Raw genomic sequence first — 56,457 nt, forward strand, 5'->3', positions numbered from 1 at the left:
CGCCACCGTAGCGCCTGCCACCGACAGCAAGATGTCCCGTTGGTGTGCGATCGGTCGTCTATCGGACACCGTCTCGACTCTTGTGTGCCCCACCGCGCGATCGGAATTCATGGGTCGGCGGCGCAAGTGCGTTGCCGTATTCGTTGTAGGCCGCGAGACGGCCGGTTTCCCAGCGGGTGTCATGCCGTCTGCGCGATTTCGCGCGCTCGTTCATCGCCGTCGCCGCATACGTCGCCCCCGCCCCGAGAATTACTCCGACGAGCGTCAGCAACTGCTGAACTGTTGTTCCCGCGACTCGAATTTGCGCCCGGGGCAACACATTTGGATATCGGGCGGGGTGATCACGGCGGCTGTCGCATATCCGGTGGCAGCCTCGAACAGTGCGGCGTATGCAAGGGTGCCACCAGATATGCGACAGCGGCTGATGGATCGGCTATCGCCGGGAGACGAGCATGGGCTCGTGTAGGTCGAAGAATTCGACCTCGCCCATGAGTTCGCTCTCCTCTTCGAACAGCGACCGCAGATCGTCGGGGATCTCCAGCTTTTCGTGCTCGCGGGCTTCGGCTTCGGAGGTGAAGTACACGGCCTCGACATATCCGTCGTCGCCGTAGGTCGCCAGGGTGCCGCCGATGATCTCCGGGCGCAATTGCTGGATGCGATCGGTGCCCTGCGAGAGGAGTTCGCGCATGCGGCGCTGATCGGAGGTATGGCCCTCCATGATCTGTACGAAACCGGCCTGGTCGGAGCCGCCGCCCAGCCACTGTGTCACTTCGGGGCAGTCCATGAAGGTGACCGGACCGTCGAAGCACTGTTCGGTTTCGGCCCACCACGCACCCTGCTCCGGACGGTCGCTATTGCGCCGCGCCGCTTCCTCGGATTCGAATCGTGCCATGGCGATGAACGTCCCGTCGTTGCACAACCCGCTGGTCGTGCCCAGGTAGCCGGTGGCGCCCGGTTGCAATTCCTCGTTCCACCGATCCATACATCGACGCAGTCGATCGGCATCCGCGACCTTGCCTTGAATGACTTGGATGAACATCGAGTCCTCCTCGTGCGGAGGGATCACTCCGCTGTATCGCGGGGGCGATGCGTCGTGGTCCACCGAGGGCATTGGGACCGCACGGCCCGCGAACGCGGCCACCGCACAGCTAATGGTTCGCCGCCACGCAGCCGAACGCAAGAGCGGGGCCGCGGCGGCAAGCGGACCGGTGGCGGGTCAGCGCAGGGCGAGAGCCAGGAAGAAGTCGACGCGATCTTCGAGGCGGGATAGGTCTCGGCCGGTCAGCTCCTCGATGCGCTGGATCCGGTAGCGCAGGGTGTTCACGTGGACGTGTAGTAGCTCAGCGCATTTGGTCCAGGAGCCGGAGACCTGGAGGAAGGTTTCCAGGGTGTGCACCAGGTCGGCGCGGTTCTCCTGGTCGTAGCTGCTGAGGGGGTCCAGCAAACGCAGGCGGAACATGCGGCGGACCTCGTCGGGGACGCTGGCCAACAGCAGCATATGGGTGGCCAGTTCATCGTGGCCGACGACGCTGGTGGGTTGATGACGGCCTTCGGCGAGGCGGCGGGCATAGCGGGCTTCTTCGACCGCGCCCCGCAGGCCTTCGCCGTCGACGATGCCGCTGACGCCGATCGACAGCCGGGCACCGCGTAGGCCGGGTGCCAAAGCGGTTACCGCACGGTGGATTTCGGTGATGATGGCGCCATTGGGATCGGCGGGGATCAGGGCAATGGCTTCGCCGTCCACGACACCCGCGGCTGGCCTTTTGCCGTAGAGGATTTCGCGGAGCAGGACGCGTAATTCGCCGGGGCGCAAGGCTTCTGCTTCGGCTCCGGCGGCCACGGCGATATAGGTCTCGGCGGGGCCGAGGCCGGTCAGCTCGAGGCGGGAAATGATTTCGGCCGGTTTGGCATCGGAGACGATGAGTTCGATGAGTTCCTGGGCCAGGCGGCCTTCGGCGCTCTGCCGGTCGTCGATGCGCGCGCGTTCGAGCGAGACGACCGCGGCGAGTTCGCCGGTCAGCGTGCGGCGTTCTTCCGGCCAGTCCCTGCAGTCGCCCTCGAAGACCATGAACCAGTCGGCCGCGCGGGAGGTGCTGTGCTCGTCGACCGCGAACAGTGAGTAGCGGGCCTTATCGTGAATCAGCACGTGGGGCAGGCGGCGCGCGTTCAAGAAAGCGGCCGTGACCTCGACCGGCGGCGGCGACACCGGCCCGGCCACCACCCGTCCGGTCGAGGAGACCACCCAGCATCGCATTCCTAGATCGCGTTCGATCAGCTCCAGCACCGATCCGAGGCCGGTACCCGAGACGAGCTGGCGGTGGCGGTCGAGGATGGCGGTCAGATCGGCGGCCCGGCCGGTGGACAGATTGCGCGTCAGCGTCTCGGTGACCTGGGCGAACGCGACGTCTTCGCGCACACGGAACAGCGGGATCCGGTGCCGCTGGCAGGCCTCGACGACATCGGGCGGCGCACCCCCGTAGCGGGCGTCGCCCGCGGCGAGTCCGGCGACTCCGGCCCGGGCCAGCGCGCGCACGAAGATCTCGCTGTCCGCGGGCTCGAGCCGCCATTGCAGGCCGGTCAGCACCAGTTCACCACCGGAGAGATAGCGGCTCGGATCGAGCATGTCGGTGGTCACGACCCAGCGCACGAAGCGGTCGAGCTCGTCCTCGCCGGTGACGAGCTCGAGACCGAGATCCATGGTGAGAAGTGATCTAAGTCGCACAGCGCCGAGGCTAACAGCCGATGCTGAGCCCGCCCGAAGACGCTTTGGATATTCGCACAAAACGGCCCGTGTGAACTGGCGCACACTTCAGATTTCTGGGTCCTAGCAGCGCTGATGAACGGCGGGTGTACTTACTCCCATCGCAAAACAAGCTCGAAATGGAGATCGGATGTCAGGTGAGATCGGATGGCTCAACTCGCTGCCACCGGATCAGGCCGAGGCGGAATTGCTGACCTGCTGTGCCTCGCATGTCTGGGCGCAGCAGGTGGCGGCGCACCGGCCCTACGTGGACAGCACGAGCCTGATGGCCGCCGCCGTCGCCGGGGTGCGGGAGCTGAGTTGGCCGGATATCGAGCAGGCGCTGTCTGCGCATCCGCGCATCGGCGACCGCGCGAAGGCGGGCACGCACGAGCGCGAGGCGAAGTGGTCCGCCGGTGAGCAGTCGGGGACCGCGAATGCCGACCGGCAGGTCCTCGCCGATATCGACGCGGGCAACCTGGCCTATGAGCAGCGGTTCGGATATGTCTTCCTGATCCGCGCCGCCGGCCGCTCGGCCGAGCAGATCCGCGCCGAACTGCGCAGGCGCCTGGCGAATACCGCCGAGGGTGAACGCGTCGCGACCCAACGCGAACTCGCCGATATCACCCGGCTGCGCATCCGAAAGCTGTTGGAGGACAAGTGAGTCTGTCCACCCATGTGCTGGACGCGGGGTCCGGCCGACCGGCCGCGGGGCTGGCGGTGCGGCTGGAAAGGGCCGACGGCACCGTGCTCGCCGAGCGTCGCACCGACGACGACGGGCGTGTCAAGGATCTGCCCGCTCCCGAAATCGGTGCGCACCGGCTGATTTTCGACACCGGTGACCTCAGCCCGTTCTACCCGTCGGTGACCATCGACTTCCGCGTCGCCGACCCAGCCGAGCACTACCACGTGCCGCTGCTGCTCAGTCCCTACTCCTACTCGACCTACCGAGGTAGCTGAACAATGTCGATCAAGCTCGGGCCGAATAGATACGGCAAAGCGGAAAACCGGGTCGTCCGGGTGACGAAAACCGGCGGCATCCACGAGATCCGGGATCTGAACGTCGGTGTGGCGTTATCCGGTGACATGGACGAGGTCCACCTGACCGGTGACAATGCGACGGTCCTGCCGACCGACACCCAGAAGAACACCGTCTTCGCCTTCGCCAAGGAGCACGGCATCACCTCGCCGGAGGCGTTCGGTCTGCTGCTGGCACGGCATTTCGTCGACTCGCAGCCGCCCATCCACCACGCGCGGGTCTCCCTGGAGGAGTACGCGTGGGAACGCATTGTGGTTGGCCCCGGCGACAAGCAGCATTCGTTCGTGCGCTCCGGCCAGGAGACCCGCACCGCACGCGTGCACTACGACGGCGAAAACGCCTGGGTGGTATCGGGTTTGACGGGGTTGGTGGTGCTCAATTCCACCGGCTCGGAATTCCACGGCTACATCAAGGACAAGTACACCACCCTGCAGGAGGCCCACGACCGGGTGCTGGCCACCGAGGTCAACGCGGAGTGGCGTTTCGCGAGCGAACCGGGTGATTGGGACAAGGCCTACCGCGCGGCCCGCGGCGCGCTGCTGGAGGCATTCGCCGACACCTACAGCTACTCGCTGCAGCAGACCCTCTACGCCATGGGCGACCGGGTGCTCAGCGCAGTCCCCGAGGTCTGCGAGGTCCGGCTGTCGCTGCCCAATAAGCACCACTTCGTGGTGGATCTGTCGGGCTTCGGACTGGCGAACGACAACGAGGTGTTCTTCGCCGCCGATCGGCCCTATGGCCTGATCGAAGGCACCGTGCTCAGCGAGGAGGCCCCCGCGCCCGGACCGGCCTGGGAGTGACGATGGATTTCCTACGACCCGATACCTGGGCCGAGGCGCTTGCGCTGAAGGCCGCGAATCCGGAGGCCAAGCCCATCCAGGGCGGCACCGACGTCATGGTCGAACTCAACTTCGACCACGGCCGCCCGGCGGCCCTGCTCGACCTGAACCGCTGTCGCGATCTGTTCGACTATTCGACCGAGGCCAACGGTCGAATCCGGATCGGCGCTGGCGTCCCGTACGTGCGCATCATCAACCGGCTCGGCCAGCAGCTGCCCGGCCTGGCACAGGCCTCGCGCACGGTCGGTTCGCCGCAGATCCGCAACCGCGGCACGGTCGGCGGCAATCTCGGCGGCGCGTCTCCGGCCGGGGACGCCCATCCCGCGCTACTGGCGGCCAATGCGGTGATCGAGGTGGAGTCCGCCGCGCGTGGTACCCGCCTGATCCCGATCGACGACTTCTACGTGTGGGTGAAGAAGAACGCACTGGAGCCCGACGAGTTGATCCGCGCCATCTGGATCGAGCCCGCCACGGGACCGCAGTACTTCTCCAAGGTCGGCACCCGCAATGCCATGGTGATCGCGGTCTGCGCGTTCTCGATCGCGCTGCACCCCGATACCCGCACGGTCGGCACCGGCATCGGTTCCGCCGGACCGACCCCGCTGCGGGCGGGCCCGGCCGAGGAGTTCCTGGCCACCACCCTCGACTGGGATGACCCGTCCCCGTTGCCTTTCGAGGTCATTCGCGAATTCGGCGAACTGGCCTCCGCCGCCGCCAAGCCGATCGATGACGTGCGCGGCACCGCGGAATACCGCAAACATGCCCTGACGGTGCTGGCCCGCCGCACCCTGTCCTGGGCGTGGACGGACTACCTGACAGAAAGAAGGAGGGCAGCCTGATGCGTGTGACCTTCGACGTCAACGGCTCGCAAGAGACCGTCGACAATGTGTGGGAGGGCGAGAGCCTCCTCTATATGCTCCGCGAGCGGATGGGCCTGCCCGGCTCCAAGAACGCCTGCGAGCAAGGCGAATGCGGTTCGTGCACAGTCTATTTGGACGGCACCCCGGTGTGTTCCTGTCTGGTGGCCGCGGGCCAGGTGCAGGATCGCTCGGTGCGTACGGTCGAGGGGCTGGCCAAGGGGGCGAAGCTCGATCCGATGCAGGCGGCGTTCGTCGAGGCCGGTGCGGTCCAGTGTGGTTTCTGCACACCGGGTCTCATCGTGCAGGCGCATGACCTCATCCAACGCAATCCGAATCCCTCCGATGTGGAGATCCGCGAGGCGCTCGCCGGAAACCTCTGCCGTTGTACGGGATACGAGAAGATCCTCGACGCGGTGCGACTGGCCGCGGCACGTAAGGCGGGCAAATGAGTACAGCATCGCGTAGCGATTCCGTGAGGGGTGGCGGTCGGGAGACGGGTGGGCGTACAGCATCGCGCAGCGATTCCGTGAGGGGTGGCGGTCGGGTGACGGGTGGGCGTAAGACCATCATTGAGAACGCGTATATCGCGCCGGTCGTCGGTGACGAGATCGCGTCCGGATATGTCGTCATCGCCAATGGTCGTATCGAATCCCTCGGGGCCGGGCCCGCGCCGATCGTGCCCGATGCCGAAAGGATCGACGGCACAGGCTGTTTGGTCACGCCAGGTTTAGTCAACACCCACCACCATCTCTACCAGTGGGCGAGCCAGGGGCTGTTCCAAGATTCGACCCTGTTCGAATGGCTGACCGGCCTCTACCGCACCTGGGCGCGCATGGACGCGGACGTCGTCTACGGCGCGGCCTCCGCTGGCCTGGGCTGGCTGGCGCTGACCGGCTGCACCACCAGCAGCGATCACCACTACATCTTCCCGAAGGGCCGCGGCGATCTGTTCGAGGCCGAGGTGCGCGCGGCCGGCGAGATCGGCCTGCGCTTCCACCCGTGCCGCGGTTCCATGGACCGCGGGCAGAAGGACGGCGGTCTGCCGCCGGACGAGGTGGTCGAGAGCCGCGACGAAATCCTCACCCACACTGCCGAAGTCATCGATAAGTACCACGATCCGTCGTTCGACTCGATGCTGCGGGTCGCGGTGGCACCCTGCTCGCCGTTCTCGGTCAGCGAGGGCCTGATGGTCGATTCCGCCACCCTCGCACGCGCCAAAGGCGTTCGGCTGCATACCCATCTCGCCGAGACACTGGACGAGGAAGAACACTGCATCGAGCAGATGGGCTGCACCCCGGTCGAATATATGGAAAAGCTCGGCTGGCTCGGTGAGGACGTCTGGTTCGCCCACGCCGTGCATCTGCACGACGCCGATATCCGTCGCTTCGCCGAAACCGGCAGCGGTTCCGCGCACTGCCCGAGCTCGAATGCCCGGCTCGGTGCCGGTATCGCCCGGGTCAGTGATCTGGTGGCCGCCGGCGCGCCGGTGGGCCTCGGAGTCGACGGCGCGGCCTCGAGCGAACTCACCTCGATGGCCGGAGAAATGCGTCAGGCCATGCTGTTCCAGCGCGCGGTCAATGGGCCGACCGCCTTCACCGCGCGCCAGGCACTCGAGATCGGCACAATCGGCGGCGCCCGCAATCTCGGCCGCCACCACGAGATCGGCAGTATCGAACCCGGCAAACTCGCCGATCTGGCCATCTGGCGGGTCGACGGTTTCCGTTCGGCGATCGAAGATCCGGTCTGCTCCTTGGTTTTCGGACCGACACCCCCGCTGGCCCGACTGCTGGTGGGCGGACGCACCGTCGTGGAGAACGACGAATTGCGCACCGTCGCACAGGATGTCGTCGGCCGAGCCGGTGTCGCGGCCCGGAAACGGCTGATGCGACAGGAGGCATGATGACCATCCCACGGACCACCCGCTTCCCGGGTGAGGTCGCCGCGCCCGGCAAAGGCGGCATCGGCGAGAGTCCACTGCGTCCCGATGGCACCTTGAAGGTCAAGGGCGAGTTCGCCTATTCCTCCGACCTGTGGATCGACGGCATGCTGTGGGGCGCGACCCTGCGCAGCCCGCATCCGCGGGCGATTATCCGCAATATCGACATCGCGCCCGCACTGGCCATGACCGGTGTGCACGCCGTGCTCACCCATGAGGATGTGCCCGGCCGCAATGTGTACGGCCTCGACCACACCTGGGATCAGCCGGTCCTGGCCATCGGTGAGGTGCGCCACCACGGTGAACCCATTGCCCTGGTCGCCGCCGACCACCCCGAGATCGCCCGGCGCGCCCTGGCCGCCATCGACATCGATTGGGAGGTACTGGAACCCATTACCGATCCGATGGCGGTGATCTCGGCTCCGAATCGGCTGAAGGTGCAGGAACGCGGCGGTATCGCCCGCCACCAGCCGGTGCGCGTCGGCGATATCACCGTGGGCCGCGCACTGGCGACCGTGGTGGTCGCCGAGGAATTCGAGGTCGGCATTCAGGACCAGGCATTCCTCGGCCCCGAATCCGGCTTGGTGATTCCGGCCGAGGACGGCGGGCTCGACTTCTATGTCGCCACCCAGTGGATGCACAATGATCTGTCCCAGATCGGCCCGTGCCTCGGCTTGGCCGATGACCAGATCCGCATGACCATGGCCGGTGTCGGCGGCGCCTTCGGCGGCCGTGAGGACCTGTCCATGCAGATCCACGCGGGCATGCTGGCCATGCACACCGGCAAGCCCGTCAAGATGGTGTACAACCGCGAGGAGTCGTTCTTCGGGCACGTGCACCGGCACCCGGCGAAGATGCTCTACGAATACGGTGCCAATGCCGTCGGAAAGCTCACCTACGCAAAGGTTGTCATCGTCCTCGACGGTGGTGCGTACACCTCGGCGACGCTGAATGTCACCGGTAACGCGTCCTCGCTGGCGGTCGGCCCGTATGAGATCCCGCATATCGAGATCGACGCCTATGGTGTCTACACCAACAATCCGCCGTGTGGCGCGATGCGTGGATTCGGTGCTGTCCAAGCATGTTTCGCACACGAGTCGATGATGGACAAGGTCGCAGAGGCCCTGGATCTCGATCCGGTGCACGTGCGTCAGATCAACGCGGTATCACAGGGTTCCAAGCTGGCGACCGGTCAGGTGCTGCACGCGCCGACGCCGATGGCCGAGATGCTGGGGCAGTTGCGCGATATGCCGATGCCCCCGGAGTTGGATGCCTCGGATATCCGCAATCTGCCCGGTGGCGCATCGCAGACCACGCACGGCGAGGGGGTGGTGCGTGGTGTCGGCTACGGCGTCGGCATCAAGAACATCTGCTTCTCCGAGGCCTTCGACGACTACTCGACCGCGCGGGTGCGGCTGGAAGTCATTGCGGGAGAGCCGGTTGCGCTGGTGCACACCGCGGCCGCCGAGGTCGGCCAGGGGCTGGTGACGGTTGAGGCGCAGATCGCACGCACCGAACTGGGCATCGAACGGGTCACCATTGCCCCGGCCGATAACCAGATCGGCGACGCCGGTTCGTCATCCGCCTCCCGGCAGACCTATATGACCGGTGGCGCGGTGAAGGCGGCGTGTGAGGCCGTCCGGCAACGCGTACTCGCGCTGGCGCAGGCCAGATTCGGGCCGTCGCTGGGGCTGCGTCTGGTCGGCGGCAAGGTGGTCTCGAGCCGGGGGGAGGTGCTCGCGGCGATCGTCGATGTCCTGGATGAGGGGGTTGTCGAAGAGACCCGCGAGTACCACCACCGGCCGACCACCGGTATGGATCCCGTTACGGGACAGGGAAATAGCCACACCCAACTGGCTCTCTGCGTACACCGCGCCGTGGTGGACGTGGACACAGACCTCGGCCTGGTCAAGGTCGTCTCCCTGGACGCGGTCCAGGACGTGGGCAAGATCATGAACCGCCTGTCCCTGGAGGGCCAGATCCACGGCGGCTCCGTTCAGGGGCTCGGCCTTGCGGTCATGGAGGAAATTCAGGTCAAAGACGGCAAGGTGCGCAACCCGTCCTTCACCGACTACCTGATCCCGACGATTCTCGACACGCCGTCACAGCGGCTCGAGATTCTCGAAAATGCCGATCCGCACGCCCCCTACGGGCTGCGCGGCGCCGGAGAGCCGCCCACGCTCTCCTCCACCCCCGCGATTGCCGCCGCGATCCGTGACGCGTGCCGATCACGGGGTGGAAACGTGCACATCAACCGAGTGCCGGTGCGACCGGAAGACATCATCCGGAGCAGTTGATCAACAGGGGCAGCCAGGCTGACCAAGCGTTGGACTGGACAGACCCCACAACAGCAGTACCCGAACCGAGCGGTCTGGATGAGAAGTCCCGACCGTAGGTCGGCTACGCCCCGAGGAGGGCACGCCAATGACCCAGATACAGACCAAGCCCAGCACACCAGAGCCGGTAGCAGGAAGGTCTGCGCTCGACCGGTTCTTCCGGCTGAGCGAACGCCGAACCACCGTTTCCCGCGAAATCCGTGGCGGCATTACCACTTTCGTCGCCATGGCCTATGTCATCCTACTGGTGCCGCTGATTCTCGGCGGTGTCGCGGATGTCAACGGTGACAAGCTGAGCATCGCTCAACTCACCACGGCCACCGCGTTTTCCGCGGGACTCAGCACCGTCCTGATGGGCGTTGCGGGCAATGTGCCCCTGGCGCTCGCCGCGGGTCTCGGTGTGGTTCCGGTGGTCGCCTTCCAGGCCGCACCACATATGACCTGGCCGCAGACCATGGGTTTGGTCGTACTGATGGGCGTGATCATCGTGATCCTGGCCGCGACCGGATTGCGGACGATGATCATCAACGCCATTCCACTCGGTCTCAAGAATGCCATCGGCGTCGGGATCGGCATGTTCATCGCCATGATCGGGCTGGTCTCGGCCGGGGTGGTGGGACACGGCGCGCAGACCGGTCCGCCGGTCACCCTCGGGGCCGGTGGTCATCTATCTGGTTGGCCCGTGGTGGTTTTCGCGGTCGGCCTGCTGGTCATGCTGGCGCTGTTCATCCGCAAGGTGCCCGGTGCGATTCTGATCAGCATCGCCATCGCGACGGTGCTCGCCATCATTGTCAACGCGGCGGCCGAGATCGATCCACAGACCTGGGGTCCGGTGGTGCCGGAGAAGCCGAAGGGTTTCTTCGCCGCACCCGATTTCGGACTGGCACTGCATATCGACCTGTTCGGCGGATTCGCCGAGGCGGGCGGGCTGGTTGCGGGGGTCGTGCTGTTCACCCTGGTGCTGACCGGGTTCTTCGACGCCATGGGAACGGTTTTCGGCGTCTGTGACGAGGCCGGTCTGCTCGATGAGAAGGGCACCATGCCCAGCCTCGGCAAGGTGCTGACCATCGACGGTGTCGCGCAGATCATCGGCGGTGTCAGCGGCGGCGCGGGCAATACCGTGTATGTCGAGTCCGCGACGGGTGTCGGTGAGGGCGCCCGTACCGGTCTGACCAGCCTGGTCACCGGTGGACTGTTCTGCCTCGCAGTATTCTTCACCCCGCTCGCCGCGGTGGTGCCGATCCAGGCCGCCGCTCCGGCGCTGGTGATCGTCGGTGCGCTGATGATGACCCAGGCCCGCAAGATCGACTGGAACGATCTGGAGGTGGCGGTACCCGCCTTCCTGACGATCGTGCTCATGCCGTTCACCTACTCGATCACCAACGGTGTCGGCGCTGGCCTCATCGCCTTTGTGGTGATCAAGGTGGCGCGCGGCAAATTCCGTGAAATCCATTGGCTGATCGGGGTGGTGAGCCTCGTCTTCGCCGGTTACTTCGGCATCTCGGCCATCGAACTACTCCTGGGCGGATAGCACCATGCGCGACCTCACGGCAGAACTTCGGAAATGGCATGCGGCGGACAAGGATTACGCCGTCGCCACCGTCATCGGCGTCACCGGCAGCGCCCCGCGCCCGCCAGGTGCGGCGTTGGCGGTCGACGCCGACGGCATTGTCATCGGAAGTATCTCCGGTGGCTGTGTCGAGGGCGCGGTATACGAACTCTGCCGTGAGGTCCTGCGCACCGGGCAGCCGTTGCGCGAAACCTTCGGATACAGCGATGATGATGCCTTCGCGGTCGGATTGACCTGCGGCGGCGAACTCGAGGTCTTCGTCCAGCCGATCACCGCGGTCGAGCGGGTCGCCATCGAGGCGATCCTGCGCACCGACGAGCCGGTCGCGCTGGTCCGGGATCTGAAAACCGGTGCGGCCATGGCGATCGGCTCCTGGTGGACCGTCGGCGCGGCATTCGACGGGCCGGTCGTGGTCGAGGCCAGGGCAATGCTGGAGATGGGCGCCACTGGTATGCGCGAGATCGGCTGTGGTGCAGGCGAAGTCACGGTTTTCGTGGAATCCTACGTACCGCCGCCGCGCATGATCGTCTTCGGTGCCATAGATTTCGCGGCCGCCGTCACTCGGATCGGGCGTTTCCTCGGATATCACGTCACGGTATGCGACGCCCGCCCGGTCTTCGCCACCCGTGCGCGCTTCCCGGATGCCGACGAGATCGTCGTGCAGTGGCCGGACCGCTATCTGGCACGCACACAGGTCGACTCGCGCACCGTGCTGTGTGTGCTCACCCATGATGCCAAATTCGATATTCCACTGCTCGAGGTGGCGCTGCGACTGCCGGTGGCCTATGTGGGCGCGATGGGTTCCCGCCGCACCCACGAGGACCGCATGGCCCGCCTGCGCGCCGCTGGTGTGCCGGAATCCGAACTGGCCCAATTGCATTCACCCATCGGGCTGGATCTTGGCGCGCGCACCGCGGAGGAGACCGCGGTATCCATCGCCGCCGAGATCGTCGCGATCCGCCGTGGCGGCTCGGCCCAACCGCTCACCGCCACCGGCGGACCGATCCACCGGGACCTGCTCCCGGTCCGGTGAACCGCGCACCCCGCCGTGCATCCGTACACCCGGTACGCGGGGTGCGCGGATTCGGTGCCCGGACTGCGGCTGGAGCATCCTACGAAATCGACTTCGGGATATTCGATCGGCTTCGTGCTCATTACCGCTGTTCCGACAGTGCGGTCGGCCAACATAATTGACGAAATTGCGAACAAAGGAACCGCTGAATGCCGCTGATATTTCTGAATGGTTCCGCCATGCGTGGCGGACCGCTCAATCATCTGCTGGACGGTGCGCCTTTCGCGGGGGAAGCGAAAACCGCACCGCGCTATCGTTTCTATTCGGTCGGCAACCGGTTCCCGGGTCTGGATCCCGCCGCGGACGGCGGCGACTCGATCTCCGGCGAACTCTTCGACGTCCCGATGGAGGTGCTGCGGCAGCGGCTGCTACCAGCCGAACCGCCCGAACTCGAACTCGGCGCAATCGAACTCGACGACGGCCGTTCGGTCCTGTCGATGCTGCTGCGCCGACCGCCCACCTCATATCCGGAGCTGATCGACATCACCGCCATCGGCAGCTGGCGGAAATACCGTGAAGGAGCTGAATGACCAAGCAGGCCGAGGGCGTCGCATTCCCGAAATTCGACGTCAATTGCTCGATTCTGTTCACCGATCTCCCGCTGCTCGAACGGCCCGCCGCGGCAAAGCGAGCCGGATTCGACGCGGTCGAATTCTGGTGGCCGTTCGGGGAGGATCCGACGCCGGGCGATAAGGAGATCGACGGATTCGTCCGGGCGATCCGCGATGCCGGTGTGGAATTGGTCGGGCTGAACTTCATCGATCTGATTCCGGCGGGCGGCCGCGGGCTGGTCTCGATTCCGAGCGAGGTCACCCGGTTCCGCGACAATATCGATGTCGCCGTCGGCATCGCCGAGGAGACCGGCTGCCGCGCGCTGAACGCCCTGTACGGCAACCGGGTCGAGGGCGAGAGTCCGGAGAAGCAGGACGAACTCGCGCTGGAGAATCTGCGCCTGGCCGCACAGACGGCAGGCGTCATCGGTGCCACCGTCCTGCTCGAGGCGCTGAATTCCTTTGAGTCGCCGGACTATCCGCTCGTGAGCGCGGCGCACGCCGTGCAGATCATCGAGCAGACCGGCGCGCCCAATGTGCGCTTCCTCTGCGACCTCTACCACCTCGCGCGGATGGGCGAGGAGCTGCATTCGGTAATCCGCACGCACGCACCGCATATCGGCCACGTACAGATCGCCGACAATCCGGGGCGCGGCCGTCCCGGCACCGGCGAACTCGACTTCGCCGCGCTGTTCCAAACCCTCACCGAGAGCGGCTACGACGGCTGGATCGGCCTCGAATACAAAGACACCGAGCTGAATTGGAAGTGGATCAAATGAGTACAGTATCGCGAAGCGATTCCGCGGGGGGCGCGATGGGTGGGCGCAAGATCGGCTTTGTCGGCCTGGGGATCATGGGCAGCCCAATGGCGGGCCACTTGGTCAAGGCCGGATACGAGGTGACCGGCTACGATATCGGCCCAACCGGTCTGGAGAAGCTGAAGGCCGCGGGTGGCTCGACCGCCTCCGGTGTCGCGGAAGCGGTGCGGGACTCCGACATCGTCATCACGATGCTGCCCCAGGACGAGCACGTCGAGGCGGTCTTCGCCGATGTCCTGGTACACGCCGCCCCCGGCACGCTCTACATCGACTTCTCCACCATTACGCCGAAGACCGCGCGCTGGACCGCTGAGGAGGGCGCCAAGAAGAGCCTGCGGGTGCTCGATGCCCCGGTCTCCGGCGGTGAGCCCGGCGCGATCAATGCCGCGCTGTCGATCATGGTCGGCGGTGCCGAGGCCGACTTCGCCGCGGCCACCCCGATTTTCGAGGCGGTCGGCAAAACCTTCGCGCTGGTCGGCCCGAACGGCGCCGGTCAGGTGGTCAAGGCCGCCAACCAACTCGTCGTCGGCGGCACCTACGCGCTGGTGGCCGAGGCGATCCTACTGATGGAGAACCTGGGCGCCGATGCCGAGCAGGGCCTGGATGTGCTGGCGGGCGGACTCGCAGGCAGCAAGATCCTCGAACTCAAGCGCGCGTCCATGCTGAAGCGCGACTTCAAGCCCGGCTTCCGTATCGACCTGCACCACAAGGATATGGGCATCATCCTGCAGGCCGCCCGCGACGCCGAGGTGTCGATCCCGATGGGCGCGCTCACCGCGCAGCTGATCGCCGCCGCTCGCGCCATGGGCCACGGTTCGCTGGACCACTCCGCTCTGCTGAAGGTCGCCGAGGCACTGTCGGGGCGGGACGGGGAGAACTGACGATGGCACGCATGCGCACCGTGGACGCCGCGGTTCTGATTCTCGAAAAGGAAGGTGCGACACAGGCATTCGGTTTGCCCGGTGCCGCGATCAACCCCTTCTACAGCGCCATGCGCGCGCACGGCGGCATCAGGCATGTGCTGGCCCGCCACGTCGAAGCGGCCTCGCATATGGCCGAGGGCTACACCCGTGCCACGCCCGGCAATATCGGTGTCTGCATCGGGACCTCGGGTCCGGCGGGCACCGATATGATCACCGGTCTGTATTCGGCCAGTGCGGATTCCATTCCGATCCTGTGCATCACCGGTCAGGCGCCGGTGGCCAAATTGCACAAGGAGGACTTCCAGGCCGTCGATATCGCCTCGATCGCCGCGCCGGTCAGCAAGTGGGCCGTCACGGTGCTCGAGCCCGCGCAGGTGCCGGGCACCTTCCAGAAGGCCTTCCGGTTGATGCGGGAAGGGCGTCCCGGTCCGGTGCTGATCGATCTGCCGGTCGATGTGCAGCTCGCCGAAATCGAATTCGATATCGAGACGTACGAGCCGCTAGCGGTGCTTCGTCCGTCCGCGACGCGGGCGCAGGCGGTCAAGGCCATCGAGATGTTGAGCGCGGCGCAACGTCCGCTCATTGTCGCGGGCGGTGGCATCGTGAATGCCGACGCCGCGGCATTGCTGGTCGAATTCGCCGAACTGACCGGCGTTCCGGTGGTGCCGACCCTGATGGGCTGGGGCACGATTCCCGATGACCACGCACTGCACGCTGGCATGGTCGGTCTGCAGACCTCGCACCGGTACGGCAATGCCACCCTGCTGGAGTCCGATTTCGTCCTCGGCATCGGAAACCGTTGGGCCAACCGGCATACCGGCGGTGTGGACACCTATACCAAGGATCGCACCTTCGTACACGTCGATATCGAGCCGACCCAGATCGGCCGCGTCTTCGCACCGGATTTCGGTATCACCTCCGATGCGGGTGCCGCGCTTCGGATCTTTATCGAGGTCGCGCGGGAACGCGCCGCGGCCGGGCGGCTGCCGGATCGCAGCGTGTGGGCCGAGCAGTGCCGCAACCGGAAACACGTGGGGCTGCGCAAGACGCACTTCGACGATATGCCGATCAAACCGCAGCGGGTCTACGAGGAGATGAACAAGGCGTTCGGACCCGATGTGCGCTACGTCAGCACCATCGGCCTCTCGCAGATCCAGGCGGCGCAGCTGCTGCACGTCTACCGGCCGCGGCACTGGATCAACGCGGGCCAGGCCGGACCGCTGGGCTGGACTGTGCCAGCAGCCATCGGTGTCGCCACCGCCGATCCCGAATCCACCGTGGTGGCGCTGTCGGGTGACTACGACTTCCAGTTCCTGATCGAAGAATTGGCGGTCGGCGCGCAGTTCAATATCCCGTACATCCATGTCGTGGTGAACAACTCGTATCTGGGCCTGATCCGTCAGGCACAGCGCGCCTTCGATATGGACTACTACGTGCAGTTGGCCTTCGACAATATCAACAGCCCGGAGCTGGCCGGCTACGGCGTCGATCATGTCAAGGTCGCGGAAGGCTTGGGCTGCAAGGCGATTCGGGTATTCGATCCGGCCTGGATCGGTCCCGCACTGGATGAGGCGAAGAAGCTCGTCGCCGAATTCCGGGTGCCGGTGGTCGTCGAGGTCATTCTCGAACGCGTCACGAATGTGTCGATGGGGCTCGAGATCGACAATATCGTCGAATTCGAGGAACTGGCCCAGTCCGCCGCCGACGTGCCCACCGCGACCGCACAGCTGGACTGAGCGTCATGGCTCGAGTCCTGATCGCGTCCGACAAGTTCAAGGGGTCATTGACCGCCGCTCAGGTCGGTGCCGCGGTCCGCACCGGCATCCACCGCATTCGGCCCGATGCCGAGGTGTCGGTGGTGCCGATCGCGGACGGTGGGGACGGCACCGTCGCCGCCGCCTTGGCCGCCGGGTACGAGGCGGTGCCGGTGACCGCGCCCGGACCCACCGGCGAACCGGTGTGCACGGCCTATGCCCGCCGCGACGATATCGCCGTGGTGGAGTTGGCGGATGTATCCGGCCTCGTGCGACTGCCGGGCGGTGAGTTCGCGCCGATGACCGCGACCAGCCGGGGCACCGGCGAGGTCATTGCCGCGGCGATCGAGGCCGGCTGCCGCCGGGTGCTGCTCGGCATCGGCGGTAGCGCTGGCACCGATGGTGGCGCCGGGCTGCTGCGGGCGCTCGGTGCGCGGCTGCTCGATGCCGACGGGGCCGAAATCGGTGACGGCGGTGCGGCATTGGCCCGGATCGATACGATCGACCTCACCGCGATGCGGGAACGGCTGGTGGGGGTCGAGATCACGGTCGCCTGCGATGTCGACAATCCGCTCACCGGCCCGCGCGGTGCGGCCGCGGTCTACGGTCCGCAGAAGGGCGCCGACGGTGATCAGGTGGCGGCGCTCGATGCGGCGCTCACCCACTTCGCCGACTGCGTCGCGGCGGCCACCGGTGCCGACCAACGCGGGAGCGCGGGTGCGGGTGCCGCGGGCGGGGTGGGGTTCGCCGCCGTTGCGGTGCTCGGCGCACGGCTGCGTCCCGGGATCGAATTGGTGCTGGAGCTGGTCGGTTTCGGCGAACGGGTGGCCGGTGCGGATCTGGTGGTGACCGGGGAGGGCATGCTCGACGAGCAGACCCTGTACGGCAAGGCACCGGCTGGTGTCGCTACCGCCGCACGGCTTTCCGGTGTGCCGGTAGTCGCCGTCTGTGGCCGGAATGCGCTGCCCACCAACCGATTGCGTGCAGCGGGGTTCTCCGCGGCATACGCTCTTGCCGATATCGAACCGGATATCGCGCGTTGCTTCGCGGAGGGTGAACTGCTGCTCGAGCGGCTGGGTATGCGGATTGCCGCCGAACATCTGCCGCCGGATCCCACGACCGAGCGGCCACCTGACGGGCGCCGGTCGCCGGACCAAGTGTCTACAGACCCTCCCGCCGAGCCGCGACCCGAGGCGCCTACTCCGCAGCGCACGCTAGCGGACCCGGGCGATGACATTATCGCGGCCGCCTCCCACAACGGCGATGGCGTGAGGACCTTCGATGGGAGATTTCGATGAACAACGACAGAGTCGCATGATGCGGAAAAACTCTGAGATCAAGACGATTTCACCGGTCCCCGCCCACCTGGACCTGGTGATCCGTGCGCAGCGGATCATCGGGACGGCGGGGGAGACCAGCGGCTCGGTCGGCGTGCGCGACGGCCGGATCGTGGCGGTCGAGCCGCTGGACTCCGCCTTGGCCGCCAAATCGGTTGTCGAACTTGCTGCGGACGAGGTGCTGCTGCCCGGTGTCGTGGATGCGCATGTGCACGTCAACGATCCCGGGCGTACCGCATGGGAGGGCTTCCCGAGTGCGACCAAGGCGGCCGCCGCCGGTGGTGTCACCACGATTATCGATATGCCGCTCAATAGCATTCCGCCGACCTGCGATCTCGCAGCACTCGAGGTGAAGCGCAAGACCGCGCGGGATCGGGTGTACGTCGATGTAGGGTTCTGGGGCGGGGCGATCCCGGGGAATGTGGCGGATCTGCGCCCGCTCCAGGATGCCGGTGTATTCGGCTTCAAATGCTTTCTGCTGCACTCCGGCGTCGACGAATTCCCGGCACTGGACGCCACCGGGCTGGAACTGGCGATGCGCGAGATCCGATCGTTCGACGGACTGCTCATCGTGCACGCCGAGGACGCGCATGCGATCGAGCACGCTCCGATGCCACAGGGGGACAAGTACTCCGGATTCCTGCGTTCGCGTCCGCGCGGTGCGGAGAATCTGGCCGTCGCCCAGGTGATCGAACTGGCTCGCTGGACCGGCTGCCGCGTGCACATTCTGCACGTATCGAGTTCGGATGTGCTGCCGATGATCGCCTCGGCCCGCCGCGATGGCGTCCGGATCACCGCTGAAACCTGTCCGCACTACCTGTCGTTCGCGGCCGAGGAAATTCCGGACGGGGCAACACAATTCAAATGCTGCCCGCCGATCCGCGAGAGCGGCAATCGCGAGCTGCTCTGGGCAGGGTTGCGCGATGGCACCATCGACATGGTGGTCTCGGACCACTCGCCATCGACCGCGGACCTGAAGTGCTTCGACACCGGTGACTTCGCCCGCGCATGGGGCGGGATCTCCTCACTGCAACTCGGCCTTTCGGCCGTATGGACCGAGGCGCGCCTGCGCGGGTTCACCCTGATCGATCTCGCCCGCTGGATGAGCCGAGCACCGGCCCGATACGCCGGTCTGCGCCACAAGGGTGCCATCGAGGTCGGCTACGACGCGGATTTCTGTGTCTTCGCACCCGATGACGCCTTCGTTGTCGACGCACGCCGGCTGCACCACAAGAACGCCGTCACGCCGTACGCGGCCCGCCCGCTGGCGGGTGCGGTGCGCGGTACCTGGTTGCGCGGCAACCGAATCGATATCGACGACGAGCCGCAGGGGCGGCTCCTGGCCCGAGGAGAAGTATGACCGATCGAACCGCCCCCGCCTTCACCCGACTGCCCGATCTCGCCTCCCGCGCGCTCGCGGGCAGTGTGGTCTACGCCAATGACGAATTGTTCGCCGAGCGGGAGAACCTGATCCAGCCCGGCCGTGCGGTATTCAGCACCGAGGACTTCGGCCACAAGGGCAAGACCTACGACGGCTGGGAGACCCGCCGTCGTCGTGAGACCGGCAACGACTATGCGCTGATCCGGCTCGGTGTGCCCGGTCGGGTGCACGGTGTCGTCATCGATACCGCCTGGTTCATCGGCAACTATCCGCCCTTCGCCTCGGTCGAGGCGACCAGTGTGGAGGGGCAGCCGTCCCCGGCCGAACTGCAGCAGGCCGACTGGGTGACCTTGGTCGCGAAGTCCGAAATCGAGGGTAATACCGATAACTTCTTCGAGGTCACCGACGAGCGTCGCTTCACCCACGTGCGGCTCTCGATCTACCCGGACGGCGGCGTCGCCCGCTTCCGGGTGCACGGCACCGCGCTGCCGGATCCCCGTTTCCTCAGTGGCACAGTCGATCTCGCCGCAGCGGAGCACGGCAGCCAGGTCGTCGACTGCTCGAATATGTTCTTCTCCGTGCCGACCAATATCCTGTTGCCGGGCCGGTCACGGCAGATGGACGAGGGCTGGGAGGGCGCGCGCCGCCGCGACTCCGGCAACGATTACGTCACCGTGCGGCTCGGCGCGCGCGGTGCGGTGCGGCGCGTGGAGATCGACACCTCGAATTACGTTGGCAATGCGCCGGGTTGGGCGGTGCTGCGCGGTGTGGACGCCGCGTCCGGCGCGGACCTCGATAATCCGTCGAGCTGGGCCGAATTGCTGCCGCGGACCCGGCTGCAGCCCGACGCCCGCCACTTCTTCCGGATCGGTGCGGGCGAGCCGGTCACCCATGTGCGACTCGATGTCTACCCCGACGGCGGCGTGGCCCGACTCCGGGTCCACGGTGAGATCGATCCGGCCACCTTGGTCGCCGATGCCGTCGCCTGGCTCGACGCCCTCCCGGAACCGCATGCACTTCAGGTGCTCGCCACCGATGGCGGGCTGGCTCACGACGATGCGAGGAAACTGCTCGCGCAACGCCCCTTTGCGAGTTCCGACGCGGTTCCGTCGGCCGTGATCGACGCGCTCCTCGCGCGGTAGTCGCGGCGGGGAGTGGCCGCAGCGCCCATTTCCGAGCCGAATCGGCAGGGTGACATCGGCACGGGAATGGGCGCTGAGCCCGAAGCGCTCCGGACCGGCCCGACCATCTGGACAACCCCGAGCACCCGGACCGGGGTGTGGTCCGAAATCCGCTGGCGATGGGGGCCGAGTTGATCTAGCGTTCGCCGCATGGTGCGCGATGATGGGTCGGCTGATCGGCAAGCCATTGCCGCAGCGGCCGTGGCGGTGGTGTTGTGGGCTTCGGCCTTCGTCTTCATTCGCGCAGCGGGACACGATTTTTCGCCGGGCGCGCTGGCGTTGGGGCGATTGCTCGCGGCCTCGGTCACGCTCGTCGTGGTGCTGGTCATCAGAGGGGAGGGCCTGCCGGTTCGAGCCGCATGGCCGGGCATCATCGTCTCCGGGGTGCTGTGGTTCGGCGTCTATATGGTGGCGTTGAACTGGGGGGAGCGCAATGTCGACGCCGGGACCGCGGCGATGGTCGTCGGCATCGGACCGGTATTGATCGCGGTACTGGGCGGTTTGGTGCTGCGGGAGGGGTTTCCGGCCCGGCTGATGGCGGGTATGGCGGTCTCGTTCGCGGGCACGATCGTGGTCGGATTCTCGACCACCGACGGCGGTGGCGCCGCGGTGCTCGGTGTCGTGCTGTGTCTGATCGCCGCGATCGTCTGGGCCGCATCGACCATCGCGCAGAAGCCCGCGCTCGCGAGCGCATCCGCCTTGCAGGTGACCACCTTCGGCTCCGTCATCGGAACGATCGTCTGTCTGCCGTTCTCCGGGCAGCTGATCACCGAGGCCGCCGCAGCACCAGTGTCATCGACGCTGAGTCTGGTGTATCTGGGCGTCTTCCCGACGGCTTTGGCGTTTACCACCTGGGCCTACGCCCTGGCGCGCACCACCGCAGGGAAGATGGGCGTGACCACCTATGTCGTTCCCGCACTTGTTGTTGTGATGTCGTGGATCGCGCTCGACGAGGTACCTGGCCCGCTGACCATCGTCGGTGGCGTGCTGTGTCTGGCGGGTGTAGCGATTACCCGGGCCCGTCCACGTGTCGCCGCGCCCGTCGATCCCGAGGCGGCCGAAACTACCGCGTGAATCGCGGCAGCCGCGCACCGATGACTCGGATCGGAGCTCGGCATGTATCGGCCACCAGGATGTCGGTGTTTCTGTTCACCGACACTGCGCTTCCGCATCGACAGCCATCCGTCGGGAGCAGGACGGATTCGTCACTGTTGCCGGTGATCGTCCTTCGGCGCGTGTGGCTGTTCATGCGTTTGTTCTGAACGGATGTCGACACCGGTCGGGCCGGCTCGGTCGGATGCGCAAGCTCGGCGCGTGTTCCGCCACGTCGCCGGTGGTCGCGGGGCAGAATCGACAGTCGTGCACACTTCTGATCCCACCGTTGACCTGATGGACCGCGCACTGAGGCAGATGGGCGAGGTCATCGCGGCGATTCGCCCGGAGCAGGCGACACTGCCGACGCCCTGTACGGACTGGGATGTGCGGGCGCTCGTGCGCCACGTCATCGGGCAGGACCTGCGGAATTTCCTGGTCTCCGTGCGCGGCGAGATGGCCGATTGGGCGGCCCCGCCCGAGGAACTCGGACCGGACTGGGCGGCGCAGTTCCGCGCCGCGGCCGCACCGGTGCTCGATACCTGGCGCTCCGCCGATCTGGACCGCCCGGTCTCGGGGCCCGGCGGCCGGGAAGCCCCGCTGCGCGGTCGTGCCGACCAGCAGTTGACCGAATTGGCCATGCATGCCTGGGATCTGGCCCGCGCGACCGGCCAGGACCGGGAACTGGATCCGCACATCGCCGAACACGGCCTGGCTTGGTCGCATACCATGCTGCGCCCCGAATTCCGCGGTCCTGATAAGGCCTTCGACCTCGAGGTGCCCGTCCCCGCCGACGCGCCCATGTACGAACGGCTCGCCGGCTGGTTCGGCCGCGATCCCGAGTGGAAGTCGCCCGGCGCGGCGGGCTGAGCGCGGCGGCCAATGCGCAGCCGTGCTGGTCTATCGGGCCAGCGCAACAGGTAGCTCGAACGGGCGACTGTGCCGAAATCCGAAGCGCCACTGGATATTCCGCGCATCGCATGCGAGGGTCGCGGAGGCGCGGGCGATGAACAGCCGATCGAGCGCACGCTGCCTGCGATAGTTCGGTACCGCGCAGACACGCCGGTCCAGCGGTGCCGAACACCGGGTGTGGTGAAGATCTCGGAATGTGCTGGTCATTTGGCCGAGCAGGTGCGAGGCTTAAGCGGTGACACATCCTCCGGATACAGCGTCGGTGGGGGCGGATCCCGCGACCGACAAGCTCGACCCCGCGGTCTTCAAGGTGGCAGGGGTGGTCGTGCTCGGCGCGATCATGTCCATCCTCGACATCACCGTGGTGACCGTCGCGATCCCGAAGTTCCAGCAAGAATTAAACACCACCACCGCGATCGCGGCCTGGTCGATGACCGGCTACACGCTGGCCCTGGCCACCGTCATTCCACTCACCGGATGGGCGGCGGACCGATTCGGCACCAAGCGGCTCTACATGCTCGCGCTGACGCTGTTCGTGCTCGGTTCGGTGCTGTGCAGCCAGGCCTGGAGTATGGAATCGCTCATCGGCTTCCGCGTGGTCCAGGGCCTGGGCGGTGGCATGCTGATGCCGCTCGGCATGACGATCATGACCCATGCGGCGGGTCCGCAGCGGGTCGGCCGGGTGATGGCGGTGCTCGGTGTGCCGATGCTGCTCGGCCCGATCTGCGGCCCGATCCTGGGCGGCTGGCTGATCGATAGCTACGGCTGGAAGTGGATCTTCCTGATCAACCTCCCGGTCGGCGTCATCGCCCTGATCCTGGCCTTCGTCGTATTCCCCGCGGATAGGCCGGAACCGTCGGAATCCTTCGATTTCCTCGGCATGCTGCTGGCCTCGCCCGGTTTGGCACTGTTCCTTTTCGGTGTCTCGTCGATTCCGGGTGAGGGCACGGTCATCGCGGCCCAGGTACTCATACCCGCGGTCATAGGCTTGGTGCTCATGGTGCTGTTCGTGCTGCACGCGCTGCGTATCGAACATCCGCTGATCGATCTGCATCTGTTCCGCAACCGGTCGCTGACCTTCGCGGCGCTGACCATGCTGCTGTTCGCGACCGCGTTCTTCGGCGCTGGTCTGCTGCTGTCGACCTACCTGCAGCAGGTGCGCGGTGAGACGGCCATGGCGGCCGGTCTGCTGATGGCGCCGCAGGGCTTCGGCGCGATGTTGACCATGCCGATCGCGGGCCGACTCGTCGACAAGATCGGTCCCGGCAAGATCGTCATGACCGGCGTCTCGCTGCTTTCGCTCGGCGCGGTATTCTTCGTGCAGTTGAAGGCGGATACGCCGTATCGGTTCATGCTCGGTGCATTGTTCGTCATGGGACTCGGCATGGGCTGCACCATGATGCCGATCATGACCGCGGCGATCCAGACGCTGACCCATCAGCAGGTCGCCCGCGGTTCGACACTGATGAACATCATCAACCAGTCCGCCGGATCGATCGGCACGGCGACGATGTCGGTGGTACTCAGCAGTCTGCTGAACCGGCAAACATTCGCCAAACCCGCGATCGCGTCGAATTACAATCCATCGATCGCGGCCCAGCTGCCGCCGGGTGCGGTCGATACGGGATTGAGCCAGGCCGCGTCGGCATTCAGCCACACCTACATCGTGGCAGTGGTGCTCATCGTGCTGACCCTGATCCCCGCGTCGTTCCTGCCGCGTACCAAGCCGAAGGCGGATGCGGTGGCGGAGGCACCGGCACTGGTCCATTAGCCGCGGGCTCCGAGTTCGTCTGAGTGCCAGGCGAACTCGGAGCTACCGCTGGGTCGCGTGCAGAAATTCCAGGACGAGGGGGCTCGCGGTGTCGCGGAATTCGTCGAAATAGGCGTGCCGCGCGCCCGGGATCAATGCGAGCCGAGCGCCCGGGATGCGCTCCACCAACAGCGGCGCGTTCGCAGCGGGATTGAACCGGTCGTCGGTCCCGTGTACGACCAGCGTGGGAACCGCGATATCCGGCAGCACATCCCATGCGTCGTGCTTATTGCTCGCGTAGAGATGCCTGCGTTTGGCGTAGGCGGGCATCTCCGGATCGCCGAGGGTATTGAACGGGCCGGATGTGCTCGCCAGATACCCGGGCGTGTACATCAATTCCAGCAGCGCCCGCCGTACCGCCGCCGGATCGGCCTCGGATAGCGACTTTCGGACCTCGGCGCCACGTTCCACCGCGTGCCGACCGCCCGGCGAGGTGCAGCCGAGCACCAGCGTATGGACCCGATCCGGAAATCGCGCGGCCAGCCACTGCGCAACCCGCCCACCCATCGACGTGCCGTACACGGCGACCCGGTCGATGCCGAGATCGTCGAGCACCGCGATGGCATCCTCGGCGAATCCCATGATGCTGTACCGGATGTCCGGCTTATCGCTGTCGCCGGTGCCGCGATAGTCCAGCGAGACGGTGCGATACGCGGTCTCGAAGTCCGTGCGGATCCCGTCCCACCAGTGGTGGTTGTTCGCCTGTCCGCCGAGCAACAGCAGCGGCGAGCCGACACCGGCGGTCTGATACGCGATCCGCGCGCCATCCGCGGCCTTGGCATACGGCATGGTCCGAACTCCCTTCAGCCGTAGAGTGCGACGAAGCGCGCCAGCGAGCGCTCGATATCACCCTTGAGCGCACGGGCGACGCCGGAACCGATCGGACCGAACAGCGGCGCGCCACCCAGGTCGATATCGACGGTGACCTCCGAGCCCGCGCCCTTTGGGGCGACGAGCAGTTCGAGCTTGAACTTGGTGCCGCCCTTGCCCGTGCCGCTCAATGCCAGTCGCCGCGGTGGTTCGGCGGCATTGACGGTCCAGGTCACCCGATTGCGCAACCCCTTGACCGAGGCGACGCCGATGAGTTGGGTGCCGACGGTGAGTTCGGTGGGCACCTCGTTGCGCCACGCCTCGTGCATGGTGAGCCATTTGTCCAGCTCGCTCAGATCGGAGGTGTGCGACCAGGCCTCCTGCGGGGTGATCGGCACATCGACGGACACCTTCAGCTTTGCCATTCGCGCATGGTATCCGGTACCTGCGGTTCGCTATATGTGGGCACACGCGGCATCGGCGATAGCGATCGGCTACTGCGCCGCTCGCGCGATGGCTCCGCGCAGGTGAAATTCGTGCAGGCCAAGGGATCCGGAAGGCGGCATGCGAAATGCCCGGGGGCGCTGGCAGTTCGAGGAATCGGAATGTGGTTTTCGGATCGAGAGAGACTTCGCTGCGATGCTGCTACTGTGGGCGGGTCGTCGGGTGCTGGGCAGTCGGCTCGGCTCGATCCGTTCGGTCGGTGGTTCCTCGGAATCACTTGCCCTGCGGGCACTCTGGGGCGGTACTGGTGTGCGTGCGGTCGTGGCCGCAAAGGTGCTCCGGTACGCCGACGTGGCCGCATTCGACGAGTGTTATTCCTGGTCGGCGTCGCGAGAAAGGCGAAACAAACCGCTGCGACACCGGCTGTCGCAACGACGAGAGAGCTGATGAATCAAGATATCGCCGTGGTGCTTTCATGGATCCTCGCCCCCGCTCTCATTATTGCCGTGGCGGCGGCGGTGTATATAGCGCAATACGCGAAACAACAACGGGCCAGAGCCGAGACTCTCAGTAGGGAGAGCCGCGCGCACGAGGAGATTCTCGAGCACTTCGCCGGAAAGACTCTTCCGGCGATGTCGGAGGCGGTGCGCCGCTTCGAGGCGCCGGTGTCGGCGATCGAGGTGCCGACGGGGCTGGAGAATTCCCGCTTCGCCCAGTGCCTGCAGTGGGTCTCCGAGCGCTTCGCCGATGACCTACGGGTCGTGCAGTCCGAGACGCATGAGCAGGTCGTCCGCGAGTCCGACGACAAGGCCCAGCAGGTCGTCCAGACGACCCAGGACGCTACCCGCGCCGAGGTGGAATCCGCCTCGCGGGCGGCGACCAGTGCGGCGGTGCGCTCCTTCGGCACCTCCGTGGTCAGCCTCGGCGCCGACGTCAGTCAGGTGGTGAGCGCCGCGCTGCGCGAGCACCGCGACGACGAGGTCTACGCCACCCTCACCCGCATCGACCACACCGTCCAGCAGATGCTGCGGCAGGCCCAGTCGTATGTGATCGTCTGTGGTGGTCTGCCGGGTCGGCGCTGGCCCGCGCAGTCGCTCACCGATGTTGTCGGTGGTGCGATCGGACGTGTTCGCGACTACCTGCGGGTGCGCCCCGCGCAACTCGACCGCACCGTGATCAGCCGTGCGGTGGAGCCGCTGGTGCACACCCTGGCCACCCTGCTCGACAACGCGTTGCGCTACTCCCCGCCAACGTCTTTCGTCGACGTGAGCTTCCAGGAGGGCCACCACGGCGTCACCGTGATCATCGACGACGCCGGTGTGCGGATGAACGCCGAGCAGATGGAAGAGGCCAGGCAGGTGCTCGCCAACGAACGCCCGATCGACATCCACCAGCTCGGCCCGTCGCCGCGCGTCGGCTTCCCCGGCATCGCGGCGCTGGCGCGGCGTTACGGGTTCACCGTCTACATCGATGGCCCGAACATCTACGGCGGCATGCGGGCCATGGTCTACATCCCCGAGGCGCTGCTCGTCACCGCGCCCAGGACCGTCGCCGAACCGGCCGCGCCCACTGTCGCGCCCGCCCCTGCGCCGAGCGCCAACGAGAAGCCCTTCGAACTGTCCCCGGTTCCGGTCTTGGCCGGGGTGAGCGAACAACCCGCCGAGAACGAGGAATTCGCTGTGCACGAGATCACGAGTGGTGGCCTACCCAAACGACGCCGCAGAGCGGTGGCACCGGTACCGGCCGCCAATGCGGGCACCGAATCCGACGCGGGACAGGCTCGCCCGGAGATCGCCTCCGCATGGCAGACGGGTTCCAAGAGCGGCCGTGAGGCCGCCGCCTCCGACAACAGCGAAGGGATGTCATCCTGATGAGCACAGTGACCGACAGCAGCAACAGGCTGGGTTGGCTACTCGAGGATCTCAGCAGTGTGCCCGGTGTTCGGTTCGCGGTGCTGCTGTCCGACGACGGACTGCGGATCGCGCACTCCGACGGTGTGACCAAGGACGATGCCGAGCGTTTCGCCGCGGCCGCTTCGGGTCTGCGCTCGCTGGGTAAGGCGCTCGGCGAGTTCTGCGGCGGTGTCGATAACGGCGTGCGGCAGAACATGACCGAGTACGACCAGGGCATGATCCTCATCACCGCCGCGGGGGATGGTGCGCTGCTCGGTGTTTCGACGACGCCGGAAACCGATATCGGGCTGGTCGCGCACCGCATGAACGAACTCGCCGGGCGGGTCGGGCACGAGTTAGGCGCCCAGCCGCGCGGGAGAGTTGAGGGCGGCCTGTCCTCATGACCAGGTCCCGGCGAGACCCCGACCTGGTCCGGGCCTATGTGCGCACCGGGGGACGAATCCGTCCCAGTCGTGAGCTGGACCTGGTCACCCTCGTCGTCGCCGCCAAGGACCCGGCACCTGGCGCGACACCCGACGCGCGCCAGGTCCTGAACCTCTGCAGCCGTCGCAGCGCGCTGTCCATTGCGGAAATCGCCGCATATCTAGACCTGCCGCCGTCCGTGGTGAAGATCGTCGTCGCCGATCTGCTGGACAGCGAACATCTGGCTACTCCTACCCCGGCCGAAACCATGCCGGAGATCACCCTGCTCGAGGAGGTACTCAATGGGCTCCGTGCTCTCCCGGCCTGAGCGCAATGTCGACTATGTGCCGGAGACCGTGACGCGGTCGGTAAAGCTCCTGGTAGCAGGCAATTTCGGCGTTGGCAAAACGACGTTCGTGAACAGCGTCTCCGAGATCCGGCCGCTGCGCACCGAGGAGACGATCACCGAGGCCAGTGTCGGCGTCGACGATATGGCCGGACTGCCCGGCAAAACCGAGACCACCGTGGCCATGGATTTCGGGCGCATCACGCTGAATCCCACACTCGCGCTGTACCTGTTCGGCACGCCGGGACAGCGGCGCTTCGTCCCGCTCTGGGAGGAGTTGGCCCGCGGTGCGCTCGGCGCGCTGGTCCTGGTGGACACCCGGCGCATCGAGAAGGCCGATGAGGTGCTCTCGGTCCTGGAGGAGCGCGGTGTGGCATATTCGGTGGCGGTCAACCAGTTCGAGGGCGCCAAGCGCTATTCGCTCGAGGAGATCCGCGATGCGCTGGACCTCGCACCGGATACCCCGCTGACCTCACTTGACGCTCGGCAGCGCAGCACCTGTCTGCGCTCGCTGATCACTCTTGTCGAATTCCTATTCCATCGGCAGGAATCCCGGAGATAACCATCGCATTGCAGCCCGATCGAACCCACCCCCGCCCGGTCGCCCTCGGGTCGCCGATCGATACCGATGGCCCGCGGGTGGCGCTCTACACCGAGGAGTTCGCCGCCGATCCGCACCGGGCATACGGCGAAATGCGCCGCCAGTACGGATCATTGGTGCCGGTGGACCTATCGCCCGGTGTACCGGCCACTTTGGTGATCGGCTATCACACCGCCGTGCGAATACTCAATGATCCGGACCACTTTCCGGCCGATCCGCGCACCTGGCAGCAGAATATTCCCGGCGAATGCCCGGTGCTGCCGATGCTGGAGTGGCGCCCGAATGCGTTGCGCAGTGCGGGATTGGAGCACTTGCGATATCGGCAGGCGAATGTCGCGAGCCTCGCCGAGGTCGATCTGCACGCCATGCACGCCATCGTCGAAGCGGCCGCCGTCCCGCTGATCAATACCTTCTGCGGCGACGGTGCTGCGGATCTGATCAGCCAGTACGCATTTCCGCTCACCTTCCAGGTGCTCAATGTGATGCTCGGCTGCCCGGCAGAGATCGGCAGGCAGGTTGCCAGTGGGATGGCGGCGATCTTCGAGGGCGTCAACGCCGATAAGGGCAATGCGATGCTGTCCGACGCGCTGTTCGATCTCGTCACCCTCAAGCGCAATAGCCCGGGCGACGATCTCACCTCGCGTCTGCTCACACATTCCGCCGAGTTCACGGATGTGGAGATGATCCACCAGCTCGTCACCCTCTACGGCGCGGGCATCGAGCCGCAGCAGAATCTGATCACCAATACGCTGCTGCTGATGATGACCGACGACCGGTTCGCGGCCAGCGTGCACGGCGGCAGCATGTCGACCCGCGACGCACTCGACGAAGTGCTGTTCACCGACCCGCCGATGGCGAACTACTGCGTCTCCTACCCCAGACAACCGATCCTGATCGACGATGTCTGGCTACCCGCGCATCAACCGGTCATCATCAGCATGACCGGGTGCAACAACGACCCAGCCATCGGGGTGAGCGAATTCGGGCCCAACCGTTCGCATCTGGCTTGGAGCGTGGGACCGCACGCCTGCCCTGCGCGGTCGGTCGCCTACCTGATCGTCCAGGACGCCATCGATCAGCTGCTCGATGCACTTCCCGAAATGCGTTTGGCGACAACGCCCGAAGAGCTCACTTGGCGGCCGGGGCCCTTCCAACGGGCCCTGGTCTCCCTACCTGTCACCTTCCCCAAATCCCCTCCGCTAGCCATGCTTTAAAGGAGATTTCTGTGGATCAACACCCTATAACCCTGGATCCGACGGGAACCGATATCCAGGGCGAATCGGCGCGCCTGCGCGAGTGCGGGCCGGTGGCGCTGGTAGAACTGCCCGGCGGTGTGCGCGCCTGGTCGGTAACGGATGCGGGGCTGCTGAAGAAGCTGCTGGTCGACCCGCGGGTGTCGAAGGACGCGAGCCAGCATTGGCCGGCATTCATCAATGGCGAGATTCCGCACGACTGGCCGCTTTTCCTCTGGGTCGCGGCCAATAATATGTTCACCGCCTACGGTTCGGACCACAAGCGGCTGCGCAAGCTGGTCGCGCCCGCGTTCACCCACCGACGCACCGAGGCGATGCGCGAGCAGATCGAGCGGATCACCGAGGAACTGCTCGCCGGACTCGCGACGACGCCGGCGGGCGAATCGGTCGATCTGCGTGAGGCTTTCGCGTATCCGCTGCCGATTCAGGTCATCTCCGAATTGATGGGCGTGCCCGAAGAACTCAATCCGGGCCTGCGCAAATGCGTCGACGGTATTTTCGACACCTCGCTCGGTCCGGAGCAGTCGCAGGCCAACTACATGGAGATGTATCGCATTCTCGGTGAATTGGTGGCATATCGGCGCGACAATCCCGGCGACGATATGACCAGTCTGCTGATCTCACATCGCGACGAGGACGATGGATCGCAGCTCACCGAGCAGGAGTTGATCGATACGCTGCTGCTGGTCATCAGTGCCGGGCATGAGACCACGGTCAACCTGCTCGACCAGGCGATCTTCGCGCTGTTGACCAATCCGCAGCAGCGCGCCGCGCTGGGCGAGGAGCGGGCGACCTGGGCCGATCTGGTCGAGGAGGCATTGCGGGTGGAGGCACCCGTGGCACATCTGCCGCTGCGATTCGCGGTCGACGACATCGAGGTCGACGGGGTACATATCGCTAAGGGGGAGCCGATTCTCCCCTCGTACGCGGCCGCCAACCGTGATCCGAAGCTGCACGGTGACACCGCCGATCTGTTCGATGTGGCCCGAGACAATAAGGAGCACTTGGCTTTCGGGTACGGTGCGCACCATTGTCTCGGTGCGCCGCTGGCTCGGCTCGAAGCGCTGGTGTCGTTGCCCGCGATCTTTTCACGGTTTCCGAATATGCGGCTGGCAGCGGATCCGTCCGAGTTGGGGAGCGTGGTCAGCTTCATCTCCAATGGGCATGCCAGGCTGCCGGTGACGTTGGTGTAGTCGCCGGTACGAGTCAGCGCAAGGCGTCGAGGCGGCCCTGCTTTCGGGCCTGGGCCAGCCCGCGGCGAGCCATGAAGCCGTTGGCCAGCAACAGGAGTGTCTTGTTCGGAGGTGCGATGAACCCGGATCGGGTGTGCGGGGCGTAGGTCGCGTCGGTGCTGTCGACTTCGATCCAGCCGGTGTGCTGGCGGCATTCGAGTCCGACCAGTTGCGGACGATAGGTATGCGCGAGCAGACCCGCGCGGCGACCGCCCTGGGCGACTCCCGCTGGGATCGTGAGGCTTATGCCCGCCGAACTCGAATCGCCGACCCGCACCGGGACCACGGCCGGATAGCCGTCGGACTGTCGATAGGCGAGCAGCCGATGCGGCAGTTTCGCGGCGCTCGCCGCGGCCTTGGCGCTGTCCATCCGCGGGCCGGTGCCTTTCGCGGGTGGCTTCTGGGCATCCGCGATATCGGGTAGCGGTTCGCCGTATACCTCTGGTTCGCCGGTCGCATCCAGGTTCGGCCACGCGATGATCCGGGTGACCGTGACCGTCACCAGTACTCGGTCGGCGTAGTACGCACTGAGCCAGCGATCCCAGAATCGTCCGCGTCGCGGTACGCCGAGATAGGGTGTGGCCTGCTCACCGATTCGGTCCAGGACGGTCTGGTCGGGCTCGGCGTCGAAGGTCGCCAGGCCCTGTACCACGACGAAGCGCTAATTGGCCGGGTTGCCCAACCCGTGCTCACGCGCATGGTATGCCAGCGTGACCTTCGGCTCCCGTTTCATCCGATCCAGCTTGCGGCCGAAGCCGAGTGAGGTCGTGAACCCGACCGTCCCCAACTCCCGATCCCGCAACCCGATCGGTGACACCGCGGTCACCACCGCCCCACCCGCCGGAGTAATGTACGCCAATCCAGCGGTGAGGTCACCGCGCAGGACATCGTCGATATCATCCGGCCACGTAACTGCCATGGCCGCAGACTAGTCGCCCGATCCGTGGCTCATGTGGCTTATGTGCAACTAACCCGGCTTCAGTTGCTCTGCACCGCGATTCGGATGCCGAGGGCGACCATGAACGTGCCCATGGTGGCATCGATCGCGCGGCGGACTGACCGGCGATCGAGTACGTGGCGCAGCGCGCCGACACCGACCGCGAGCAGCGAGAACCAGGCCAGGCAGACGGTTGCCGTCACAATGCCCAATTCGAGGGTGTCCAGGGTGCTCGGCTCGGCGGGCAGAAACTGCGGCAGCAAGGCGATGAAGAAGACCGCCACCTTGGGGTTCAGCAGATTGCACAGCAGTCCCTGGCGAAATGCGTGGGTCGTGCCATGCGATTTCAACTCCGGCATCTCGACCGGATAGTCACCCCGCCGCGCGGCCAACAGCGCCCGCAGCCCGAGCACGGCCAGATACCCAGCACCGATGAGCTTTAGCACGGTGAACGTCACCGCCGATGCCGCCAAAACCCCCGCGACCCCGACCGCCGTCACCATCGACCACACGAACACCCCCAACGCGATCCCAACCGCACTGGCAACCCCCACCCGCCGTCCCGAAACCGCGGCATTGCGTGTCACGATCACAAAATCCGGCCCCGGCGACATGGCCCCCACCAGCATCACCCCACCGAGCGCCAGCACCTGCGCAGTCGACATCATCCCGCCAGTCTAGGAACTAGGACCGGGTCGAGCACCTGTGGGGCGACGTCGGTGCGACAACGGCTTGTCTCGAAATTATTCTCATAATTAGTTCTGCTTGCCGAGGTGTCGGTAGAGGGTGGCGCGGGAGATGGCGAATTCGGCGGCGATTTCGTCGATTGGTCGGCCGGAATCGCGCATGTGGCGGGCGGATTCGACCATTTCGGTGGTCATGGCGCCTGGGCGGCCGCGGCGGATCGGGTGGGCGGGGGAGTCCGGGATCGGTGGTGATCGGTGGGCGGGGGCGTGGTGGGCGGCCGGAGCGCCGAGTAGGCGCCGGGCGCCGTCGAGGACGGCAGCGCGGAGTTCGTCGGTCGGACGGTCGGCGAAGATGACCACGGGGTCGCTGAGTGCCGCGTAGACCTGCGCCGCACGGACTCTGGTGGTGAAATCGGCGTCGGGGCCGGCGATCAGGTCCTGCGCGGACAGCGCGATGGTCCGCAATCGCGCGAAGGTCGCCTCGTCATTGGATAGCGCCTGGTCCTGCATATGCATTCGCAACAGTTGACCGTGTGCGAGCCATACATCGAGCAGTCCTGCCACCACCGCCCAGCATTGCGACCGCGCATCGCGCTGGTGGCCCGCGGCTTCGAGCACCGCCTCGCTGTCGGCCAGCAAGGGCTCCACGAGCGCGGCGACGATATCCCTCTTGCTCGGGAAGTGATACAGCACTGCGGTTTTCGTGAGCCCGACCCGCTCGGCGATTTCACGCACGGAGACCGCGTGGTATCCGCGTTCGGCGAAGAGGTCGAGCGCGGATACCAGGATGCGGGCACGTGAATCGTCGGCCATGGTGACCGATCCTACCCCTTGACTGACCGACGGTCAGCGTCGTACAGTACTGACCATCGGTCAGTCGATTTCGAGACAGGGAGTGGACAATGCGAAACGAGCGGGTTTTGATCTCCGGTGCGAGCATCGCCGGGCAGACATTGGCGTATTGGCTTGTGCGACACGGATTCCGGCCGACAATTGTCGAACGGGCAGCCGGCCTGCGGGTCGGCGGCCAAGGGGTGGATGTGCGCGATCACGCGATCGGGGTCGCCGAGCGCATGGGCATCATGTCGCAGCTCCGCTCTGCCGCCGCCGACGTCACCGGCATGCAGTTCGTGAACGTCAGCGGCGATCCCATCGCCCGCATGGACATGCAGAAGATCAAGGACAAATACGACAGCGCCGAGGTGGAGATCATGCGCGGCGATCTGGTCCGGATCCTGCACGACAGCAATACCGGTGTGGAATACCTTTTCGGCGATTCGATCCAGGCCCTCGACCAGGACGACGACGGTGTCACCGTCACCTTCGAGCACGGTCCGCGACGGCGATTCGACCTGGTGATCGGTGCGGACGGCCTGCATTCGACCGTCCGGCGGCTGGCCTTCGGCCCGGAGCGGGACTTCGTCCGCCACCTGGACCACTACTTCGCCTTCGGCAATGCCGATGCGGCGCTCGGACCCGACCGCTGGGTCACCGTCTACAACACACCGGGTGCGATGTCCGGAATCTATCGGTCCGGCAACCACGCACAGGCCAAGGCTTACTTCATCTTCCGCAGCCCACTGCTCGACCTCGACCCGCGTGATGCGGCGGCGGCCCGCGCGGTGCTGGCCGACCGGTTCGGCAACGAATCCGCCTGGAACGTGCCAGCACTGCTCGACGGCGCACTGGCCGATCCGGAGTTGTATTTCGACTCGCTCGGCCAGGTCCATATGACGTCCTGGTCTGCCGGACGCATCGCTCTGGTCGGTGACGCCGCCTACTGCGCTTCACCCGCCTCTGGAGCCGGTGCCGAACTGGCGCTCGTCGGCGCGTACCGGCTCGCCGGTGCCCTCGCCGCCGCGAACGGCGAGCACCGCCAAGGCTTTCACGATTACGAGCAGAGCCACCGCGCCCTGGTCGACCGCAAACAGCAGATCGGACCGAACCTTCGACTCATGGTGCCCAAGACCCGCCCGGGCATGGCGATTCGAAACGCCCTCACCCGCCTGTCCGTGCTGGAATCCATGGCGGGCATGGAACGCATCATGGCACCGAAGACGAGCGACCCGCTGCCGGATTACCCACGGACACAGCCCCTTTCACCTAGCACAACAGGCTGCTCACGCTGAGAACCGGCGTAGGGTCCCGAGTATGGCGTTCTCAGTCGAGCGGTTCGACCACATTGTCATCAACTGTGCCGATGTCGAGGCAACCGCGGCGTGGTACGCGAAAGTCCTCGGCATGCGGGTGGCGACGTTCGGCCCGACCGGCCGAACCGCGCTGTACTTCGGCAATCAGAAGATCAACCTGCGACCGGTCGGCGCGCTCGCGCGCGACCCGAATTGGGTGACGGCTCGCACGGAAGCGGCAGGGTCGCAGGATCTGTGCTTCATCACCCGGGCCTCGCCGCGGCAGGTGCGAGATCATTTGGTGGACTGCGGAGTTGAGATCACCAGCGGTCCGGTCACCAAATCGGGTGCGCTCGGTGACATGATCTCGCACTACTGCCGCGACCTGGATGGCAACCTCGTCGAGATCGCGGTCTACCCGGCGGGCGACTGAGGTCGCGAGTCAGCGGCGCAGGAATTCCAGGGTGGCGCGTTCGAAGGCCGCCTTGGCCTCGATCATGACCCAGTGTCCGCTGTTCGGAAAGACGTGCAGTTCCGCATTGGGGATCAGCCGCATCGGCACGAGCGCCATATCCGGCGGGCTGACGCGGTCGTCGAGACCCCAGGTCAGCAGCGTCGGGCACTGCACCTTGTGCAGCATCGACCAGTACGGCGGAGTTTTCGAGTTCGCCAGGAACTTCTGCTGCATCGCCCAGGCCGCCGAACCGTACATCATCGCGGCGGTCTTCTGGGTGTCCGGATGCTGCGCGGCCTCCCAGCGTTCCTCGATGATCTCGTCGGTGATCACCGCGGGGTCGTAGACCATGCTCCGCAACCAGCGCAGCAGCTTGTCCCGATCGGGTTTGTCGGCGAATTCCTGCAGCAGCCGAATCCCTTCGCTCGGGCTCGAGCTGAAGATATTCGGGCCGATACCCCCGATGGTGACCAATTTGCTGACCCGCTGCGGATGCTGGATCGCGAGGTTGGCCGCGACCACACCACCCATCGAGTTGCCGACCATGGCCGCCGATTCGATGCCGAGTCCGTCCATGAACCGCAGCACCGCCGCGCCCGCGGTGAGCACGGGGTGCCCGTCCACCGCGTCGCTCACGCCGAACCCGGGAAATTCGAGTATGTAGCAGTGGAAGTGCTCGGCGAAGACCGCGAGGTTGCCACGATAGTTGCGCCACCCGTTCACACCGATCCCGGACCCGTGCAGCAGCAAGAGCGGCGGTCCATCGCCCGCCTCGTGATAGCGCAGCACCCCCTGATCGGTGCTGAGTTCCCGCTTCGTGCCTTCGTATGTCACGTCCATGAGATCACGTTAGAACACGTTCTAGATTGTGCAAAGCATGGGAACAGGCGGGTGAGCGTGAAAATCGGTGCGGTGGCGCCAGGGCAGTAAACCGACCGCCTGGTACATAATTGCGAAACGCTGGGCGATTCGCGTATATCGACGGCCGCTATGGGGTAACGATCAATGCAACCACTGGCAACTCGCATCCGGCGCCGCACCATGAGGACCGAATCATGAGCTACCGAAAGATCACGATCGCCACGCTGTTCGGCGTCGCCGCCGTCACGCTGACCGGCGTCGCGCCGAACGCGAGTGCCGTTGTGACCCGGATGGGCGTCATGCCGGATTCGAATTACGGCCTGGCGACCAACTACGGCACCGACTGTGCGGCCACCGCCGAGGCCTATGTCGATAATGCGGCCGAGCCGGTTTCGTTCTACGACAACGGTGTACTGCTCGGCGTGGTCCGTCCGCTCGGCGGCATCGCGCTGTTCACCTGGTTTCCGGCGACCACCGGCCCGCATACGCTGAGCGCCGTCCAGGCCCCGGACGTCACGCCCATCGCGACGGTGGACGTCCGGGTCGGCACCGGTGTGCACGTCGGCTTCGCCTGTCTGGTCTTCGGCGGCTGAACTCAGCGGGTCCCTTCGGCTCCGCGCCGGGCCACCGAATCGATGGCGACCGATACGGCCAGCACCGTGCCGGTGACCATGAAACGCACCGACGAGTCGACGTTCAGCAGCAGCATGCCGTTCGTAATCGATTGGATGACAAGGATTCCCAGTAGTGCGGCATAGGCACGTCCGCGTCCGCCGAAGAGGCTGGTGCCGCCGATGACCGCCGCCGCGATGGCATTGAGCAGTATGTCGCTGCCACCGGAACTCTGGTTGACCGCCACCAGGCGGGACGCCGCGAGGATGCCGCCGACCGTCGCGAGCGCGGAGCATCCGATGAATGCGGCGATGCGTACCCACGTCACATTGATTCCGGCGCGCCGTGCGGCCTCGGCATTGCCGCCGACGGCGTAGATGCGCCGCCCGAAGACGGTGCGCCGCAGCACCAGATCGACGGCCAGTACCAGTCCGCCGAAGATCACCAGGGTCAGCGGCACCCCGCGATCGGAATTCAGCACCACCACGGTGGCGGCCAGCAGCAATGCCAGCGCACCCGAACGCAGCGCGATCCACCCGGGAGCCGACACCGTCAGCTCGGCCATCGCCCGCTGCCGCCTGGTGCGCACACTCGCGACCAAGTGCCCACCCGCGAGCAGCACCACGAACAGCCACGCCAGCCACGGCGGCAGCCAGGTATCGCTGATCGTCGCGATCCCGCGATCGAACGGCAGATTGACGGTCCCTTCCTTGCCGAGCAGATACAGCATCAGTCCCTGCCAGCCGATCAACCCGGCCAGCGTCACCACGAACGACGGCATGTTCAGCTGGGTTCGCATCACCCCGTGCAGCAGTCCGATCGCCGCGCCCACCGCGACTGCGGCGAGCACCGCGACCACCGGATGCCAGCCATGGTGCACATACAGTTGGGTCATCACCACGGCCGTCAGCCCGCTGACCGATCCGGCGGACAGGTCGATCTCACCGAGCAGCAGCACCAGCACGATGCCGAGTGCGATGGTGCCGGTCGCGGCCATCTGCAAGGCGAGGTTGGTGAGATTCTCCGCGGACAGGAAGTGCGCATTGAGACGGTTGAACACCACCGCGATGACGATGAGTCCGACCGCGACCGGAATGGATCCGACATCACCGCGGCGCAGCCGGTCCGTCGCCGCATCGGCCCACCCGTGCAACGGATTTCTTTGCAGTGCAGGTTGTTTCATGGCGAGCTCACTCATCACACGGCCCCCGTGATCGCGGCGACAATGGCTTCCTGACTGGCCTGCGCGGTCTCGAACTCACCGGCATTGCGGCCGAGACGCAAGACGACGACGCGATCGCTGACGGTCCGGACATCGACCAGATTGTGCGAAATCAGCAGCACCGCGAGGCCGTGCTCGCGCAGTCGGCCGATCAGCGCGAGCACCTGCGCGGTCTGCTCGACGCCGAGCGCCGCGGTCGGTTCGTCGAGGATCACCATCTTGGGCTGCCCGAGCAGCGCCCTGGCGATCGCGACGGACTGCCGCTGCCCGCCCGAGAGCGCGGACACCGGCGCCCGCACATCCTTGATCTTCACATCCAGCGACCGCAGTAGATCCCGCGCGCTGCGCTCCATCGCGATTTCGGAGAGCACGCTGAACATTCTCGTCTCCGTGCCGAGATGCAGATTGGCGACCACATCGAGGTTGTCGCACAGTGCGAGATCCTGAAAAACCGTGGTGATCCCGAGCGCCTGCGCATCCTGGGGCCGGGTGATCCGCACCGGGGCCCCGGCGAAGGTGATCTCCCCCTCATCGGCGATGATTGCCCCGGAGATCACCTTCACCAGCGTCGATTTGCCCGCGCCGTTATCGCCGACGAGAGCGACCACTTCACCGGCCCGGACCTCGAGATCGGCACCAGCCAGTGCCTGTACCGCACCATAGCGCTTGACGATGCCACGTGCGGCGAGAATCGTTGTCGCCGTACTCATTTGAGTCCCGCGGCCTGGCATGCCGCCGCGACGTCGGGCGTGCAGATCTCGGCGACGGTGTAGAGGCCGTCCTTGACGATGGTGTCCTTCAGGTTGTCCTTGCTCACCGCGATCGCGTCCAGCAGGAACGAGGGGATCTTCGCGGAGCCGTTATCGGTTGCCGCTGGGGCCGTAGGCTTTTCGCCCTTGCCCAGCGCGACCGCGAGTTCGGCCGCCTGTTCGGCCTGGGCGCGATAGTTGAGATAGATGGTCATCGTCTGCTCACCGGTGAGGATCCGCTGTACCGCGGTGAGTTCGCCGTCCTGACCGGTCAGCGGGGGCAGCGTCGCATAACCCGCCCGCTTCAGGGCCGCGATCACACCGCTGGCCATGCCGTCATTGGCCGAGTAGACACCGACGATGGAATCCTTGCCGAGTGCGGTGATCGCCTGTTCCATCTCCTGCTGCGCCTTATCCGGCGACCAGTCGGGAGTATCGAATTCCCTGGCGACCTTGACCTTTCCATCCAGCGCCTGGTGTGCGCCCTGCTTGTAATCGCCCGCGCTCGGATCGGTCGGCGCGCCGTTGATCATCACCACCTGCCCCTTGTCGACGGTGCCGCGCTTGGTCAGCTCGGCCAGCAGGGCCTCGCCCTGCACCCTGCCGACCTTTACATTGTCGAAGGAGACGTAGTACTCGTAGCCGATGCCGGAGATCAGCCGGTCATAGGCGATCACCGGGATCTTCTTCTGCTTGGCCTGATTGACCTGTGGCGCAACGGCATCGGCGTTCACCGCGTCGAGCACGATGACATCGGCACCCTGGGTGAGCGCGGATTCGAACTGGCCCTGCTGCTTGGCCGCATCCTGATCGGCATTGAAGTAGAGCACCCGGCAACTCGCGCACAGCTGCCTGGTCTTGGCTTCGAACAGCGGCCGGTCGAAGGCCTCGTAGCGGGTGGTCTTGGATTCCGGGAGCAGAAGCGCGATCGTCGGGTTGTCGCCGCCCGACTTCGCGTCGCCGGTGCCGGAGCTACAGCCCGCAGCCAGGACGAATGCGGCTGCCGCCGCGGTGATGAGCAGAATTCGACGCATGAGAATCACCGTGCCGAGTGGGAATTGAAAGGTGCGCCCGGTTGAGCGTTGATAAGAAAGGTAGTTTACTAACCACGGGGTGTCCAGTGGTTACGCGGAGGAGGATCAGTGAGTAAGGTCGGCAATCCCCAACTGCTGCGCACAATGAACGAGCGGCTGCTGCTCGACCACCTCCGGCTGCACGGACCGTCCTCGCGCGGCGAGCTGGCCAAGGCGAGCGGACTGTCCAAACCCACCGTCTCGGCAGCGCTTTCGGGCCTGGAGGAGGCCGGATTGGTGCAGCTCGTCGGCTCGCTGAGCGGTCGGCCGGGTCCGACGACGGCGATCTACGACGTGAATGTGCGCGCCGGTGTGGTGGCCGGGGTCGATATCGGTCGCCACTGGGTCCGGCTCGCGATCGCCGATCTGCGCGGTGAATTCATCGCCCGCCGCGATATCCGCAATTCGGCCCGCTCGGCCGTCGACCTGGTGCGCCGGGTTCGCACGCTGGCGCACAAGGTCGCCAATGACGCCGGAATGGATTGGGCAGCAGTGGATTACGCGGTGATCGGCAGTCCGGGTGTGCTCAACGCCGCCACCGGTCGGCTCGACTACGCCCCGAATCTGCCCGGTTGGGGCCGGTCCGGACTGGTCGGACAGTTGCGCGATGCGCTGGAAGTCGATTCGGCGATCGAGAACGACATCAATCTCGCGGCGGTCGGGGAACTCACCTACGGCGCGGGTGTCGGCGTGCGCAACTTCGTGCTGGTCTCGATCGGCACCGGCGTCGGTATGGGCATCGTGATCAATGGCGAACTCTATGTCGGCAGTACCGGCGCGGCTGGCGAGGTCTCGTTCCTACCCGCCACCGAGGTCGACGCGGCACCCGATGATGCCCGGCACCGCGGGATGACCGAAACGGTGGCCGCCGCGGGCGGCGTCACCCGCACCGCGCGGCAGGCCGGGCTGAGTCCGGCCTCGGCGAAGGACATTTTCGCGGCGGCCGTGGCGGGTGAGGCGCGGGCGCGCTCGGTGGTCGAGGCCGAGGGGCGCCGCATCGGTGCGCTCATCACCGCGGTCGCGGCGATTCTGGACCCGGAACTCGTCGTACTCGGCGGCGGCATCGGCCACAATGTCGACCTGCTCGGCGACTCTATCGCCCGGCGCATGGCCGAACTCGGGCCGCTGCGTCCGCGCATTGCCGCCAGCACGCTCGGCGATGACGGCGTGCTCAGCGGTGCGGTCTCCCGCGCGCTCGATATCGCGCGGGACCGGCTCTTCGATCGGCGTGCACCGGGCGGGTGATGTGGGAGGTGGCCTCGGGGTCGATCAGAGCAACCCGATGGCCTTGAGCAGTAGCAGGGTCAGGCCCGCGGTACCGGCGAAGGCGACGCCGCCGTCGCGGATCACGATGCCCGTCGGCGAGCCGCTGACTTTGGACAGGATTGCGGATATCACCGCGACGATGATGCCGACGAGCACGGCGACGACAACGAACAAAACCCGAACGGTAGTGGACACTCGACGCTCCCTCGATGTGGATCGTCGCAGTGTAATAGTGAGATGGCTATCTTGTAGCAAAGTGGCGGGATGCGGTGCGGCTAGCCCGGTTTGGTTGCCGCCAATCCGTACAACAACGGCAGGATGGGGTCCGTTGGCGGCAGTCGGAACCAGTCGTTGTCGGTCCGGATCATGCGGGACCAGCGTGGCCACGGCAACATCTCGGTTTCGGTGAGATCGGTGATCTGCAGACCGGCGGCGATCAGGGCGTTGACCACCTCGCCGAGACCGTGGCGCCACTCGTAGGCCGTGGTGTCGGTGGTCAGTGCCGGGCCGTCGGTGTAGGTGTGGTCGCTGTCGCGGCGTTGTGCGCCCCGGCCCGCGAGGTAATCATCGTGCAGGACAAGCGAATTCGGATCGACTTCGGGCGGTGGGGTGGGGCCGAGTGCGTGCAGCAGCGGGTGGAATTCGACGATATAGACCAGGCCGCCCGGGCGAAGTAGTTCGGCGAGTACGCTCGCCCACCCGGCCAGATCGGGCAGGTAGCAGAGCGCGCCCTTGCCGGTGTAGACGATGTCGAATTGCCGGTGCCCCACCGCATTCGGCGCGTCGTACACGTCCGCGCAGACGTACTCGACGGCATTCGCTGCCAGTTCGCGGGCGTGCCGGATGGATGCGGGGGAGAAGTCGAGACCGACCGCGCGCGCCCCGCGTTTGGCGAATTCGACCGTTTCGGTGCCGAGGTGGCACTGTAGATGCACTATGTCGCGGTCGCGCACATCGCCGAGGATGTCCCATTCGAAGGGTGCGAACCAATGCGACGAGTCGTGATCGCGATAGAACCCGCTGGCCGCGTGGATCGGTGCGCGCGCGTCCCAGTTCCCCCGATTCACCAGCAGCGGATCGAGGCCTTCATCGATGCTCACCGCGCCATCGTATTGCGATTCACAGGAATCCCTTGGGAAATTTTGGCACGCTATTTGGGGTATCGCGGTTCACTGAATTAACGACAGATGTGCGGATCGGCAGGATGGGGCAGGTCCAGCCCGAGGGAGGACAGACCGTGCACACAACCGCTTCGATCGCAATCGTCCGGTCCGATGACCGCGGGCGCGGCGGCATCACCCCTGGTGGGGTGAGCAGGAGGGGGCGGCGTTCCCTCAATGCCGACGCCTTCGCCACCTTTACCGACCCGACCGTCGGCCGCACCGCCTTCGTCGTGGCCGACGGTATCGGTGACAACCTGCTCGCGGCCAGGGCTGCGCGCACGGCCGCCTCGTTCGCCGCCCGGATGGCCGCGCGCGGTGGTGCGGTCGCCGGTGTGCTCGCGGCCCAGCAGGAACTGCTGCGCCAGTTCCCGGAGCAGCAGGCCGACTGTGTGCTCGTGGCCGCGGTGCTGCCCGCCGCCGGACAACCCGACGGACCGTGCGATATCGCGTGGGTCGGCGACTGTCGCGCCTACCGCTGGAACGGCCGCGTGCTGCACCAGATCACCACCGACCACACCGTCGCCGAGTACATGCGTGCAAAGGGGATCGCGCCGTCGGGGCGGATGGACCATCTCGTGACCACCTCGACACGTACCGTACGTCCGGCCGCCATCGGGCGCGCTGCCACCGGATCCAGCCGTGGCCGACTGCTCTTGAGCACCGATGGCGTGCACAAGCGACTCGATATGGTCGAGATCAAGGCGATGCTCGCCGCCGACGAGACCGCGGGCAGCATCGCGGAAGCGTTGGTGGACAGCGCATTACAGGCCGGGAGCACCGATAACACGACCGCACTCGTCGTGGACTGCCGGTAGCCGCCTTTCCTGCTAGAACTGACTCGACACAGTGTGCCGAGTGGAGTGGGGTTATGCGGGCGATTCAGATCAGTGAACTGGGCGGACCTGAGGTACTGCGTGCGGTGGAGCTCGATGCTCCGGATCCCGGTCCCGGTGAGGTCGCGATCGATATCGCGTATGTCGGGGTGAACTTCGCCGACCTGCAGGCGCGTTCGGTGGGATATCGGGTGACGGAGCTGCCGTTCGTGCCGGGACTGGAGCTCTCGGGGCGGGTGCGCGCGCTCGGCGCGGGTGTGGACGGGTTGGCCGTGGGCCAATCGGTGGCGGCGATCACCGAGGGCGGCGCATACGCCGAGGTCGCCGTGGTGCCCGCCGCGACGGTGTTCCCGGTGCCCGATGGCGTCGACTTGCGCACGGCCGCAACGCTTCCCACGGTTTTGCCGACCGCCTATGCCCTGGTGAATACCGTCGGGAAGCTGCAGCCCGGTGAGACCGTCCTGGTGCAGGCCGCGGCGGGTGGGGTGGGCACCGTGGTCGGCCAGGTGGCCAAGCTCGCGGGCGCGGGCGCGGTGTACGGCGTGGTCTCCAGTGAGGCCAAGGCCGAGTATGCGCGCAAGCTCGGCTACGACGGTGCCTTCCTGGCCGATACCTTCACCGCGGACGTGCAGGAGGCGACCAATGGCCGCGGTGTCGATATCGTGCTCGATCCGGTCGGCGGCCAGACCTTGCGGCGCGGTCTGGAATCCCTGGCCATGTTCGGTCGGCTCATCTCCTACGGCAATGCCAGTGGTGAGCCGGGCTGGCAGATCGGCCAGCCCGAGCTCTACCCACGGGGACTGTCGATCTCCGGCTTCTCGATTCTCGGACTCACCACCGCTGCGCCGAAGGTGTTGCGTGAGATCGCCGACCGCGCCTTCCGTCTGGTCACGACCGGCCAGGTGGAGCTGCCGATCACCGCGGAGTTCCCGCTTGCCGAGGCCGCCGAGGCGCACCGCCTGATGGGCGGGCGCACCTCGACCGGCAAGCTGGTCCTCGCGGTGAACGGCTGACGGTCAGCTCCGCACCGCCGCCATGATCAGTGCGCTCACCGCATCGGGCACGGATACGGCGACCGCGTGCGAGGCCGCGACCTCGACCGTGCGCGCACCCGCCCGTTCGGCCATGAACCGCTGGGTCTCGATCGGGATGTTCTTGTCCGCGGTGGACAGCAGCGCGAACGACGGAACCGACCGCCACGGTGTCGCGGTCGCCGGTTCCTCGAGTGCGGCGACGGCGACCGGCCGCTGCGTCACGGCCATCAGGCGCGCGGTCGGCGCGGGCACATCGGCGGCGAACTGCTGGTGGAACTCCTCCTGGCGAATGGTCAGTTCGGTGCCCGCGCTACCGTCGGGCAGCGGATATGACGTCGGCCTGGTGGTCGGCCCCAAGGTCGAGCCGGGGAACTTATCGGTCAGCTCGAGCGCGCTCTCGCCGCGGTCGGGAATGAACGCGGCGATATAGACCAGCGCCTTGATATTCGGATTCGACTCGGCCGCCACGGTGATCACACTGCCGCCGTAGGAGTGGCCGACCAGCACGATCGGTCCCTCGATACTGCGCAGCACGGCGGCCACGTAGGCGGCGTCACTGTCGAGGCCGCGCAACGGGTTCGCGGCGGCAACGACGGAAAGTCCTTGCTGCACCAACTGTTCGACGACCACATTCCAACTGGACGAGTCGGCGAACGCGCCGTGCACCAGTACGACGGTCGGTGTGGCGGATTCGGTACTCACGACTGGGTTTCCTTCGGGTTCGACGGGTGGGGTCACGCGGTGTACAGCGCGGCCTTCAATACGGAGACGGCTTGTGCCACAGCGGCTTTAGCGGCATAGGTGTCGTGCATGGCGTTGACCATCACGAAATCGTGGATGATCGCCCCGTACCGCACCTGCGTGACGGGCACGCCCGCCGCGCGCAGCTTGCCCGCGAACGCTTCGCCCTCGTCCCGGAGCACATCGACCCCGGCGGTGATGACCAACGCCGGGGGCAGCCCGGCCAACTGCTCGGTGCTCGCCCGCAACGGCGAGGCGGTGATCTGCGCGCGGTCCGCCTCGCTGGTGGTGTACTGATCCCAGAACCAGCGCATACCCTCGCGGGTGAGGAAATAGCCCTCGGCGAACTCCTGGTAGGAGCCGGTATCGAAGTTGGCGTCGGTCACCGGGTAGAACAGCACCTGCTGGCGGAACGAGACATCGCCGCGCTCCTTCGCCATGAGGGTCAGCGCGATGGCCATATTGCCGCCGACCGAATCGCCCGCGATGGCGATCCGCGAGGAGTCCAGGCCGTGCGTTGCGCCGGAGGTGGTGACCCATTGCGCGACTCGGTAGGACTGTTCGTTCGCGACCGGGTAGCGCACCTCCGGTGAGCGGTCGTATTCGGGGAAGACGACGGCCGCGTCCACCCCGACGGCCAGGTCGCGCACCAGACGGTCGTGGGTGTGCGCATCGCCGAATACCCACCCCGCGCCGTGGGTGTAGATGATCACCGGCAGCACGCCGGTCGCACCCTTCGGCTTGACGATGCGCACCCGCACCGAACCGGTGGGGCCGCCCTCGACGGTGATCCACTCCTCATCGATCTCCGGCTTCACGATGGGGCTGTCCTGCACCCCGTCGACGGCCTTGCGGCCCTCTTCCGGGCTGAGCTGGTAGAGAAACGGCGGCTCGGAGGTCGCGTCGACGAACTCCTGTGCCGCCTGTTCGAGCGAGATACCGAGGGGGTTTCCTGCCATCATCCTGCCTTTCTGTATGGGTGCGTTCAGTCTTGGGCAGCGGCCGACCGGTCCGCCCCGCTGTGCGGGCCATAAATCCCCCTGATCAGGACGCGGCCGTGACGTCCTCCAACAGCGCGGTGGTACCCGTCGATCGGAAGCGCTGCTGATACTTGCTCGGCGAAATGCCAAGGCGCGTAACGAATGCGCGGCGCATGGCTTCGCTGCTGCCGTACCCGGCGGCCATCGCCGCCTCGGTCACACTGTACCCGGCGTGCAGCTTGTCCCGGGCCAGACCGAACCGAATGAAGGCGACGTATTCGGCCGGCGAGCTCTCCAATTCGGTGCGGAACAATCGCGTCAAATGCCGTGGGCTGACCCGGGCGTGCGTGGCGAGGGTCTGGACGGTATGCGGATGGCTGGGATCGGCACAGATCAGGTCCGCGACCGTGCGTACCAGCGGGCTGCGCGGCACCGGAGCGCGTAGCGCCGCCGAGAACTGCGATTGACCGCCCGCCCGTTGCATGTAGATGACCAGCAACTGGGCGACCGACCGGGCGATATCGGCGCCGTGGTCGGCTTCGACCAGCGCCAGCGCGAGATCCATCCCGGCCGCCACACCTGCGGAGCTGTAGAGGTTGCCGTCGCGCACGAAGATGGCATCCGGCTCGACCTGGGCGTCCGGGACTCGGCGCGCCAGATCCTTCGCGAATTTCCAGTGCGTCGTCGCGCGCCTGCCATCGAGGAGTCCGAGATTCGCCAACACGAACGCGCCGCTGCAGATGGATGCCAGGCGGCGGGTGTTGGCGGCCAGTTGACGGGCGGCGGTCAATACCTCGGGGGTCACGAACTTCGCGGGTGGCAGTTCGCTACCGGGGATCACCACGGTGTCGAAGCGCCCGGCATCCGCGGCAGCGCCCGCCACGGCGACGCGGGCGCCGATGGAGGTCTGCACATCCCGGCCGTCGGCGGAGACCAGCACCACCTCATAGTCGCACCCAGCCTGATTCGCCTCCACGAAAACCTCTGCGGGCCCGACGAAGTCGAGCATCTTCACACCGTCGAAGAGCAGGATGCCCACCCGTCGGCGGGATGGAATCGTTGAGTTGGCGGACATGTCCACCATTATTATGGAGCCATGCCTCCAGAATCAAGCAGTGTGCGCGATCTCTCGTCCGCGTTGGTAGCGTGAGCGAATGGGACGTTCGCGACGGTTCGATGAATCGGACCTGCTCGATGCCGCGACGGAGCTGTTCTGGGCGCACGGGTTCGACAGCACCTCGATCGACGATGTGTCGGCGGTGACCGGCGTCGGAAACGGCAGTATCTACGCCGCCTACGGCAGCAAGAAGGGGCTGTTCCTGGCTGCGTTCGAGCGCTATTGCGAGCGCCGCGCGCAGTTCGTCCGCGAGGTGATCCGGTCCGCGCCCGGATCCGCCCGCAGCGCGGTCCGGACGCTGCTGCGGGCGGTCATCGATGACTGCGCCTCCCAACCGAACCGGCGCGGGTGCCTGATGCTCAACAGCATCGCCCAGCTCGGGACGCGGATGCCCGAAGTGGTCGCGATCAGTACGCGCTGCACCGACGCGATGGAGGACGGTGTCGCCGCGCGCCTGCGCCCGGCGGTACTGCTCGGCGGCGCTGAGCGCGATCTCTCCGCGCTCAGCGCGAATATCGTGGTGGTGGCCCAGGGGTTGATCCAACTCAGTCGGCTGGATATTCCGGCCGCCCGGCTGCGCGATATCGCCGATGTCTCCTGTGACGCGCTGCCGTCCGCCTGGGCCGATGCGCCGTTAGCGGTCGGCGAGCCAGTTTCCGTGGAAGCCGTAGGGCACTCGGCTCGGTAGGTGGACGGTGGCGACCGGTGTGGCGGCCAGATCGGTCGCGTCCAGGATGACGAGGTCGCTGCGGTCGGTGTCGGCGTTGTAGACGTAGGTCATGAGATAGCCGTCGCCGCCGGGGTGTTCGTTCGCGGCCGCGAAGGCGGCCTCGGCGGGGATGCGGCCGGGGCCGAATTCGTGGGCGGTGTTCGCGCCGGTGTGCAGGTCGTAGCGGATCAGTGCGCCGCTGTCGCGGGAGACGGTGGCGTGGCCGAAGCGAGTGTCGAGACCCGCGAGCCGATCGTCGATGCGGGGGAACTCGGCGGCGCGGTCGTCGAGTTGTTCCTCGATGACGGTGCCGGAGTCCAGATCGATGGTCCATCGCCAGAGGCTCGCTTGTTCGCGGGTGGGCGAATCCTGTCGCCACATACTGGGATAGCGCATCACGTGTAGCACGATCCGGCCCGGTTCGTCGTGGGCATTGAGCGCGTGGAAGACATAGCAGGGATCGATCGGGAACCACCGCACCGCGCCGTGTGGATCGTCGCGGCGCAGCACACCGAGCCGCGCTTGGTAGTCGTCACTCCACCGATAGGGCATGCCGCCACCGGATTGTGCGATCTCGAGGTCGAAAACCACTGGCAGGTCCATGAATACGATATGCCCGCCGGTCAGGTTGAAGTCGTGGTGCATGGTCGGCCCTGGCACGTCGATGGGGCGGCTGAGCAGCAGATTTCCCGCGGCGTCGGCGCGGTGATAGGTCAGGTAGGGCTCAGCGGTGGCATAGCCGAAGAAGTGCAATTCGCCGGTGGTCGGGCAGGTCTTCGGATGTGCGGTCATGGCGGTGTGCAGTTTGCCATCGAAATCGTAGGGACCGACGGTGTCCAGCTCACAGGTCAATTCGTGGGGGTAGGACCCTTCTTCCAGTGCCAGGGTGCGTCCGGCGTGCCGGATGACGTGGGTGTTGGCGAATCCGCCCGTGAGGTCGTAATTGCCATCGGCGTCGCGGACCTGTGCACCGTTGGTGAAGGTGGAGGTGCGGACCCACCGGTTGCGATAGGAGACCGCGCGGCCCCGCTCGAGTCGCACGCCGTGCACCATGCCGTCGCCGAGGAACCAGTGCGCCGAGGCGGCGGCGTGCGGGTTCGGGCCATTGCGCAGATACCAGCCGGTCAATTCGGCGGGAATCGTTCCGGTGACCGGTAATTCGTAGGCGGTGAGTTCTTCGGTGACGGGGGCGTAGTTGCCGGTGAGGTGTGGAAGCGAGGTAGTCATGATGGGCGCCGATCTGGTGTGGGATTTCAGGATGCGGACTCGTTGAGCAAGTTCGCCTTCGACTGGATGTGGGCGACGTAGCGGATGGTGAAGATCACCGGGAGGGTGAAGGCGAGCACCTGCGCGATGGTGCGCACGCCCGAGGAGGAGTGCGCGAGCGCGGCCATCGCGATGCAGCCGATGACGAAACTCGCGGTCCATACCGAGGTGATGACGTAGCTGGTGCGGATGAAGACGGGGTGATCCCAAACCTCCTGCGGCGTGGTCCGTTTGGCGATCGGCAGGGTGAACGGCATGCGCACGGCCAGTGATGCGCCCGCGACCAGGGCGAGCACGCCCGAGGACAGTGCCGGGGTGTAGGGGTGCAGCGCGGTGTCCGGATCGGCGAAGGCGAGCACGGCCACCGCCGCGAAGAAGGCGACGGAACCGATGTCGATGATCATGGCTGCCACGCGTTGACCCGCCCGGATCTGCTGGGCGATGCCGAGGGCCGAAACGCCGAAGGCCGCCAGTGCGGCCCACTGCCAGTACTGCGGCGGGACCACCGCGAAGACGATCCAGGGGGCGAAGGTGCGCAGGTACGACATTTTCGGAGGCTCCTAGTGGGGCGACATTCCAGTTTTGACATGTCTAAATTAGAGTCTGCTCTATCGACATGTCAATAGTGGAAGGTAAGGTGATGGCATGAGTCTTCGGTATGTGCTGCTCGGACTGTTATCCGATCGCCCGGCCAGCGGCTATGACCTGGTGCAGCGGTTCAAGGTGTCCCTGGCCAATGTCTGGCCCGCTACTCAGAGTCAGATCTATACCGAACTCACCAAGCTCGCCGACGCGGGCTCGATCGCGGTGTCGGATGAGGGTCCGCGCGGCCGCAAGGAGTACACGATCACCGACGCGGGCCTGGCGGATCTGCGCGAATGGCTCACCACGACCAAGCCGAAACGGCCGGCGCGCAATGAAGTGCTGCTGCGCGTCTTCTTTCTCGGTGTGGTTCCCCGCGCGTACGCGCGCGACTATCTGTCCGATATCGAGACCGCGAGCACGGAGGGCCTAGCCGAACTGGCCGCACTCGAGGCGTCGATCGACTGGGACGACGATGACCTGTCCGTCTACGGCCGCATCGTGATGGAGTGGGGTAAGCGCTTCCAGGTGATGAGGCGGGAGTGGGCCGAGTGGGCGCTGACCCAGATCCCGGAGCGCTAGTGCGTTGATCACGAATGTTCGCCGGTCGGGCTCCTGTTCGGGGTCGGCCTCAGTGCTGTCGGCGTTCGATGCGGAACGGTCCCGACTCTCGACTCGGTTGCGGCGGAACGGCTTTCAGGATTCGTAGCCGCGTATGAGCGGTAGGTACACCGTATCCACGATGTCGACCAGGACCTCGTCGGGCACGGTGGGCACACCGCGCGTGACGAATTCATTGCGCAGCAGGTCGATCGGGACCGCGGCGACGCGCGGATGACGTGCGGCCGCGGGCGCCTGCCCGCGTGCGATGGCCCGGTCGAGAACGGTGAGCCACGGCCCCGCTCCGGCGTTTCCGGATTGATCGCGCAACTGGGCGAGTCGCCCCGGTTCGTGCGCTAGCTCGGCGAGCAGGCTGCGCAGGATCTCGCCGAGCGGAGAGGCGAGGTGAGAGTTGGCGCGCCGCAATAGCTCCAGCGCGTCCGTGCGCAGGTCGCCGGTGCCGGGAAGGTCGAGGGTGGTGGCGGTCAGCTGTTTGTAGGCGGCGACACCAAGGGCCGCCCGGTTGGGCCAGCGGCGGTAGATGGCGTTCTTGTTGGTGCCCGCGCGTTTGGCGACGGTGTCCATGGTCATGCCCGGGTAGCCGGATTCCAGGAGTTCGTCCACGGCCGCGCGCAGGATGGCCTGTTCGAGTTCGATGCCGCGGCGTCGGGTTGTTCGCGTGCTTTCGGTCATAACGGTACTGAGCGTACCTTGCGATGCTGTGGGGGCTACGCTATGGTCCAAATTACGGTACTCAACGTACCTTAATGATCGAGGAGGTACAGATGCGCGCCATCGGAGTGTGCTACGACACCGGCTTCATCAATCGCGGCAACAGCACGCACGAACCGTTCGATCCGGACGCGGTGTTGCGGGATATGCGAGCCATCCACGACGACCTGCACTGCGACGCCGTGCGGATCACCGGCGGTTACGTGGAGCGTTTGAAGCAGGCGGCCGTGCTGGCCGCGGACGTCGGCCTGGAGGTGTGGATCTGCCCGTTCGTCAACGGTGTCACCCAGGGCGAACTGCTCGAACTGGTCGCGGATATCGCGGAATTCGCCGAACGCCTGCGGATTCAGGGCGCGAACGTGGTGCTGGCCGTCGGCTCCGAACTGAGTCTGTTCGTCGACGGCTTCTTCCCCGGCGACGATTTCGAGCAGCGGGCCGCTGCTCTGGCCACCCCCGCAGGTCAGGCGGCCATGGCGGAAATGCCGACCCGATTCAACGAATTCCTCGGCCGCGCGGCCGAAATCGCGCGAGCCCGCTTCCGTGGCAGGCTCACCTACTGCTGCCTGCCCTTCGAACGGGTGAACTGGGAACTGTTCGATATCCTCGCCACCGATGCCGGATACCGTTCGGCCGCGCTGGCAGACCGCTACCCGGACCTCATGCGCAGTTACGTCGGCGAGGGCGCGAAACTTGGAAAACCGGTGGCCGTCACCGAATTCGGCTGCGTCACCTACCGCGGCGCAGCCGACAAGGCCGATCGCGGCGCGGACATCCTGCAATGGGACCCTCGTACCGCCACTCCGCTGCGCCTCGACGGCGCCTACGAGCGCGACGAGCAGGCCCAAGCCGCCCACCTGCTCGAGATGCTGAACATCCTGGACGAAGTCGGCATCGACACCGCCTTCTGGTACTGCTTCTCCCGCCCCGACCTCATTCACCGCGACGACCCGACCCTGGACCTCGACCTGGCCAGCGGCGGCCTGGTGAAGATCTTCGACAGCGTCGACGGCGCGGCCAAGACCTGGGAACCGAAGCTGGCCTTCACAGCGTTGGCGAACCGGGTCCGCTGACCGGCCTCGGCCTGCCTTATCCGGTCTCAGGCGGGCGTTCGATCAACTCGCACCACCCCCACGTCACGACTTCCATAGTCGCGTCACTGAACCGGGTGAACGTTCGTGGTTGACGCGCCAGCCGAATATGGTTCGAATCAGCCGGTCGAGGAGTTCGGAAATCTGAATATCAAGATGCTCGCCCAACTGATTTGAGAACTATCTTCACTGATATGGATCTGATCTTGCAGGATCTTCATACTCACACTGAGGTGATCGAACAGGTCACATGTCGCCAATCCACCGGATCGACGTACAGGAGTGTTGATGAAGATCGGAATCCCCCGCGAGGTCAAAAACCACGAGTACCGGGTCGCGTGTACCCCAGCCGGTGCGCACGAGTTGGTTGCGCGCGGACATGAGGTATACATCGAGGCCGGAGCGGGGCAGGGGTCGGCGTTCGAGGATATGGCGTACGCGGCCGTCGGGGCCCAGGTGCTGGACAGCGCCGATGCGGTCTGGGACACCGCGGATATGGTGCTCAAGGTGAAAGAGCCGGTGGCCGAGGAATATTCGCGGATGCGCGAGGGGCAGTTGCTGTTCACCTACCTGCATCTGGCCGCGTCCAAGGAGTGCACCGATGCGCTGCTGAACTCCGGTATCACCTCGATCGCCTACGAGACCGTGACCGCCGCGGACGGATCGCTGCCGCTGCTCGCCCCGATGAGCGAGGTCGCCGGACGGCTGGCGCCGCAGGCCGGTGCGTATCACCTGATGCGCAGCGGCGGTGGTCGCGGTGTGCTGATGGGCGGTGTGCCGGGTGCGCGTCCGGCCAAGGTGGTCGTGCTCGGCGGCGGTGTTTCGGGCAGTAATGCGATCGCAGTCGCGGTCGGCATGCACGCAGACGTGACCGTGCTCGACCTGAATATCGCGCGCCTGCGCGCCCTGGACGAGCAGTACCGGGGGCAGGTGCGCACCATCATCTCCAATAGCTTCGAGGTGGAGAGCCTGGTCCGCGAGGCCGATCTGGTGATCGGTGCGGTGCTGGTGCCCGGTGCGAAGGCGCCCACCCTGATCTCCAATGACCTTGTCGCACAGATGAAGCCGGGTTCGGTACTGGTCGATATCGCCATCGATCAGGGCGGCTGCTTCGAGGACTCGCGTCCGACCACCCATGCCGAGCCGACCTACCGGGTGCACAATTCGGTCTTCTACTGCGTTGCCAATATGCCCGGCGCGGTGCCGTACACCTCGACCGTCGCGCTCACCAATGCCACGCTGCCGTATGTGATTTCGCTGGCCGACCGCGGCTGGCGCGATGCGGTCGCCGCGGATCGGGGGCTGGCCGCCGGTCTGAGCACGCACCGCGGCCAGCTGCTGTCCGAATCCGTCGCGGCCGCACACAACTACGCGGCCGAGACGCTCGCCGCCTAGGGCATCGGACGGGTTCTGGGTCGCACATGCTCGAAGATGAGGATCGTCTCGGTCGAGGCGACGGCGGGATGTGCGCTCAGATGTTCCAGTACGAAGACCCGTAATCCCTCGGAGTCGGCGGTGGCGACATGGATCAGATAGTCGTCGGCGCCCGCGATGAAGTAGACGTTGAGCACCTCGTCGAGATCGGCCAATTGCTCGCCGAACTCGGCGAGGTGCTGACGTGCGGTGGCGTGTACCCGGACCGCGATCATGGCCTGCAGATTCCGGCCCAGTGCGGCCGGGTCGATATCGGCGTGGAATCCGCGGATCACGCCGCGTTCCACCAGTGCCCGCACCCGTCCCAGACACGTCGACGGTGCGATACCCGCGACATCGGCGAGCGCGCTATTGGTCATCCGGCCGTCGCGCGCGAGCTGATCGAGCAGAATCCGGTCGATATCGTCGAGCGCAACGGCGGGTCGAGGTGGATTCCGGACAGCGGCGGCCGGACCTATCGGTGAATCGATCTTCCTCACAGACCCAACCCTATCGAAGATCCTTCGATGTAGGGCATGCCCGGAAACTTATGTTCGGCGGTCATTCGCCGGTGTGAACTCGATCCGGCCGTGGCGATAGGATCGCCGCGTGGACATCTACTGGCACGCTGTTACGCCGCCCCCGTGCGCCTGATCGGGCGCACCTGCTGAATCTGGAGATTTTGCGTCCCGGCTGACTTCTATAGGCAGCCTCGGGGCGATGCCGTGCGCCCGTTTCGAATCCCTGTTGAATTCGATGACGGAAGTGCATGGCCTTGTCCGATTCCAAATCTGTTGTTGTAGTTGAGCGTTCGGGTGTCCGGGCGCGCTCGCCATTGAGTGGACCGGTGCCCATCCTGGTCGCGGCGATGTTGTGGGGGACCACCGGGACCACCAGTTCGCTGGCGCCCGCGGGTGCGCCCGCGGCGGCGATCGGGTCGGCCGGGTTGGTGCTCGGCGGGCTGTTGTTGTATTTGTCCACCGGCGCTGCGCGTCTGGTGTGTACGCGCGGCGAATGGTGGCTGGTTGTCGCCGGTGCGCTCGCGGTGGCGGGGTATCCGGTCACCTTCTATCCGGCCGTGGCGCGGACGGGGGTGGCCGTTGCGACGGTGATCGCGCTCGGCAGTGCGCCGGTCTTCGCGGGACTATTGGCCTGGGTTGCCGGACAGGGCAGGCCGACCGGACGCTGGGTCGGTGCCACCGCGGCGGCGGTGCTCGGCTGTGTGGTGCTCGTTCTCGGTCCCCAATTGACGGGTGGGACCGCGCCCGTCGACCTGCTCGGCATCGTGCTCGCGGCCTTCGGGGGACTCACCTACGCCGTCTACTCGCTGATCGGCGGCAGACTCATCGCGCACGGGCATTCGTCGAATGCGGTACTCGGCACGATGTTCGGCATTGCCGGGTTGTTGGTGCTGCCGGTTGTGTTGTGCGCCGACACAACGTGGTTGCATTCCGGGCGCGGCATTGCGGTGGCGGCGCATCTCGCGGTGTTCACCACGTTCGTCGCCTACCGCCTGTTCGGCTACGGGCTGCGGCATACGACGGCGCAGGTCGCGACGACATTGACACTCGCCGAGCCCGCCGTTGCGGCGGTGCTCGGTGTGGTCGTCGTGGGTGAGCGATTGCCGATCGTCTCGTGGTGCGGGCTGGTCGTGCTGGCACTCGGGCTCGCATTCCTGACGCTCGGCGGGCGCGACCGGCGCTGACGGGTGCCCGACGCCGCCGCTTCGCGCTACCGATTCCCTTGGGCCAGTACGGATTCGGCGGCGTCGAGCACCTTACCGAAGGCATGGAGGATCACCGGTTTCGCGAGCACGCGGGTGAACCAGGCGGCGGCGAAGGGCAGGCGCGCTTCGGCGGTAGTGGTCCAGGTGACTCGCGTCCCGCCCTCGACCTCGGTAAAGGTCAGTCGGCCGCCCTCGTGGCGGGACGGCGGGATACTGCGCTCGACGAGATAGCTGAAGTCGTGCGGTGCGTGATAGGCGGTGATGCGTTCGCGGAACCAGCCGATGCCCCACAGTAGGATTCGGACGGCACCGACGCCGTACGGTGCGCCGTCACCCTGCTGGATCAGGCGCTCGCGCAAGATAATTGGCGATCGCGTGTAGTTCTCGGCGTTGGCCAGCCAGTCGAAGACGTCATCGATCGGCGCCGGAATGACGCGTTCGATTGTCATGGTTTCCATCAGGCCCCTCCCGCCACGGACTCGGCGGAGACGCCGCGTCTACTACACATGATAGTAGTGCGAAGTGGGGCCTCGCACCAGGCCTTGGCGACCCGGCGCGGGCGCTACTGCGCTGGCGCGGGTGCTTTGGTGCGCAGCACCTCCATGAAGGCCCGCATCCACAGCGGGTGGTCCGGCCAGGCCCGGCCCGTCACGATATTGCCGTCGACGTGGGCGGGGCTGTCTTCCCATTGCGCGCCAACGGCATTCAGGTCGGGCGCCAGTGCCGGGTAGGCACTCGACGAGCGGCCGCTGAGTGCACCGACGGCGATGAGGATCAAGGGGCCGTGGCACAGCGCCGCGATCGGCTTGTTCGCGTCGACGAAATGTTTGACGACTCTGCGGCATTCCGCATTGCCGCGCAGGTATTCGGGAGCGCGCCCACCCGGCAGCACCAATGCCGCGTACCGGCTCGGGTCCACATCGGCCAGCGCGATATCGGCGGGCCAGGTGTGCCCGGCCTTCTCGGTATAGGTATCGAAACCGTCGACGAAATCGTGCACGACGAACTGCAACTTCTTGACGGTGGGGGCGGCCACGTGGACCTCGTACCCCTCCTCGAGCAGCCGCTGGTACGGGTACATGACTTCCAGGTCTTCGGCCGCGTCTCCGGTGATCAGCAACACGCTTGTCACGGCACATCACCTCCGGGGCGAATTTTATCGGCAATCGCCGTGCGCCCAGGGGCTTTCGCGACTAAAACGGGCGTGGATGCGGCCGGACTTGCTCGAGTTCTGCGGCCACCGACAGGATCGTCGGCTCACCATTGGCCGGTCCGACCAGCTGCACCGCCAGTGGGAGGCCGTCGGTGGCGACGCCCGCTGGCAGGGAGGCG

58 protein-coding genes and 1 pseudogene (1 of these 59 only partly in view) are annotated in these 56,457 nt (G+C 66.2%); 36 read left to right on the top strand and 23 right to left on the bottom strand.

The window, feature by feature from the left end:
• Positions 1–433: 433 nt before the first annotated feature.
• Together ACWEO2_RS21360 and ACWEO2_RS21365 are read right to left on the bottom strand one after the other, a co-directional pair.
• On the bottom strand, positions 434–1,039 hold the full coding sequence (locus ACWEO2_RS21360) for a hypothetical protein (RefSeq protein ID WP_452406908.1): 606 nt from the start codon (positions 1,037–1,039) through the stop codon (positions 434–436).
• 177 nt (positions 1,040–1,216) lie between these two features.
• The gene (locus ACWEO2_RS21365) at positions 1,217–2,806 is read right to left on the bottom strand and encodes a PucR family transcriptional regulator (RefSeq protein ID WP_452406909.1); all 1,590 of its coding nucleotides are present in this window, start codon (positions 2,804–2,806) and stop codon (positions 1,217–1,219) included.
• A gap of 85 nt (positions 2,807–2,891) precedes the next feature.
• Between ACWEO2_RS21365 and uraD the strand changes: the two genes are divergently transcribed.
• The 19 genes from uraD to ACWEO2_RS21460 all read left to right on the top strand — a co-directional run bounded on the left by uraD (position 2,892) and on the right by ACWEO2_RS21460 (position 24,112).
• Positions 2,892–3,404 carry a 2-oxo-4-hydroxy-4-carboxy-5-ureidoimidazoline decarboxylase gene (uraD, locus tag ACWEO2_RS21370; RefSeq protein WP_452406910.1) on the top strand — a complete coding sequence of 171 codons (513 nt, stop codon included), beginning with the start codon at positions 2,892–2,894 and terminating at the stop codon, positions 3,402–3,404.
• Positions 3,401–3,700 carry a hydroxyisourate hydrolase gene (uraH, locus tag ACWEO2_RS21375; protein WP_354951114.1) on the top strand — a complete coding sequence of 100 codons (300 nt, stop codon included), beginning with the start codon at positions 3,401–3,403 and terminating at the stop codon, positions 3,698–3,700. Before uraD ends, uraH begins: the two co-directional genes overlap by 4 nt.
• Before the next feature lie 3 nt (positions 3,701–3,703).
• On the top strand, positions 3,704–4,579 hold the full coding sequence (gene pucL, locus ACWEO2_RS21380) for a factor-independent urate hydroxylase (RefSeq protein ID WP_452406911.1): 876 nt from the start codon (positions 3,704–3,706) through the stop codon (positions 4,577–4,579).
• Positions 4,580–4,581: 2 nt separating this feature from the next.
• Entirely contained in the window at positions 4,582–5,457 is an 876-nt protein-coding gene (locus ACWEO2_RS21385; protein WP_452406912.1) for an FAD binding domain-containing protein, read from the top strand.
• Positions 5,457–5,927, top strand: a complete 471-nt coding sequence (locus ACWEO2_RS21390) for a (2Fe-2S)-binding protein (protein WP_452406913.1) — start codon at positions 5,457–5,459, stop codon at positions 5,925–5,927. The genes ACWEO2_RS21385 and ACWEO2_RS21390 overlap by 1 nt, the downstream gene beginning before the upstream one ends.
• 95 nt (positions 5,928–6,022) lie before the next feature.
• The gene (locus ACWEO2_RS21395) at positions 6,023–7,378 is read left to right on the top strand and encodes an 8-oxoguanine deaminase (protein WP_452406914.1); all 1,356 of its coding nucleotides are present in this window, start codon (positions 6,023–6,025) and stop codon (positions 7,376–7,378) included.
• A complete protein-coding gene (locus tag ACWEO2_RS21400) occupies positions 7,378–9,711 on the top strand; it encodes a molybdopterin cofactor-binding domain-containing protein (protein WP_452406915.1) in 2,334 nt (777 codons plus the stop codon). Before ACWEO2_RS21395 ends, ACWEO2_RS21400 begins: the two co-directional genes overlap by 1 nt.
• Positions 9,712–9,838: 127 nt before the next feature.
• Positions 9,839–11,281, top strand: a complete 1,443-nt coding sequence (locus tag ACWEO2_RS21405) for an NCS2 family permease (protein ID WP_452406916.1) — start codon at positions 9,839–9,841, stop codon at positions 11,279–11,281.
• Between the two features lie 4 nt (positions 11,282–11,285).
• Positions 11,286–12,353, top strand: a complete 1,068-nt coding sequence (locus ACWEO2_RS21410) for an XdhC family protein (RefSeq protein ID WP_452406917.1) — start codon at positions 11,286–11,288, stop codon at positions 12,351–12,353.
• Positions 12,354–12,541: 188 nt separating this feature from the next.
• A complete protein-coding gene (locus ACWEO2_RS21415) occupies positions 12,542–12,922 on the top strand; it encodes an allophanate hydrolase-related protein (RefSeq protein WP_354951098.1) in 381 nt (126 codons plus the stop codon).
• On the top strand, positions 12,919–13,722 hold the full coding sequence (locus ACWEO2_RS21420) for a hydroxypyruvate isomerase family protein (RefSeq protein WP_452406918.1): 804 nt from the start codon (positions 12,919–12,921) through the stop codon (positions 13,720–13,722). Before ACWEO2_RS21415 ends, ACWEO2_RS21420 begins: the two co-directional genes overlap by 4 nt.
• Complete coding sequence (locus tag ACWEO2_RS21425; protein ID WP_452406919.1) at positions 13,719–14,642, top strand: NAD(P)-dependent oxidoreductase; 924 nt, start codon at positions 13,719–13,721, stop codon at positions 14,640–14,642. Before ACWEO2_RS21420 ends, ACWEO2_RS21425 begins: the two co-directional genes overlap by 4 nt.
• A gap of 2 nt (positions 14,643–14,644) precedes the next feature.
• On the top strand, positions 14,645–16,420 hold the full coding sequence (gene gcl / locus ACWEO2_RS21430; RefSeq protein WP_452406920.1) for a glyoxylate carboligase: 1,776 nt from the start codon (positions 14,645–14,647) through the stop codon (positions 16,418–16,420).
• 5 nt (positions 16,421–16,425) lie between these two features.
• Positions 16,426–17,736, top strand: a complete 1,311-nt coding sequence (locus tag ACWEO2_RS21435) for a glycerate kinase (protein ID WP_452406921.1) — start codon at positions 16,426–16,428, stop codon at positions 17,734–17,736.
• A 19-nt stretch (positions 17,737–17,755) separates the two neighbouring features.
• Positions 17,756–19,135 carry an allantoinase AllB gene (allB, locus tag ACWEO2_RS21440; RefSeq protein WP_452406922.1) on the top strand — a complete coding sequence of 460 codons (1,380 nt, stop codon included), beginning with the start codon at positions 17,756–17,758 and terminating at the stop codon, positions 19,133–19,135.
• Positions 19,132–20,298: an allantoicase gene (gene alc / locus ACWEO2_RS21445; protein WP_452406923.1), complete on the top strand. Its 1,167-nt coding sequence runs from the start codon at positions 19,132–19,134 to the stop codon at positions 20,296–20,298. Before allB ends, alc begins: the two co-directional genes overlap by 4 nt.
• Before the next feature lie 189 nt (positions 20,299–20,487).
• On the top strand, positions 20,488–21,411 hold the full coding sequence (locus ACWEO2_RS21450; RefSeq protein ID WP_452406924.1) for a DMT family transporter: 924 nt from the start codon (positions 20,488–20,490) through the stop codon (positions 21,409–21,411).
• A gap of 315 nt (positions 21,412–21,726) precedes the next feature.
• Entirely contained in the window at positions 21,727–22,299 is a 573-nt protein-coding gene (locus tag ACWEO2_RS21455) for a TIGR03086 family metal-binding protein (RefSeq protein ID WP_452406925.1), read from the top strand.
• 277 nt (positions 22,300–22,576) lie between these two features.
• Complete coding sequence (locus ACWEO2_RS21460) at positions 22,577–24,112, top strand: DHA2 family efflux MFS transporter permease subunit (RefSeq protein WP_452406926.1); 1,536 nt, start codon at positions 22,577–22,579, stop codon at positions 24,110–24,112.
• 42 nt (positions 24,113–24,154) lie between these two features.
• Here ACWEO2_RS21460 and ACWEO2_RS21465 read toward each other — a convergent pair whose 3' ends face one another.
• The gene (locus ACWEO2_RS21465; RefSeq protein ID WP_452406927.1) at positions 24,155–24,940 is read right to left on the bottom strand and encodes an alpha/beta fold hydrolase; all 786 of its coding nucleotides are present in this window, start codon (positions 24,938–24,940) and stop codon (positions 24,155–24,157) included.
• Between the two features lie 14 nt (positions 24,941–24,954).
• A complete protein-coding gene (locus ACWEO2_RS21470; RefSeq protein ID WP_452406928.1) occupies positions 24,955–25,386 on the bottom strand; it encodes a type II toxin-antitoxin system Rv0910 family toxin in 432 nt (143 codons plus the stop codon).
• A gap of 465 nt (positions 25,387–25,851) precedes the next feature.
• Here ACWEO2_RS21470 and ACWEO2_RS21475 point away from each other — a divergent pair, with 465 nt between their 5' ends.
• From ACWEO2_RS21475 to ACWEO2_RS21500, 6 genes are read left to right on the top strand one after another with little or no spacing between them, the layout of a single operon-like run.
• Positions 25,852–27,276 carry an ATP-binding protein gene (locus tag ACWEO2_RS21475; protein ID WP_355180630.1) on the top strand — a complete coding sequence of 475 codons (1,425 nt, stop codon included), beginning with the start codon at positions 25,852–25,854 and terminating at the stop codon, positions 27,274–27,276.
• A complete protein-coding gene (locus ACWEO2_RS21480) occupies positions 27,276–27,701 on the top strand; it encodes a roadblock/LC7 domain-containing protein (RefSeq protein WP_355180632.1) in 426 nt (141 codons plus the stop codon). The genes ACWEO2_RS21475 and ACWEO2_RS21480 overlap by 1 nt, the downstream gene beginning before the upstream one ends.
• On the top strand, positions 27,698–28,048 hold the full coding sequence (locus ACWEO2_RS21485) for a DUF742 domain-containing protein (RefSeq protein WP_354951071.1): 351 nt from the start codon (positions 27,698–27,700) through the stop codon (positions 28,046–28,048). The genes ACWEO2_RS21480 and ACWEO2_RS21485 overlap by 4 nt, the downstream gene beginning before the upstream one ends.
• Complete coding sequence (locus ACWEO2_RS21490) at positions 28,023–28,628, top strand: GTP-binding protein (RefSeq protein WP_452406929.1); 606 nt, start codon at positions 28,023–28,025, stop codon at positions 28,626–28,628. The genes ACWEO2_RS21485 and ACWEO2_RS21490 overlap by 26 nt, the downstream gene beginning before the upstream one ends.
• Positions 28,629–28,636: 8 nt before the next feature.
• Positions 28,637–29,881 (top strand): cytochrome P450, encoded by a 1,245-nt coding sequence (locus ACWEO2_RS21495; protein ID WP_452406930.1) that lies wholly within the window; start codon positions 28,637–28,639, stop codon positions 29,879–29,881.
• Between the two features lie 11 nt (positions 29,882–29,892).
• Positions 29,893–31,113, top strand: coding sequence for a cytochrome P450 family protein (locus ACWEO2_RS21500; protein ID WP_452406931.1), 1,221 nt, complete (start codon positions 29,893–29,895; stop codon positions 31,111–31,113).
• A gap of 13 nt (positions 31,114–31,126) precedes the next feature.
• On the opposite strand, the pseudogene ACWEO2_RS21505 reads toward ACWEO2_RS21500, so the two are convergent.
• From ACWEO2_RS21505 to ACWEO2_RS21515, 3 genes and pseudogenes are all read right to left on the bottom strand, one after another.
• Positions 31,127–32,071: pseudogene (locus tag ACWEO2_RS21505) on the bottom strand (hypothetical protein).
• 59 nt (positions 32,072–32,130) lie between these two features.
• Positions 32,131–32,757, bottom strand: a complete 627-nt coding sequence (locus tag ACWEO2_RS21510; protein ID WP_452406932.1) for a LysE family translocator — start codon at positions 32,755–32,757, stop codon at positions 32,131–32,133.
• Positions 32,758–32,844: 87 nt separating this feature from the next.
• Positions 32,845–33,588, bottom strand: a complete 744-nt coding sequence (locus tag ACWEO2_RS21515) for a TetR family transcriptional regulator (protein ID WP_452406933.1) — start codon at positions 33,586–33,588, stop codon at positions 32,845–32,847.
• Positions 33,589–33,677: 89 nt separating this feature from the next.
• On the opposite strand from ACWEO2_RS21515, the gene ACWEO2_RS21520 reads away from it, so the two are divergent.
• The gene (locus ACWEO2_RS21520; protein ID WP_452406934.1) at positions 33,678–34,904 is read left to right on the top strand and encodes an FAD-dependent monooxygenase; all 1,227 of its coding nucleotides are present in this window, start codon (positions 33,678–33,680) and stop codon (positions 34,902–34,904) included.
• Between the two features lie 22 nt (positions 34,905–34,926).
• Positions 34,927–35,337, top strand: coding sequence for a VOC family protein (locus tag ACWEO2_RS21525; protein ID WP_452406935.1), 411 nt, complete (start codon positions 34,927–34,929; stop codon positions 35,335–35,337).
• A 9-nt stretch (positions 35,338–35,346) separates the two neighbouring features.
• Here ACWEO2_RS21525 and ACWEO2_RS21530 read toward each other — a convergent pair whose 3' ends face one another.
• Positions 35,347–36,198, bottom strand: a complete 852-nt coding sequence (locus ACWEO2_RS21530; protein ID WP_354951054.1) for an alpha/beta fold hydrolase — start codon at positions 36,196–36,198, stop codon at positions 35,347–35,349.
• A gap of 215 nt (positions 36,199–36,413) precedes the next feature.
• On the opposite strand from ACWEO2_RS21530, the gene ACWEO2_RS21535 reads away from it, so the two are divergent.
• Positions 36,414–36,812 (top strand): hypothetical protein, encoded by a 399-nt coding sequence (locus ACWEO2_RS21535; protein ID WP_452406936.1) that lies wholly within the window; start codon positions 36,414–36,416, stop codon positions 36,810–36,812.
• Positions 36,813–36,814: 2 nt separating this feature from the next.
• Here the strand turns inward: ACWEO2_RS21535 and ACWEO2_RS21540 are convergent, their stop codons facing one another.
• From ACWEO2_RS21540 to ACWEO2_RS21550, 3 genes are read right to left on the bottom strand one after another with little or no spacing between them, the layout of a single operon-like run.
• Positions 36,815–38,014, bottom strand: a complete 1,200-nt coding sequence (locus ACWEO2_RS21540) for a sugar ABC transporter permease (RefSeq protein WP_452406937.1) — start codon at positions 38,012–38,014, stop codon at positions 36,815–36,817.
• A 14-nt stretch (positions 38,015–38,028) separates the two neighbouring features.
• Entirely contained in the window at positions 38,029–38,763 is a 735-nt protein-coding gene (locus ACWEO2_RS21545; protein WP_452406938.1) for an ATP-binding cassette domain-containing protein, read from the bottom strand.
• Positions 38,760–39,836, bottom strand: a complete 1,077-nt coding sequence (locus tag ACWEO2_RS21550; RefSeq protein WP_452406939.1) for a sugar ABC transporter substrate-binding protein — start codon at positions 39,834–39,836, stop codon at positions 38,760–38,762. Before ACWEO2_RS21550 ends, ACWEO2_RS21545 begins: the two co-directional genes overlap by 4 nt.
• A 108-nt stretch (positions 39,837–39,944) precedes the next feature.
• Between ACWEO2_RS21550 and ACWEO2_RS21555 the strand changes: the two genes are divergently transcribed.
• Positions 39,945–41,120 carry an ROK family protein gene (locus ACWEO2_RS21555; RefSeq protein WP_452406940.1) on the top strand — a complete coding sequence of 392 codons (1,176 nt, stop codon included), beginning with the start codon at positions 39,945–39,947 and terminating at the stop codon, positions 41,118–41,120.
• 24 nt (positions 41,121–41,144) lie between these two features.
• Here ACWEO2_RS21555 and ACWEO2_RS21560 read toward each other — a convergent pair whose 3' ends face one another.
• Positions 41,145–41,336 carry a hypothetical protein gene (locus ACWEO2_RS21560; protein WP_355180657.1) on the bottom strand — a complete coding sequence of 64 codons (192 nt, stop codon included), beginning with the start codon at positions 41,334–41,336 and terminating at the stop codon, positions 41,145–41,147.
• Between the two features lie 80 nt (positions 41,337–41,416).
• On the bottom strand, positions 41,417–42,241 hold the full coding sequence (locus tag ACWEO2_RS21565; RefSeq protein ID WP_452406941.1) for a class I SAM-dependent methyltransferase: 825 nt from the start codon (positions 42,239–42,241) through the stop codon (positions 41,417–41,419).
• Positions 42,242–42,378: 137 nt separating this feature from the next.
• Here ACWEO2_RS21565 and ACWEO2_RS21570 point away from each other — a divergent pair, with 137 nt between their 5' ends.
• Complete coding sequence (locus ACWEO2_RS21570; RefSeq protein WP_452406942.1) at positions 42,379–43,119, top strand: PP2C family protein-serine/threonine phosphatase; 741 nt, start codon at positions 42,379–42,381, stop codon at positions 43,117–43,119.
• Between the two features lie 53 nt (positions 43,120–43,172).
• A complete protein-coding gene (locus tag ACWEO2_RS21575) occupies positions 43,173–44,150 on the top strand; it encodes a quinone oxidoreductase family protein (protein WP_452406943.1) in 978 nt (325 codons plus the stop codon).
• A gap of 3 nt (positions 44,151–44,153) precedes the next feature.
• Here the strand turns inward: ACWEO2_RS21575 and ACWEO2_RS21580 are convergent, their stop codons facing one another.
• The 3 genes from ACWEO2_RS21580 to ACWEO2_RS21590 all read right to left on the bottom strand — a co-directional run bounded on the left by ACWEO2_RS21580 (position 44,154) and on the right by ACWEO2_RS21590 (position 46,967).
• Entirely contained in the window at positions 44,154–44,873 is a 720-nt protein-coding gene (locus ACWEO2_RS21580) for an alpha/beta fold hydrolase (RefSeq protein ID WP_452406944.1), read from the bottom strand.
• Between the two features lie 32 nt (positions 44,874–44,905).
• Positions 44,906–45,871: an alpha/beta hydrolase gene (locus ACWEO2_RS21585; protein ID WP_452406945.1), complete on the bottom strand. Its 966-nt coding sequence runs from the start codon at positions 45,869–45,871 to the stop codon at positions 44,906–44,908.
• A gap of 85 nt (positions 45,872–45,956) precedes the next feature.
• Positions 45,957–46,967 (bottom strand): GlxA family transcriptional regulator, encoded by a 1,011-nt coding sequence (locus ACWEO2_RS21590; RefSeq protein WP_452406946.1) that lies wholly within the window; start codon positions 46,965–46,967, stop codon positions 45,957–45,959.
• Between the two features lie 79 nt (positions 46,968–47,046).
• On the opposite strand from ACWEO2_RS21590, the gene ACWEO2_RS21595 reads away from it, so the two are divergent.
• A complete protein-coding gene (locus ACWEO2_RS21595; RefSeq protein ID WP_452406947.1) occupies positions 47,047–47,697 on the top strand; it encodes a TetR/AcrR family transcriptional regulator in 651 nt (216 codons plus the stop codon).
• On the opposite strand, the gene ACWEO2_RS21600 is transcribed toward ACWEO2_RS21595, so the two are convergent.
• Together ACWEO2_RS21600 and ACWEO2_RS21605 are read right to left on the bottom strand one after the other, a co-directional pair.
• The gene (locus ACWEO2_RS21600; protein ID WP_452406948.1) at positions 47,644–48,945 is read right to left on the bottom strand and encodes a carotenoid oxygenase family protein; all 1,302 of its coding nucleotides are present in this window, start codon (positions 48,943–48,945) and stop codon (positions 47,644–47,646) included. The two genes, ACWEO2_RS21595 and ACWEO2_RS21600, sit on opposite strands and share 54 nt — an antisense overlap.
• Before the next feature lie 26 nt (positions 48,946–48,971).
• A complete protein-coding gene (locus ACWEO2_RS21605) occupies positions 48,972–49,532 on the bottom strand; it encodes a hypothetical protein (RefSeq protein ID WP_452406949.1) in 561 nt (186 codons plus the stop codon).
• Positions 49,533–49,629: 97 nt separating this feature from the next.
• Between ACWEO2_RS21605 and ACWEO2_RS21610 the strand changes: the two genes are divergently transcribed.
• Positions 49,630–50,148: a PadR family transcriptional regulator gene (locus ACWEO2_RS21610; RefSeq protein ID WP_355180675.1), complete on the top strand. Its 519-nt coding sequence runs from the start codon at positions 49,630–49,632 to the stop codon at positions 50,146–50,148.
• 114 nt (positions 50,149–50,262) lie between these two features.
• Here ACWEO2_RS21610 and ACWEO2_RS21615 read toward each other — a convergent pair whose 3' ends face one another.
• Complete coding sequence (locus ACWEO2_RS21615) at positions 50,263–50,859, bottom strand: TetR/AcrR family transcriptional regulator (RefSeq protein WP_452406950.1); 597 nt, start codon at positions 50,857–50,859, stop codon at positions 50,263–50,265.
• Positions 50,860–50,933: 74 nt separating this feature from the next.
• On the opposite strand from ACWEO2_RS21615, the gene ACWEO2_RS21620 reads away from it, so the two are divergent.
• Complete coding sequence (locus ACWEO2_RS21620) at positions 50,934–51,968, top strand: hypothetical protein (protein ID WP_452406951.1); 1,035 nt, start codon at positions 50,934–50,936, stop codon at positions 51,966–51,968.
• A gap of 306 nt (positions 51,969–52,274) precedes the next feature.
• Positions 52,275–53,381 carry an alanine dehydrogenase gene (gene ald / locus ACWEO2_RS21625; protein WP_452406952.1) on the top strand — a complete coding sequence of 369 codons (1,107 nt, stop codon included), beginning with the start codon at positions 52,275–52,277 and terminating at the stop codon, positions 53,379–53,381.
• Here ald and ACWEO2_RS21630 read toward each other — a convergent pair.
• Positions 53,378–53,890, bottom strand: a complete 513-nt coding sequence (locus ACWEO2_RS21630) for an Lrp/AsnC family transcriptional regulator (protein ID WP_354951294.1) — start codon at positions 53,888–53,890, stop codon at positions 53,378–53,380. The two genes, ald and ACWEO2_RS21630, sit on opposite strands and share 4 nt — an antisense overlap.
• 356 nt (positions 53,891–54,246) lie before the next feature.
• Here ACWEO2_RS21630 and ACWEO2_RS21635 point away from each other — a divergent pair, with 356 nt between their 5' ends.
• Positions 54,247–55,104: an EamA family transporter gene (locus tag ACWEO2_RS21635; protein ID WP_354951019.1), complete on the top strand. Its 858-nt coding sequence runs from the start codon at positions 54,247–54,249 to the stop codon at positions 55,102–55,104.
• 26 nt (positions 55,105–55,130) lie between these two features.
• On the opposite strand, the gene ACWEO2_RS21640 is transcribed toward ACWEO2_RS21635, so the two are convergent.
• From ACWEO2_RS21640 to ACWEO2_RS21650, 3 genes are all read right to left on the bottom strand, one after another.
• Complete coding sequence (locus tag ACWEO2_RS21640; protein WP_452406953.1) at positions 55,131–55,583, bottom strand: SRPBCC family protein; 453 nt, start codon at positions 55,581–55,583, stop codon at positions 55,131–55,133.
• A 104-nt stretch (positions 55,584–55,687) separates the two neighbouring features.
• Positions 55,688–56,257, bottom strand: coding sequence for a DJ-1/PfpI family protein (locus ACWEO2_RS21645; RefSeq protein ID WP_452406954.1), 570 nt, complete (start codon positions 56,255–56,257; stop codon positions 55,688–55,690).
• Positions 56,258–56,318: 61 nt separating this feature from the next.
• On the bottom strand, positions 56,319–56,457 hold the 3' end of the coding sequence (locus tag ACWEO2_RS21650; protein WP_452406955.1) for an amidase. It continues 1,256 nt past the right edge of the window; only the last 139 of its 1,395 coding nucleotides appear in the window; the start codon falls outside the window, past its right edge — the gene reads right to left on this strand; the stop codon is at positions 56,319–56,321.

This window comes from Nocardia sp. NPDC004278 (assembly GCF_053602975.1).

Coding starts and splice junctions, on each gene's coding strand:
- ACWEO2_RS21360 (WP_452406908.1), bottom strand. CDS start 1,039: ATGTTCATCCAAGTCATTCAAGGCAAGGTCGCGGATGCCGATCGACTG.
- uraD (WP_452406910.1), top strand. CDS start 2,892: ATGTCAGGTGAGATCGGATGGCTCAACTCGCTGCCACCGGATCAGGCC.
- pucL (WP_452406911.1), top strand. CDS start 3,704: ATGTCGATCAAGCTCGGGCCGAATAGATACGGCAAAGCGGAAAACCGG.
- ACWEO2_RS21385 (WP_452406912.1), top strand. CDS start 4,582: ATGGATTTCCTACGACCCGATACCTGGGCCGAGGCGCTTGCGCTGAAG.
- ACWEO2_RS21390 (WP_452406913.1), top strand. CDS start 5,457: ATGCGTGTGACCTTCGACGTCAACGGCTCGCAAGAGACCGTCGACAAT.
- ACWEO2_RS21400 (WP_452406915.1), top strand. CDS start 7,378: ATGACCATCCCACGGACCACCCGCTTCCCGGGTGAGGTCGCCGCGCCC.
- ACWEO2_RS21405 (WP_452406916.1), top strand. CDS start 9,839: ATGACCCAGATACAGACCAAGCCCAGCACACCAGAGCCGGTAGCAGGA.
- ACWEO2_RS21410 (WP_452406917.1), top strand. CDS start 11,286: ATGCGCGACCTCACGGCAGAACTTCGGAAATGGCATGCGGCGGACAAG.
- ACWEO2_RS21415 (WP_354951098.1), top strand. CDS start 12,542: ATGCCGCTGATATTTCTGAATGGTTCCGCCATGCGTGGCGGACCGCTC.
- ACWEO2_RS21420 (WP_452406918.1), top strand. CDS start 12,919: ATGACCAAGCAGGCCGAGGGCGTCGCATTCCCGAAATTCGACGTCAAT.
- ACWEO2_RS21425 (WP_452406919.1), top strand. CDS start 13,719: ATGAGTACAGTATCGCGAAGCGATTCCGCGGGGGGCGCGATGGGTGGG.
- gcl (WP_452406920.1), top strand. CDS start 14,645: ATGGCACGCATGCGCACCGTGGACGCCGCGGTTCTGATTCTCGAAAAG.
- ACWEO2_RS21435 (WP_452406921.1), top strand. CDS start 16,426: ATGGCTCGAGTCCTGATCGCGTCCGACAAGTTCAAGGGGTCATTGACC.
- allB (WP_452406922.1), top strand. CDS start 17,756: ATGCGGAAAAACTCTGAGATCAAGACGATTTCACCGGTCCCCGCCCAC.
- alc (WP_452406923.1), top strand. CDS start 19,132: ATGACCGATCGAACCGCCCCCGCCTTCACCCGACTGCCCGATCTCGCC.
- ACWEO2_RS21450 (WP_452406924.1), top strand. CDS start 20,488: ATGGTGCGCGATGATGGGTCGGCTGATCGGCAAGCCATTGCCGCAGCG.
- ACWEO2_RS21455 (WP_452406925.1), top strand. CDS start 21,727: ATGGACCGCGCACTGAGGCAGATGGGCGAGGTCATCGCGGCGATTCGC.
- ACWEO2_RS21465 (WP_452406927.1), bottom strand. CDS start 24,940: ATGCCGTATGCCAAGGCCGCGGATGGCGCGCGGATCGCGTATCAGACC.
- ACWEO2_RS21470 (WP_452406928.1), bottom strand. CDS start 25,386: ATGGCAAAGCTGAAGGTGTCCGTCGATGTGCCGATCACCCCGCAGGAG.
- ACWEO2_RS21475 (WP_355180630.1), top strand. CDS start 25,852: ATGAATCAAGATATCGCCGTGGTGCTTTCATGGATCCTCGCCCCCGCT.
- ACWEO2_RS21480 (WP_355180632.1), top strand. CDS start 27,276: ATGAGCACAGTGACCGACAGCAGCAACAGGCTGGGTTGGCTACTCGAG.
- ACWEO2_RS21485 (WP_354951071.1), top strand. CDS start 27,698: ATGACCAGGTCCCGGCGAGACCCCGACCTGGTCCGGGCCTATGTGCGC.
- ACWEO2_RS21490 (WP_452406929.1), top strand. CDS start 28,023: ATGGGCTCCGTGCTCTCCCGGCCTGAGCGCAATGTCGACTATGTGCCG.
- ACWEO2_RS21510 (WP_452406932.1), bottom strand. CDS start 32,757: ATGATGTCGACTGCGCAGGTGCTGGCGCTCGGTGGGGTGATGCTGGTG.
- ACWEO2_RS21515 (WP_452406933.1), bottom strand. CDS start 33,588: ATGGCCGACGATTCACGTGCCCGCATCCTGGTATCCGCGCTCGACCTC.
- ACWEO2_RS21520 (WP_452406934.1), top strand. CDS start 33,678: ATGCGAAACGAGCGGGTTTTGATCTCCGGTGCGAGCATCGCCGGGCAG.
- ACWEO2_RS21525 (WP_452406935.1), top strand. CDS start 34,927: ATGGCGTTCTCAGTCGAGCGGTTCGACCACATTGTCATCAACTGTGCC.
- ACWEO2_RS21530 (WP_354951054.1), bottom strand. CDS start 36,198: ATGGACGTGACATACGAAGGCACGAAGCGGGAACTCAGCACCGATCAG.
- ACWEO2_RS21535 (WP_452406936.1), top strand. CDS start 36,414: ATGAGCTACCGAAAGATCACGATCGCCACGCTGTTCGGCGTCGCCGCC.
- ACWEO2_RS21540 (WP_452406937.1), bottom strand. CDS start 38,014: ATGAAACAACCTGCACTGCAAAGAAATCCGTTGCACGGGTGGGCCGAT.
- ACWEO2_RS21545 (WP_452406938.1), bottom strand. CDS start 38,763: ATGAGTACGGCGACAACGATTCTCGCCGCACGTGGCATCGTCAAGCGC.
- ACWEO2_RS21550 (WP_452406939.1), bottom strand. CDS start 39,836: ATGCGTCGAATTCTGCTCATCACCGCGGCGGCAGCCGCATTCGTCCTG.
- ACWEO2_RS21575 (WP_452406943.1), top strand. CDS start 43,173: ATGCGGGCGATTCAGATCAGTGAACTGGGCGGACCTGAGGTACTGCGT.
- ACWEO2_RS21585 (WP_452406945.1), bottom strand. CDS start 45,871: ATGGCAGGAAACCCCCTCGGTATCTCGCTCGAACAGGCGGCACAGGAG.
- ACWEO2_RS21590 (WP_452406946.1), bottom strand. CDS start 46,967: ATGTCCGCCAACTCAACGATTCCATCCCGCCGACGGGTGGGCATCCTG.
- ACWEO2_RS21595 (WP_452406947.1), top strand. CDS start 47,047: ATGGGACGTTCGCGACGGTTCGATGAATCGGACCTGCTCGATGCCGCG.
- ACWEO2_RS21600 (WP_452406948.1), bottom strand. CDS start 48,945: ATGACTACCTCGCTTCCACACCTCACCGGCAACTACGCCCCCGTCACC.
- ACWEO2_RS21605 (WP_452406949.1), bottom strand. CDS start 49,532: ATGTCGTACCTGCGCACCTTCGCCCCCTGGATCGTCTTCGCGGTGGTC.
- ACWEO2_RS21610 (WP_355180675.1), top strand. CDS start 49,630: ATGAGTCTTCGGTATGTGCTGCTCGGACTGTTATCCGATCGCCCGGCC.
- ACWEO2_RS21615 (WP_452406950.1), bottom strand. CDS start 50,859: ATGACCGAAAGCACGCGAACAACCCGACGCCGCGGCATCGAACTCGAA.
- ACWEO2_RS21620 (WP_452406951.1), top strand. CDS start 50,934: ATGATCGAGGAGGTACAGATGCGCGCCATCGGAGTGTGCTACGACACC.
- ald (WP_452406952.1), top strand. CDS start 52,275: ATGAAGATCGGAATCCCCCGCGAGGTCAAAAACCACGAGTACCGGGTC.
- ACWEO2_RS21640 (WP_452406953.1), bottom strand. CDS start 55,583: ATGGAAACCATGACAATCGAACGCGTCATTCCGGCGCCGATCGATGAC.